Below are 48,755 nucleotides of genomic sequence, written 5' to 3'. Positions count from 1 at the left end.
CAAGCAGATCAAGAAAGTTCAGTCGATACTACTGATGATGCTAACAAAGAATCAGCTCAAACTGAAAACCCCAAAAAAGCGGCCGTTGCAGCAGCGATTGCTCGCGCTAAAGCTAAAAAATTAGCCCAGCAAGCAGATCAAGACGGCTCTGAGCAAAACCAAGAAATTAAAGATGAACAGACACAAATAAAAGATCCTAGAAAAGCAGCAGTTGCAGCAGCCGTTGCTCGCGCTAAAGCTAAAAAATTAGCTCAGCATGCAACAAAAGAGGATCCTGAGGAAACTCAAGATACAAACACAGAACCAAGTGAAGCACAAGACCCTAGAAAAGCAGCGGTTGCAGCAGCCGTAGCCCGTGCTAAAGCTAAAAAATTAGCGAAACAGACTCAGCAAACAGATTCTGAACACACTCAAGATGCGCACAATGAACCCGTTCATCAGATAGAAGATCCAAAAAAAGCAGCGATTGCGGCAGCCGTAGCCCGCGCTAAAGCTAAAAAATTAGCGAAGCAAGCCTCTGAAAATAAAAATTTAAAGGACGATGATTAATATGAAGGCAAGCCTAGAATTAAATATGAGCAGCTCGCCTCATAGCCATAGTCAAAAAACGTTATCTAACATGATGATGACGGTGATTTTAGCCTGTATTCCAGGTTTATTGGTTCAAATGTACTTTTTTGGTTTAGGCGTTTTATTTCAATGTCTTCTTGCATTAATTGCAGCTATTTGTGCAGAAGCTTTTGTTTTAAAACTTAGAAAACGTCCTGTTTTAGCGACAATTAAAGACAACAGTGCAATATTAACCGCTTTATTATTAGCACTTAGCATACCGCCATTAGCGCCTTGGTGGGTAATAGTTATTGGTACTTTATTTGCCATTATTATTGTTAAACAACTTTATGGTGGGCTTGGGTTTAATTTATTTAATCCAGCGATGGCAGGATATGTTTTATTATTGATATCTTTTCCAGTCCAAATGACTTCATGGTTACCAGTAAACGCATTACAGCAACATCACCTTGGTATGCTTGATCAGTTACACGTTATTTTTACAGGCTTTAGTGACGCAGGATTTAGTGTAAATCAACTCAGAATGAATATTGATGGCATAACAATGGCAACACCACTTGATACTCTTAAAACTGATATTAGCAAAGGCCTAACTGTAACAGAAAGCCTAGCTGGTAACGTTTTTAATGGGTTTGCTGGAAAAGGTTGGTTTTGGGTAAACCTGGCATTTTTATTTGGTGGATTATATTTAATCAAAATAAAAGTTATTAATTGGCACATTCCAATCGCGATGTTGGCCAGTTTAGCTTTTTGCGCTATTTTAGGCCCATTATTTTCACCCGATATACATGCAGGACCAGTATTTCATCTCGTAGGAGGTGCAACTATGCTTGGTGCTTTTTTCATTGCAACAGACCCTGTTTCAGCAGCGACCACAAATAAAGGCAGGCTAATCTATGGTGCTTTAATTGGACTATTAGTCTATTTGATTCGGGCCTATGGCGGTTATCCGGATGCCGTTGCATTTTCAGTGTTATTACTGAATTTAGCAGTCCCTTTAATTGATTATTATACAAAACCCAGAACTTACGGTCATGGGGAAATCCAATGATAACTGTACAAAAAGCAATGATAAAAAATGGCTTAGTTTTAGCCGCCTTTGCCATAGTGACCACAGGTTTAGTAACTGCAACTCAAATATTAACTAAAGACCAGATTGCTTTACAAGAAAAACAACAGCTCTTAAAAGTCCTTGAACAAGTACTGCCAAAAAATAAATACGATAACGCATTATATTTAGACTGCACCCACGTGAATGCTGGTTTTTTAGGAAGTAAAAAACCACATACTATTTATCGGGCCCGTAAAAATAATAAACCTATCGCCTTACTGATTGAAAGCACTGCTCCCGATGGTTACAGTGGAAATATAGAAATTCTTTCAGCTGTCTATCTTGATGGAACCGTTGCTGGTGTAAGAGTAATTAAGCATAGTGAAACCCCAGGATTAGGTGATAAAGTTGATATTGAAAAATCTCAGTGGATCACTAAATTTGAAAATGTTCAGGTAAAATCAGAAAAAGACATGCGATGGGCGGTAAAAAAAGATGGGGGTATCTTTGATCAATTTACAGGCGCAACTATCACACCAAGAGCCGTTATTTCAGCAGTAAAACGCGCCAGTTTATATGCTCAAAATGAAAAAGACATGTTGTTCAACGCAGTAAATGAATGTGAACAGGTGAGAAACTAATATGAAAGAAAATTTAAAGGAAATTACAAAACTCGGTCTTTGGAAGAATAACTCTGTTTTAGTACAGTTACTTGGTTTATGTCCATTACTTGCCGTTACAACCAGTGTTATTAATGCATTAGGCTTAGGTCTGGCTACTATGCTTGTGCTCATCGGCTCAAACATCTCTATCTCATTTGTACGTCACTGGGTACCTAAAGATATTCGAATTCCGGTTTTTGTTATGATCATCGCTGGATTTGTAACAATCGTACAGTTATTAATGAACGCTTATACATATGGATTATATAAATCTTTGGGTATTTTTATTCCACTTATTGTTACGAACTGTGTGATCATTGCTCGTGCTGAGGCTTTTGCCTCAAAAAACTCAATCCCTTTATCTGCACTGGATGGTCTAATGATGGGGTTAGGTTTTACTTTAGTTTTAATCGTTTTAGGCGCATTACGCGAGCTAATAGGCCAAGGTACATTATTTGATGGGGCTCATCTTCTTTTTGGTGATTGGGCTCATGTTTTAAAGGTTGAGATTTTTCAATTCGACAGCCAGTTTTTATTAGCCATTTTACCGCCAGGAGCCTTTATTGGTATGGGCTTTTTAATTGCAGGTAAAAATATTATCGATGAACTTATTAAAGATAAACAACCACCAGAAGTAGAAGTTGAAAAAGCACCACGTGTTCGTGTAACAAGCTTAACTTAATAAATTATGAATAAAATAAAACGAATCGAAATTCTTGAACGGTTAAGAGAAAATAACCCTCACCCAGAAACTGAGCTTGAGTTTAACTCACCTTTTGAATTGCTTGTTGCCGTCACTTTATCAGCACAAGCAACAGATGTTGGCGTAAATAAAGCAACTCGAAAATTATTCCCTGTCGCCAATACACCACAAGCGATATTAGATTTAGGCCTTGAAGGTCTAAGAGGTTATATAAAAACCATAGGTTTATATAATTCAAAAGCAAATAATGTTTATAAAGCCTGTGAAATGTTAGTTAATCTACATAATAGTCAGGTACCTGAAAATAGAGAAGCCCTAGAAGCATTGCCTGGCGTTGGTCGAAAAACAGCAAATGTTGTACTTAATACCGCTTTTGGTTGGCCTACCATAGCAGTGGATACCCATATTGATCGCGTATCAAACCGTACCAAATTTGCCATGGGAAAGAACGTAGTAGAAGTTGAGCAAAAACTACTTAAAGTAGTGCCTGCTGAGTTTAAAGTAGATGTACATCACTGGCTCATCTTGCATGGACGATATACATGCGTAGCTAGAAAACCCCGCTGTGGCAGTTGTATTATCGAAGATTTATGTGAGTTTAAAGAGAAAACGAGTTAACTCGACTAGGCTATTTTAAAATAGCGATTCTAAGCACATCAGCACAGCAAGCTAATTTACAGTGTATTACTAAAATTGAATGTGAATTCAAAAATAAAATAGACAGTTAACTTTGTATTTAAAAAAGGAAAATCATGCGTTTATTACATACCATGCTACGCGTTTCAGATTTAGATAAATCAATTTCATTTTATACACAAGTATTAGATATGAAAGAGCTTCGTCGTTCTGAAAACACTCAGTATCGTTATACACTCGTTTTTATCGGTTATGGCAATGAAGATAATAATTCTGTTATTGAGTTGACCTATAACTGGGATACAAATAGTTATGAACACGGTACTGCATTTGGCCATTTAGCAATTGAATATGATGATATATATAAAGCCTGTGAAAATATCAAACAATTAGGAGGGATTGTCAGTCGAGAACCCGGTCCTGTATTAGGTGGAAGTACTGAAATTGCCTTTGTAAAAGACCCTGATGGTTATTCAATAGAACTCATTCAAAAAAAATAATGCTACAACTGGGTATTCAAGCTTACTAAATTTTTTATTTATAAAACAATTCATATATAATCCTCTTTTTTGGGGGTGATATGTCAGTAAATAAATATTTTTTAAGCTATCCTGAAGTGATTCAAACGCAGGTAATGAAATTAATACATGCTAAAAAATTAAAACCTTATTTATTAAATAAATACCCTCAAGCACATAATATCAATTCTGATAAATCACTTTATCAATACGCGAATGATTTAAAACAAACATATTTGCGCAATACCCCACAAATCAGTAAAGCCCTTTACGAAAAACAAAAAGATCTGGTACAAAATGCATTGGGCACACACACCTTTGTCAGTAGAAACCATGGCGGAAAACTAAAAAGTAAACATGAAATTAGAATTTCACAAAGTTTAAAATCTGCACCTGAAGACATGCTAAAAATGCTTGTTGTACATGAACTTGCTCATTTTAAAGAAAAAGATCACAACAAAGCCTTTTATAAATTATGTGAATATATGCAACCGGAATATCATCAAGTCGAACTTGATATGAGGCTATTTTTAGTTTTACTCGATCAGGGTGATAGCCTTTTTTAACGACATTTAACCAATTTTTTGCAGATGTTTGCTTTATTTAAAACTTAATATTAGTCTAAGCTTCACAACTCGATTAATTTAAAAAGGTCTTAAAATGAGCCAATCGTTAATCATTGCCGAAACAATTAATAAAAATATACGGCATATTCAATTTAATCGTCAAAAATATAAAAATGCTTTAACTGAGCAAATGTATCACGATTTAACACAACAATTACTCTTAGCTGATGAAGACGACACAATAAGAATTATTATGCTCACAGGTGATGAAGACGTATTCTGTGCAGGTAATGATTTAAATGATTTCATAAATAACCCTCCAACAAGTACCCAAGCAAATTCTTTTATATTTTTACTCGCATTAAATAGGCTAAAGAAACCATTGATCGCAGGCGTATCAGGCTCAGCCATTGGTATTGGCACAACGATGCTCTTACATTGTGATTATGTTGTCGCATCTACCAGTGCTTTGTTTAAAATGCCATTTGTAAGCTTAGGTTGTACGCCTGAAGGTGGTTCAAGTTTATTATTACCTTTAATCATAGGTCAAAGAAAAAGCGCTGAACTCTTGATGTTAGGTGAAAGTTTTAAAGCAGAACAAGCAAACGAATTAGGTATTATAAATCGAATATGTGAACAAGGAGAATGTTTAGCAAACACCTTGGCAATTGCAACTAAAATGGCTTGTCAGCCACCAGCTGCAATTCAAGCAGCAAAACAGATAATGAAAGCCAATATCATAAATCAAGTCGAACAAACTATTTTAGGAGAAGGAGAGCTATTTGTGCAACGACTTCAATCTGTGGAGGCAAAAGAGGCATTAACTGCATTTATTGAAAAACGCCAGCCTGTTTTTAATTAATACTGAGTTTTAAAGTTATGCCAGTGGTTGAGACTCTAATGTTTTAACCACTTCATCTTGCTGAAGCATCAAACGAATTTGGCTATTTGTTTCTTCTCTTAAAGATGATTTATGCCAACGCTTCCAACATTCTATATTTTGCCAATCTGTGATAATAGTGCGCTTATTTCTATTTTGAATATCAATATAAGACGTTCCTGAAATAAAGCCTTTTGCACCCATTACTGCTGTTAGTGTTTTTTTGAGCTGTTCTTCGTAGGTAGATTCCATATCATCTGCAATAACACGTTCTATAATAACTTTAATCATAACGATTCCTAAATTACTTATACTTTTGATTTTGTAACTTATTTTATGTGATTTTACCAGTGTATTTTTCTGAAAAGTAAATGTTTAATACTAAATAACTCATATTTATTTTGATCTTAAGTATAGTTAAAAATAAGGACTATCAATACAAAAAAAACCCGCTATTATTAATAGAGGGGTTTTGAATGTATTAATTATATAAATAATTTAAAATTACAAGCCTAACTCAGCCATAAAATCATCATCAATATCATCAACTGGCGGTGCTTCTTCAACAGCGGGTGATTTTTTCAAATTAGCTTCACGGTCAATTACTTCATCAGGATCTATTGCTTCTGCGATATCAAAATCATGTAACTTTATAAATTCGGTTTTATCCATAGCTAATTCAACATAAAAAATATTTTGATTTTTTGTGGTAAAAGTAACTCGTCTGGCTTGTGGTCTATCCATTGTTGTATCAACAGATATTTGCACTAGTTTATTAATTGCCATCATTTTAGGTTGGTTTTGTGTAATAGACGTATGCAATTGCTCACGAACTTTACCTGTAAAATCACCTACAATTTGATTCATTAATTCACCCATTACATTCGATACATCATCAGACATATGATTGTTGGCGATTTCTGACTCAGGCATGCCCATATTTCGCATATAGTCTGTATATACTTCCATTGCAGCTGGAGCCGTAAAATTTGATACGACAATACCGTTAAACCCACCATCAAATAAAACAAAACACCCAATGTCAGGTCTTAAACAAGTGCGAGATATTTTTTGTACCATAGCAGAGTAACTGATCTTATTACCGCTGGCTGTAGACAAAACTTCAGTGAATGACTGACAGAGAGTTACGAGAATATCATCTGTTGTAATCGTTTTACTTTTTTTCATTTATCCTCTCTAAAATAGGGTTTACCTCAACTATAAGAAGTGTAACCTACTTTTACTGAAATTGAATCTTAGAAACAAATTTTTAACTTAAGATTTCAAATTATAATTCTTAATTATCACTGACTATTGCAAACAAAATGCGTAAAATATGTATATTGAAATAAAATGAGTTAAAGCAGTGACAAGTAAAGACAGTATTTACGCTAACAAACAACCAATTGAAGATTTCAGTTTTGATGCAAGAGTTGTTGAAGTATTTCCCGATATGATCCAACGCTCGGTTCCTGGCTATACAACGATAGTCAGTACCATGGGTAAGTTAGCAGGACAATATGCACAAAACAATTCAAATATTTATGACTTGGGTTGCTCTTTAGGTGCCGTCACTTTAACCATGCGTCGTAATATTAATAAAGAAAACTGTCAAATCATCGCCCTAGACAATTCAGAGCCTATGATTGAACGCTGCAAATTACATTTAGAAGGATTTCGTTCCGATATTCCTGTTGATGTACGTTTAGGTGATATTACACAATGCAAAATTGAAAACGCCTCTGTTGTTGTATTAAATTTTACTTTACAGTTTATTCCAAAAGAAAAACGCCAGGCTTTACTTGAGCAGATTTTTCAAGGATTGAAGCCTGGTGGCATTTTATTACTCAGTGAGAAATTTCGCGGTGAAAATGAGCAAGCCAATGAATTACTTATTGATTTACATCATGACTTTAAACGTGCCAATGGATATTCAGAACTTGAAATAAGCCAAAAGCGTACAGCCATTGAAAATGTTATGCAGCCAGAAACTTTAAGTAGCCACTTAACTCGTATGCAAAATATAGGTTTTTCGCAAACACAAGTTTGGTATCAATGTTTTAATTTTTGCTCTTTGATAGCAATTAAATAAGTAGATTTATTAATGAATAACTGGTTTAACGCGTTTTACGCACAAATAGCACAAACAGATCTTAGCCCATGGTTAGAAACCTTACCTTCACAGCTACGCCATTGGCAAAAAGATGCTGCCCATGGCGATATGCCAAAATGGGAAAAGGTACTCAAAAATTTACCACAAACAGAGACTCAACATATCAATATTACAGATAAAGTTGAGTTTGGTTTAGCAAATGAGTTAAGTACTGGCCTTGATAAAAAAACAACTCATTTATTAAAGCGTATGATGCCATGGCGTAAAGGCCCTTATTTTATCCATGGTATTCATATAGATACAGAATGGCGCAGTGACTGGAAATGGGAACGATTATTACCACACATTTCCCCCCTTTCGGGCAAAACAGTACTCGATATAGGGTGTGGTAGTGGTTATCACCTATGGCGAATGCGCGGGGAAGGGGCTAATTTTGTTGTTGGTATTGACCCCACAGATTTATTTTTATGTCAGTTCCAAGCAATCAAACATTTTAATCCTGATCCCCTTGTACATTTAATACCTGTTGGTGTAGAAGCATTACCAGAACTAAAAGCATTTGATACCGTATTTTCAATGGGTGTTTTATACCATCGTCGCTCACCTATCGACTTTTTAGCCCAATTAAAAGCGCAACTAAAACCAGGTGGTGAATTAGTTTTAGAAACTTTAGTCATTGAAGGTGATGAGCAAGCCGTATTAATGCCTACCGATCGTTATGCTAAAATGCGAAATGTTTGGTATATACCTAGCTGTGAGGCCTTAAAACTATGGATGACCCGAGTTGGGTTTAAAGATATAAAAGTGGTAAATGAAGATACGACAACTTTAGGCGAGCAACGTGCCACAGACTGGATGGAAACAGAATCGTTAGAAGACTTTTTAGACCCTGATGATAAATCTAAAACGATTGAAGGCTACCCTGCACCACGAAGAGCTATATTTATTGCTAAAGTTTAAATACGCTAACGTCCCATCTACAAGGTTTAAATATTTATTCTCTGTAGATGCGACTTTAGGCTAATGCCGATGTTTATTAAATTATGTAGGACGGCTTGCGATAATATACTTTCGCAATGCCCTAGTGCCGACATCCGAATAGGCACAAAACCGCTTGTTATTTCATTAAATTAAGAGCAGGGTCGTCACAGTATTCTTGTAATAAACGGGTAAATTTTGCCACATGAACGCCATCCATTAACGCATGGTGAACTTCTACAGACATGGGCATTTTTCCTGTTTCTTTATCATATTCACCAAATACCAATTTTGGAATACCAGACTCATTTGGTAAATGTGTTGCATGACTAAAGGATGTAAAGTTCATCCAAGGTAAAACTGAAATATGCACAGTATCTAATTGACCTTCATTAGCTTGAAATGCCTTTGAAAAAAACAGGTCATTTTTAGCTTTTTGAGCTGCAACTACAGCTACTTGAGCAAAGCATTTAAAATCATCAATAAAATCAATGTAACTAAATCTAAATGTTTCATCATCACATAATTGCACAACACTCGTATTAATTTTTTTTAACGCTAAAACATCTTCATTACTAATACGTAAACACATGGGTTTACAATTATTCACCGCTTTAAGCGTTAAAAACAAATAACTCTGGAAAAATGATAAATCATTTTCTTTTACAAAATTAAATACTCTTTTCAGGTTTAAATTTACCGTGACATTAAAGTAAGGGTTAGAAAACCCTTTAAAAAATTCAAAATGCTGGGCACGAGACCAGTTTTTTAAATCAAGTTTTACTACATTTTCCATTTTGAACTCCAAAAATAAAAAATCCCCGTAATACGAGGATTTTTTATTTCACTTAGTGAATTAATATAAAATTGCGTTGCAACTTATATTATAAACCGTTTTTAATGATTTCTTGTGCTAATTCATCTGCAATTAAGTGAGTTGATTTTTGCTCAGTTTTAGAACGTTCAAAAATTTCACACAAAGTAGTATAAATACCTTCGACATGTTTTGTAGAAGCAGCTTCATTGTAGCCACCTTCAAGCGTTTCATACCATACATTAATAATACCACCGGCATTAATCACATAATCAGGTGCATATAAAACACCTTTTTCACGTAGCACTTCACCATGACGACTTTCTGCTAACTGATTATTTGCACAACCAGCAATAATTTTAGCTTTAATACGTGGAATGGTTTCATCGTTAATTGTTGCACCTAATGCACATGGCGCATATACATCTACGTCTAAGTCATAAATTTCATCAATATCAACAGCTATGGCATTAAAATCTTTAACAACACGGTCAATAGAAGCTTGATTAATATCAGTTACAAAAAGCTGAGCACCCACGCCATGTAAATATTCACACAAACTATATGCTACTGCACCTAACCCTTGAACCGAAACTTTCACACCACTTAAATCTTCATGGCCATTCATGTGTTTAAATGCCGCTTTAATACCTAAAAATGTTCCTAATGCAGTAAAAGGTGATGGATTGCCACTCTTCCCTTCAAGGCCCAATACATAGTTGGTCTCTTTATTCATAATAGCAACATCAGCAGTTGTAATATTGACATCTTCAGCCGAATAATAGCTACCACTTAAACGTTCTAATTGGCGACCAAATGCACGAAATAACGATTCTGATTTGATTTTTTTAGCATCACCTATGATCACTGATTTACCACCTCCAAATGGCAGGCGAGCAACTGCATTTTTATAAGTCATTCCTTTTGATAAACGTAGCACATCATAAACAGCGTCCTCATCACTGGCATAATCCCATAAACGGCAACCTCCAACGGCTGGCCCTAACTGAGTATTATGTACTGCAATAATCGCTTTTAAGCCAGACTCTTCATCTGAGCAAAAAACTACTTGTTCATGGTTATCAAATTCAACTTTATTAAATACAGTCACTTTATTCTCCGAAGGTAAGCTCGCCCCTAAACCTATTATTAAGTTTAGTATCAACTAGGTGCTTTTACTGATTTGAAATAATTGAAATGACTCTAACATTAACTTATTATGCTTGCCACTCTCTGGGGTGACAATCTATACAACAATCATTTTCAGACTAAAAACCTCAACAAAACAAATAAAATCAAAAATACAATGCTTCAAAATGACAATAAACGAATTATCAATTCAGTTTACTTTAAATTTAATACAAAATATTTAAAGTTATCCTAAAAGATAAGATTTATGTCAATTTATCGTTACATATTTTTTAAAACACAACCTTCTCTCAACATTTTTTTTACAACTTGTTATTCTAAAAAGAAATAACTTATGCCTTGCAGTTATTAAAAAACCGTTCCTTTTTATTTACAATTTTAACCAAGAAGTTACATTCACTGGTTTTAGTTGCAAAATTGTAATTAAAAACAAAATGATAATAAGCCCTTCCGGTGTAACATTTGATTTACATACTTAACAAGCTATCAACTCTACATTTAAACTCACATAAAACTTCAGCTTTAGAGTATTCAATCTAATTTGACATGAGCACAAAGTGCGTATTTATTGTGCTGTACCGATTATCTTTCATTTGATTTTTGGTATTTGAAATACATGCACTTTATGAATTTTTAATTGTGTTACTCAAAAATATAAAAATAGAGAACTTAAAATAATGAACAAAAAAATTAATTCTAAATTAGTAGCAGGCTTTGCATTATCTTTAATTGCAGCTTCTGTTCAAGCAAATACAGAATCAAAACAACTCATTCAAGAGCCTAAAAATGATGTTCAACGCTTCATTGTGCACCTAAATGACAGCGCTATCTTTAGTGTAAAATCAAAAGAAAATTCACCTCAAGCCATACTTGAAGCTAAAGTATCATTATTACAGCAAACAGCCAGTAGTGTTGATGCTAAGCTTGTGCATACCTTGTCGGATATAAATGCGATTGCAGTTGAGCTAACCGCTGAACAAAAAAAGCAATTATTAGCGAATGGTAATGTTGCGCTCATTGAAGAAGATCCAAAACGTTTCTTGCTATCAGAATCAACACCTTATGGCATTAACATGGTTCAGGCACCACTACTTTCTGATGCTTCAAGTGGCCAAAGGAAAGTATGTATTATGGATACAGGTTATACATTAAATCATCCAGATTTACCAAATACAGGCATTACCGGTGACGATGGTTATGGCTCAAATGATACAGGTAACTGGTATAACGATGGCAATGGCCACGGTACTCATGTTGCAGGTACTATCGCCGCAATCGGTGGAAATAATCAAGGCGTAGTTGGCGTAAATCCATCAGGTCAGCTAGGGTTGCATATTGTTAAAGTATTTAATGACTCAGGAAGCTGGGCATATGGCTCTGACTTAGTTGCAGCAATCAATCAATGTGAAGCTGCTGGTGCCAATATTACAAGCATGAGCTTAGGTGGTGGAGCTTCATCAACAGCCGAAAAACAAGCATTTGATAATAGCTATAACAGAGGCATGTTACATATTGCAGCTGCGGGTAATAGCGGTGATTCAACGATGTCTTACCCTGCTTCTTATGATTCTGTTGTATCTGTTGCAGCGGTTGATAGTTCAGGCACTAAAGCATCATTTTCTCAATATAACTCACAAGTTGAAATTGCAGCACCGGGTGTTGGCGTAAATTCAACATGGAATAATAACGGTTATAAATCAATCAGCGGTACTTCAATGGCAACACCACATGTATCAGGTGTTGCAGCATTAGTCTGGTCAAATAATTTAGGTTGTTCGAATAAAGATATACGTAATGCACTCAATTCAACGGCACAAGATAAAGGTGCTGCTGGCAGAGATACTTCTTACGGACACGGTATTGTGCAAGCTAAATCTGCAAGTGATTATTTAACTAATACAGATTGTGGTGATGTTAAACTTGTTGCAAATTTCAGCCATACAGTTGATGGGAAAACAGTAAACTTCAACAATAGTTCCACGGGTGAAATTGCAACTTATTCATGGAGCTTTGGTGATGGTTCAACATCAAGAATACCAAGCCCAAGCCATACCTATACGTCACAAGGTACCTATCAAGTTAGTTTAACGGTTTATGATGCAAATAATAAAACGTCTGTTAAAACTAAATCAGTGACTATAACTGGAGTGCCAACGGGTTGTGTAGGCCTTGAAACTTGGTCTGCAAGTAAGGTTTACCTTGGTGGCATTGAAGTTGCCTACAATGGTTTTAAATACCAAGCTAACTGGTGGTCTCTAAACGATAACCCAGCGCAAAACTCTGGTCCTTGGGAAGTATGGACTAACAACGGCGCTTGTAAATAAGCCTGCTATATATTAACTGTAAACAAAAAGCATAATATTAAATATTGTGCTTTTTGTTTAATTAAAAATAATTAAAGACAAAACTAGAGCATTAACACTACAATAGGATAAAAAATAATAAGAATAACAAGATGCTATCTTTTATCATTTTAATTTCATTATCTGGTTTGTGCCATATTATTGCTGACCACTATAACAAAACTTTTGCCTGTTACATTTTAAAGCCACTCACAACACTCACCATTATGAGCTTTGCTTTTTATCTGAGCAATTTTCAATTAAACCATTATGCTTTGCTCATTGTATTAGGTTTAGGCTTTTCACTTTTAGGTGATATTTTTTTAATGCTTAAGTCTGATAAATTCATGCAAGGTTTAGTCAGCTTTTTAATTGCACACATTTTTTATATCATGGCTTTTTTAGATTCTGCAGAAATAAACTTAAATCTTTATGCACTTATTCCCGTTGCACTCATAGGCATTATTTACTTAAAAATATTGTTACCAAAAACAGCTTCTCTAAAAATTCCTGTTTTAGTGTACGCCTTAATTTTACAAGCTATGGTGATCACCGCAGATATGTTTTATCAAACAACGCAAACAACCAATGCGCTTATGGTTTTAATTGGTGCTATTTGGTTTATGTTATCCGATTCTATTTTAGCCTTTGCAAGATTTGTAAAAACATTTAAAGGTGCGCAAATGGCTGTTTTAAGTACTTATTACATAGCACAAACTTTTATTGTGCTTTCTTTACAATAACGACCAACTTTAAGATTGATAAAATGACTTAAAAATCAGTATTTTTATATCAAAACAGTTCAATACGACCGATAAATTAAAATCAGGTATGCACTACGTACTGTATTTTTTGCTAATTTAATGTGATTCACAACTTGAGCGTTACTTTATATTAAGACCCTGTTTCAAACGCTTGTTTGATTTTCAGGATAGCCTTGAGTATTTACATATTTTTGAAAGTCAGACTCATTCCTATATAAGTGACGTTGCGTCGAAGCATCTAAAAATAAATTTGTATATAGTACAGGATTAGACTCAATATTGTTATACTTACTCAGAGGGTCCCTTTTAACTACTTCAGTATTATGTGTATTTTTAAGCCGAACTTCAGTTTCATCTTTAATTGGATTGCTATCTACATAGCTTTGTATTGCAATTGGCAAAAAAGACGTTTTATCAACAAAAGAGTTACTATCAAATACATTAAACTTGCTCTCATCAAGTCTTTTTAAGATGAAATTCATTAGTTCACTGGTTTCATCTTCATCAATTGGCGATTCAAAAGGAATGTTATTCGGGTCTTGTATATGCATTGTTATACCCGTGCCATTAGCTCTCATAGCTTCCTCTTTCCTCTGGTGTCCCAAGCTCCAACTTGCAAGCCCTACATCTTCTAGACTAGTCCCATTATCAATCGCATACTGATAAGCTTTGTCAATTTCTTTGCGATCTGAAGAGCTCAAAAATGAAAAAAGGCTTCTCGAGCTGATATCTCCAGATTTATCGAAAGATGATTCAATATTTAAATCTTTTTTAAGATCAGATACAACTCTCGAGATTTGTTTTTCCGAATACTTCACTCCTGATCCTTGTGCTGTATCCTGCACTATTTTATTTAAAATTTCAGTGTGCTTTTCCACCGATAAAGAATTTAAGGGACGATTACTACGATCATTAAACGAATTTGAAATTTGATTATATAAATTTTCAACCTGCCGCGCCGAGTGACTGATACTCACCTTAGACGTGGCACCCTCATTCGGTAGTCCTAACTTTATATCAGCCTTTTTAGCTTGAGGGTTCGAAATAATACGGTCATTGTTAACGTTTACTCTCATTTTATCGTCCCTTATAAAATACTTAGTACTTGTAATCTACTTTAAGTAAACCTTTTTCAGAATGCTCCCAAAAAGCAGGGTAGCTCCCACCCCATAAACTAAATGTTAAATGAAAACGGGTTCTAGGATCCCAACCATTAAAAAAATCTGTACTACCTATTTTATCATTTGAAATATCAAGACAATCATAAGGTGTACTACGATATGGTTTAAAATAGCACAGCTTTACATCTTGCTTAACAGATCCATTATTAAAGCCTTTAAAATCCCAAGATACCTGAGTTATTTTAGCACCATTTAGTGGCGAGCTTAAATCTGTAAACATAGAACTAGAGCCATATTCGTCGCCATAAATTGTGCTAGGGGATGCTTCTTTTTGCCATGAACTGGTTGCGGCAGTAGCTAAAGTTGGTAGCAGTGTTAGAAGTCATAATACTTTTTTCATTTTCATCCTTAATTTATAAAATAGTCACGACCCTAAAAAGAGTAATTACATTTTATTCCAAAAGTAAATTTTTAGTTTAATCTACCTTAAAAGTGAGTCCACACTATCACACCGCGTACCCAAAATGTCAACTTCATTATATATAAAATATTAATGGATAACGATTTCATTTCAAAATAATCGTTTTATACAACATAGTTCAAGGATATAGAAGCGCTAAAATCATTGAATATAAGAGAGTCAATGAAGCATATTTAAAGTATTTATGATGAGTTTGTAATGTATGCTTAAACAATAACCCAAACCTTAAGTTTATGGTCTATAACTTAAAAAATAACTTGTCTGAGTCAACTTGTTTCTTTTATTTCTTAGTTAGTCTTCTCATTTGTACCTATTTATATATAATCAGGTTTGTATTGGGCATTATGAGTCAAAATAATATTAGCTTTCAGGATAACATTTTAAAACGTCATTTTTTGAAAGTAAGAGAATAAATAAAATCAGCGAGGATTTGTGAAAGTTAAGAAATATAGACTTCGATTAGAAAAATCATTAATAGACATCTTTTTACCTGTTTTAGGCTGGATTTTTCTATGTTTTATTACTTTTGGATTAGCGATCCCCTTTTTCTTATTTTATATGGTCAAAATAGTGATAAATAACACTGTGATAGAACATTATAATACACTAGATTAAATATGGTTAAAAACCACCTTTAATGGTGGTTTTTAACCAAAATCAAGCTGAGTGTTTATACTTTATTAACCCCCGCCCCTTTTTCTACTTTCTACTTTCTACTTTCTACTTTCTACTTTAAAAATTACAAGCTCTTAAATTAATTCGCAAAATCATCAAATTGAATTGCCTGTGGTTTTACACCTTTATTTTGCAATAACACGATCGTATCTTGCATCATGGCTTTTGGCCCACATAAATAAAACGCTAAATCATCAATATGACCTAACTCATTAAAATGTTTATTTAAAATATTTTGCACATAAGCTGTTTCGCCAAACCAATTATGAGCATCTTTTGAGACTACTGGAATATATTTGAAATTAAGATGTTTTTGCGTTAATTCATCAAATAGCTCTCGATAAATTAAATCAACTTCATGACGCGCACCAAAATAATAATGAATATTTTGCTTACTATTATATTTTTTCAATCGCTCTAATATAATGGCTTTTAAAGGCGCCATACCTGCTCCCGCGCCTATCATAACCAGTGTTTTTTCATCATTAACATTCGTTTCACTCACATTCTCAATTGAAGCATCTATTGAATTTTCACTAAAATAAAACTCCTCGAATGGTCCGACGGCTTTAATCATTTTGCCGACGTCTAAATTACAAATATAACTAGACGCTATGCCCGGTAATATTTTATGTTCAGGTGCCGTTTGTATTTTTATGGTAAAAACAAGTTCATCCGACTCAGTATCATAAGTTGCTAATGAATAACTCCGGCTACAGGCTAAATGCTCATACTCTAAATGGCTGATATGATGCCAATGAGGTTGAAATTCATCAGGTAATTTTTGTGGTATCGCGCAACCTTTGGCCGCAGGCACAAAAAAGCGCATATAAGCACCCGCCTTATATTTAAGGTGAGAGCCATTTTGTAATTTAAATCTAAGCTCTTTAATAAATGGGCTTATAAAAGTGCTTTTCATTAATACTAAAGCATGTTTTTTCGCTGTATGCGTATTTAATAACGTCAGATCACTAAACTCACGGACCTTGTGCTGACACCCTAGCCTAAACCCAGATTCAACTTCTAGTGGAGACAAATGTAGTTTATCTGCTGAGGTAATTTTGGCATCTGAATTGACTTTAATTTTACATTGACCACAAGTACCGCCACCACCACAACTTGAAGGCAAAACAATATCATGTTCAATCAGGCCATCAAGTAAATTTTGATTAATAGAAAAGCTAAGCTCATCAATTAATTTACCAGATTTATCACTTACTTTAATCTTGCTTTTTTGGTTTCTTAAACTTAAACGATAATGACCATTGAAACCCAACTCTACCGTCCAAATTAAACCTGACAATGCTAACCACAACGTGACTATAGAAAATAAGATAATTTGCCAATTATTAAAGCTCCCTTCACTAGCATAATCCATAAAATGCAGCATAAAAAAGAAGTCAGCAAAACGTTTATCGTCATCACTATGGCGTATTAACCTACCAGAGCTGGCATTTATATAAACACTGCTATTCACATTATCATTAAAATTAACCTGCCAAACTGTATTCTTTTCTTTTGGAATATCTTGAATTGGCGGCATAAGTTTAATTACAGAAGTAAGTTTTCCTGGGCCATTATAAGAAGTCAGAGCTATTTTTTTAGCCATATGCTCATCTATTACAATTATTTGATTAGTATATGCATCAACTAAAGTTTGCTCATTATAAAAATGACGGTACAAACCTTTCTCATGAGTCAATAAATAATAAGGTTTGCCTAAAATTGTGACAACTTGAAGGTTTTGTGTTTTTTTATTTTCAGCTAAAACCAATTTTGGATCTATCAATTTTTGATTGCCAGTACTGCGATAATCAACAGCAACTTTTTCAATGCGTTCTCTATATTGATTTCCACCCGCTTTACTGTGATCCATGATATTGAAATAAAAACCACTCACTAACCAAAGCAAAAACTGAATACCGACAAAAAGGGAGGCCCACTTATGTACTGATTTAATAAACTGCATTAGCTAACCTCAACTTGTTTTTTAATAACTCTAAAATAGGTTAAAACTAAGCCGCTTAAACAGGCTAGTATGCCAAACACTGCAAACCAAAATAACAACAGGTTTTCAGGTTCACCATCTTCATAATCAGCAACATGAAACCTAAACATCCAATCGAACAATCGCCAAAATTCATGCCGTTTTGTCACTAATTTTCCTGAGCTAGCTGAAATATATAACGATGGACTGCCTAAAGCATCAAAATTAATACGATAAGCGGGTAAGTGTCTTTTACTCAACTCAAACGGGGGATTTTGACTAATAAGCGCAACTTCTAAAATATCATCATCTGAGCTGTAATGATGTTTTGCGAGTTTAACCGCCATTAACTCATTAATTGGAGAAAGTAACTCTGCGTTTTTTGCACTTAATAATATATTTTGATTTTTTACGTTAAACCGATAAACAGGCATATCAATTAATACTGCTAATGAAATATTTTGTGCGTCAGGGTATTTTTTTATGACATCCTCTAAACTAATGCCTATTGTTTTATGATCAATGCTTGTTTGGTGATTAGTTACCAAGCTATCACCATGAATATAATCAATATCAAATATGACCATATAAGCGCCCGTGACAGACCAAATTACAAATTGTAAGCCTAAAAATAACATCAGCCATTTATGTAACTTTCGGCTTATTTTAACTAACTTCATTATTGTTTCTCTTATATTTGTTCTATGATGTTGTGTTTCATTAAAATGACAAAACCATCACTAACAGCAACCACATAAGTCTCTGAATCTTCTTTTATAACAGTACCATTTTTATATTCATGTTTGATTTGACCTACTTCAATATTATTCACTAATAAAGTTTCATTATTCAGCATGGCAACAATACCAAATCGGCCACAACATGCTGCTAAAGCCTTAATTTGTTGTGTTGTCATATTCCAATTGATCACACGGTCATTTATGCTAATTTTTGGCCAGGTACTGCCCTGTTCTTGTTTGTGTGCTTTTAAATATAAAGCTTCAAAATCGACCAAGATTTCATTTAGCATAAGTGGGATACTTAAATGTAATTTGACCATCCAAGTTTCAAAGCTTTCATCAACTGCCAATGTCATAGGTTTTTGATAAATAATGTCACCCTTATCAAACTCACTGGTTAATTTATGAAATGTTACCCCCGCATACTGAGGATAAGCATTAATGATCCAACTAACTGGTGTTGTACCTCGCCCATGGGGTAACATGCTTGGATGAACATTCATTGCATATACAGTTTTCATATCTTCTGGAATGGGGATCAACCAAGCATATTCAACAGAAAAAAAACACTCAAAACCTTGTTCTATTAGGTTTTTTATGTGTTCTTCATCAGGTTTAATACACGTAACAGGAATATTATTATCAGTTGCATATTGGCGAATAACTTGATTAAAGGTTTGTTCACCATTAATAAAAATATGGCCTATTGTGTGCGCACTTTGTTTAAAAACGTCTAAACACCCTATATGCCAATCATTACCAAAATATGCAACTTTCATGTTTATATTCCTTTCATCAGTTTGCCACTTAAATATTCTGAACTTACTAAATTGTTTTAATCGATTTTTTTCGCCATACAAAATAGATAGCAGGTAGCACTAGTAATGTTAAAAATACCGCACTTAACATCCCCCCTACCATAGGTGCAGCAATACGACTCATCACTTCAGAGCCAGTGCCTGTGCCATATAAAATCGGTAATAAGCCCGCAATTATAGCTGCTGCTGTCATCATAACAGGCCTAACGCGCATTCCTGCACCTTGTAACACAGCTTGTCTTAAGCTTGCTTCATCAGGTTTTAACTCGTTAGCTTGGCAATCAACTAATAATTGCTGATAGGCCTGATTAAGATAAACTAACATTATCACCCCTATTTCTACGGCAACTCCTGCAAGCGCAATAAAACCAACGCCCACCGCAACCGAGAAGTTAAAGCCTTGTAAATACATTAGCCAGATGCTCCCCACCATAGCTAAAGGTAAAGTACCCATAATAATACTTACCTCAACAAAGTTTCTGAAATTAATAAACAGCAACAGTACAATAATGAATAAAGTAAGTGGTACAACATATGTTAACTTTTCTTTGGCACGCAACATATACTCATATTGACCAGACCATGTAATTGAATAACCGGCAGGTAAATTCACTTCATCATTCACTATTTTCTGTGCATTGAGCACATAAGTACCAATATCAACCCCTTCAATATCAATAAATGCCCAACCATTTAATCGAGCATTTTCGCTTTTTATTGCAGGAGGACCATCTTCAACAAAAACATTAGCCACATCGCTGAGCGATATTCTCTGCCCTGTTGGTGTCACAATAGGCAGTAACTTTAATTTTTCAGGTGAATTACGGTAATCTTGCGGGTAACGTAAATTAATAGGATAACGCTCTAAACCTTCTATGGTTTGTGAAACATTCATACCCCCAATCGCCGTCGCAACCACTTGTTGGATATCTGCAATATTTAAACCATAACGTGCCGCTTTTGCTCTTTGAATATCCACTTTAATATAACGACCACCAGCAACACGTTCAGCATAAACAGAAGCTGTACCTGGTACATCTTTTAAGATCAATTCAAGTTGCTTTCCTATTCCCTGAATTTTAGTTAAATCAGGACCTGCTATCTTGATGCCCACAGGAGTTTTTATACCCGTTGCCAGCATATCAATACGCGTTTTAATTGGCATAACCCAAGCATTAGTAACTCCTGGTAGCTTCACTAATGCATCCATTTCTTTTTTCAACTTTTCAGTGGTCATGCCCTCACGCCACTCACTTTGAGGTTTTAACTGAATAAAAGTCTCTATCATAGTAAGCGGTGCAGGATCGGTCGCTGTTTCAGCACGCCCAACTTTACCAAATACAGTTTTAACTTCGGGTACTGTATAAATTAACTTATCCGTCTGTTGCAATAACTGTCTTGCCTGACCAATTGAAATTCCTGGGTAAGTTGTTGGCATATACATAATATCACCCTCATCTAAAGGAGGAATAAATTCACTGCCAATTTTATCTAAGGGATACAAACCTATGCCTAACACCACTAAGGCTAAAGCTAAGGTTGTTTTAGGAAAGTTAAGGACCGTTTTAAGTGCAGGTAAATAGATTGTAGTTAAAATGCGATTCACTGGATTTTTATGTTCAGGTAATACCTTACCGCGAATGAAATATCCCATTAATACTGGCACTAAGGTGATTGCTAATGCAGCTGATGCAGCCATTGCGTAGGTTTTAGTAAACGCGAGCGGCGCAAACATACGCCCCTCTTGCGCTTCTAATGTAAATACTGGCACAAAACTGACTGTAATGATTAATAAACTAAAAAATAATGCAGGCCCCACTTCACTGGCAGAATCCGCCACAATCCGCCAACGGTTTTCTTTTGTTAATGGAGTACGCTCCATATGTTTATGCATATTTTCTATCATCACAATAGCACCATCTATCATGGCACCAATTGCAATTGCAATACCACCAAGTGACATAATATTGGCATTCAAACCTTGCATATGCATTATGGTGAAAGCCGCTAATATCCCTACAGGTAAACTAAAAATAGCCACTAAAGATGAACGAACATGAAATAAAAATACAATACAGACTAAAGCTACAACACCAAACTCTTCCAGTAATTTAAATGCGAGATTATTAACCGCACGCTCTATCAAACCACTGCGATCATAGACGGTCACAACTTCAACACCTTCAGGTAAGCCCTTTTTTAGTTGTTCTAATTTTGCTTTAACGCCATTGATCACTTCCTGCGCATTTTCACCAAAGCGCATAACGATAATACCGCCTACAGTTTCACCCTCTCCATTTAATTCAGCTATGCCTCGGCGCATTTGTGGTCCAATCCCCACATCAGCAACATCTTTCAGTAATAATGGCGTGCCATTTTGATTAACACCTAATGGAATATTGCCCAAATCAATTTCATTTTTAATATACCCCGTTGCTCTTACCATATATTCAGCTTCAGCCATTTCAACAACAGAGGCACCAATTTCTTGATTACCTTGTTTAATTGCAGTTTGGATTAAAGATAATGGAATACCAAAAGCACGCAATTTATCAGGGTCTACTTTTACTTGATATTGCTTTACCATCCCCCCTAAAGCTGTTACTTCTGATACACCCGGCACAGTTTGTAATTCATATTTTAAAAACCAATCTTGTAAACTACGCAGTTGGCTAATATCGTTTTGACCTGTTTTATCGACTAAAGCATATAAATACACCCAGCCCACGCCTGTTGCATCTGGGCCTAATTGAGGTTTTGCATTTTCAGGTAAATTTGGTGCAACTTGAGACAAGTATTCAAGTACACGAGAACGCGCCCAATACAAATCTGTATCTTCATCAAAAATAACATATACATATGAATCACCAAAAAAGGAGTAGCCCCTTACCGTTACTGCACCTGGTACAGACAACATGGCTGTCGTAAGTGGATAAGTCACTTGGTCTTCTACAACTTGAGGCGCTTGACCTGGGTAAGATGTTTTGATGATCACTTGCACATCAGATAAATCAGGTAATGCATCAACAGGTGTATTTTTTACCGAATATAGACCTGATAAAACAATAATTGCTGCTGCTAACAATACAAAAAAACGATTATAAACGGACCATTTAATAATTGAAGCTATCATGTAAAATCTCCTTAATGGCCACTGTGCTCAGTTGAGTTTGGCTTATCAATCTGTACTTCTTCTTGAGCGTCTTGGCCAATCTCCTTTAGAGATAACTCCGTAATAATAAATTCTCCATTATTAATCTCAAAGGTAAATTCAATTGCCATATCAACCTTCAATAGAGATAAATCAATATCATCATTCACCATAAAATCTAATGTTGCAGCAGGGCGATCCCATTTCTCAATTGGTCCTCGACTAATATTCAGCATTTTATGATCTATCATTACGGCGTTAATTTTACCTGAAACTGTAGCCATACTATTCATATTGGTTGTTTGATTCTGCTCAGGAATATGTATTTTAGTGACTTTATATTCACCAACTTCATCTTTTGTAATTTCAATATGTAAGGTCATTCCAATTTCTAAACTCGTAAAATCAACCTGAGGAGCGACTATAAAATCCATGGTCATTTGTGGCCACTCCCAATCATCAATAGCTTGATGATCAACATTAATCATATTATGACTTGCCATTAAATTATTAATGCTTGCTTCAACCCATACACTCATAGGGTATTCATCATGATACATACGTTTGAAGTCTGAGCTTTTACTTGATTCTGAGTCCAATAAAAATTGTGCTGAAGTCACTATTTTATCGCCTTCAACTAAACCTGAAAGTACCTCTACAGAGTCGTTATCAAAACGCCCAACTTTTACAGCGAGTGATTTAAACTGACCCTCACCTAAAGCTAATACCACACGATCTTGGCTCCCAGTACGAATGAGAGCCTCTGTAGGAATAAGTAATGCTTCATTACCTTGAGCATGAATAGATACTTGCGCAAACATATTAGGTTTAAGCATCATATCTTGGTTTTTAAAACGTAGCCTTACTTTCACCGTACGTGTTTTTTCATCAAGGGTGGGATGAATATAATCGACTTTACCAACCCACTCTCGTCCAGGTAAATAATCAAGAGTCATAGTGACAGCACTGCCTTTTTCAACTTGATTTGCCTGCCTTTCAAAGACTTCAGCCTCCACCCATACTTCATTTAAGGCGCCAATTGACATGATTTTAGTACCAGGCTTAACAAAAAAACCTTCCCTAATTTTTAAGTTCTCAACAACACCCGTTTGAGGCGCATAAAAAGTAATTGTCTGTGATATTTTTCTTGTTTTTTTAATGGCTGCTATTGCTGATTTAGGCAGCTGCAAGGCGGTTAACCTATCTTCTGCCGCTCGAATTAAACGTGTATTTTTTCGGCCTATCGCTAACAGTAACTCTTCTTGTGCATTCACTAAAGCGGGTGAATATAAAGAATATAGTGGCTCACCTTTTTTAACCGGATCCCCCAGTGCTTTGATATAGAGCTTTTCAACCCACCCTTCGACTCTAGGATGAATATGTACTAATTGCTCTTCATCATACTTCACATAACCTACTGTTTTTATTTCCAAGTGCAATTGTTTCACTTTTGCCTTTGCTGTTCTTACCCCTAAATTATTAACAACATCAGGTGATATTTTAATTGTGCCGGGGCCTGAATCTGAGCCTGAAGCACCGTCGGCATATACAGGTACTAAATCCATTCCCATAGGTGATAAACCTGGCTTATCTCGTTTATAATTTGCATCCATAGGCGCAACCCAGTACATAGGTTTATTTTCTGAATCTGTACTTTCACCTGATGAAACGGTTGTTTGAAGTTGTGATGTAATGCCAAGTGTTATAGCGCTACCAAATATGGCTGCCAAAACAAGTTTTATATTTGAATTCATTATTTTTGTCCTTGCACATTTGATTGACTTATTTTATTAAAACTCAGCATTTGCTCTGCTTTAGTAATAAATAAATAATTCAATTCTAATTGCACTTTTTGTATCTGCGTATCTATAGCCAAGTTTTCAATTTTTGCGTTAAGTTGCGCAATGCGTGCACGCACAACTTCCGCAAAATCACCATCATCATTGGTATATGCAGTTAAAGATGCTTCAGCTTGATCTTGTATTTGTGGCAATAACTTAGTGTGATATAACCTTTGTCTGTCAACTAACCGGTTTAACCTCCCCTTAGCACTTGAATAAGCACTTAACAGTTGTCTCAATATTATTAAACGCTCTGTTTTTACTGATTCTGTTTGTGAAATCGCCGCACTAAGTTGCTGATCTTGGCGTTTATCTGTAAATAAAGGCAAATCGAATGTCACAGCTACGGTGAATAAATCAGCTCTCGTATTTCCCACTGGATCATTATCTCTATAGGCATAACCCGCATTAACTCCCCACTGAGGTTCATAATCCTGCTTAGCTAGCGCAATACCTTGTGCAGTGGCAGTTATTTTTTTATCTATTGCTAAAATACGTGGATGGGCCATAAAGTGTTTAACTAATTTATCGGGTGTCTGCCAAGTGTTTGACTTGACCATCTCAGCTTTGAGTAAACGAATGTCAGGTAAAACCTCCCCTAAATTAATGTTATGTACTGAGATTGACGTTTGGCTATTATTACCCGTTACCCATTGCGATAGCTGACCTTCATACCGGTTTTTTTGTTGCTGTAATTGATTTAATCTATCATCAAGCATAGTAAGTTCTAACTGTGCTCTGATCACATCCTGTTGGCGGGTTTTGCCTTGAGCCGATGCATAACTTGCCTCTGCAACATCAGTTAATTGCTCAAATAAAGCTCTGTCAGCCTCAATTAAACGTATGCTATTTTGAACTTTATAAGCGTCTAGCCACAATTGGCCAACAGTTAGTGCAACTTTCGCTTTTCTATCTTGCCTTTGATAAGGGTATTGTTCTGAATCCAGTATTAGCTGTTTTTGTTTAATTGCTAATGAATCTCCACGAGGAAACATTTGTGCAATACCCACTTTAAACTGTGTCATGCCTTCTTGTGATATATCAAAAGTATCCACAGGTAAATTTGCCATGGATAATGATACTTTTGGATCAGTATAAGTACCGGCAGCTATACTCATCGACTTAACAGAGTCTTGCTTATGCTGATTACCACTTAACCAAGGGTCATTCTTTTGCGCCACTATAATTGTACGCTTTAATGTAAGTTTCTGTTCACTAACAGGTACTTCAGCAACTGAGTTAAAATGTATTAAAAGCCCTAAAATTATGATTCTTTTTGGTTTTAATTTTAAAAGAGAATTTTTCATTAATACTGCTCCTTTTGGCTTGATACTTGAGCAAATACAGAATAACTACCACCTTTTTTAAGCAGTAGTACTTGATATGGCGAAAACCTATTGCCCATTTCCATGCCAGGGCTGCCAATAGGCATAGCAGGGACAGCTAAACCAATTACATCTTCAGGTTTATTTTTTAAAAATTGTTGAATATATTTTGCTGGAATATGCCCTTCAAATACAAAGCCATCTTGTGATACTGCGGTATGACAGGAGTGATAACGCGGTTTTATGTCTTTATTTAGCTTAAACTGTGTTAATTTTTCATCATTTAACGCTTGTGTATCAAAATGATTTTTATCTAAGTGCGTGATCCAACTATTACAACAACCACAAGATTCTCGCTTATATATGGTCAGTTTTGTTTTTTGTGCCGTATTTTGACTATTTACATTACTAATAGTGATATCAGTACAAGCCAAAAGCGCTGCTAAGGTAAATAATACTAAAAGTGATTTATACATATTGCCTTCAAGACTCTTAAAGTTTACTTATGGGCTTAATGGAAAATAAAAGCCCACTAAATACAAATTCGAAATATCAATTCAAATGAAAAGTGAAATTTCAGACGGATCTATTTTGTAATTAGCTTTTAAGAGGAGGACGATATAAAGATGAAGGGTACTGACTAAAAAGAATAGGATTTTTCTGAATAATTTTTTGTGATATTAAACTAACATCAGATAAATAATGATTGGCCGTAATAGCCATAGAAACACAGCCATTCATAGAACATAAATGTTCAGTTTCACAACAGCCCATATCCATTTCGTCCATAGAATGGTTCATGTCTGACATCATATTCATGTGTGATGTTTGGATACTTTGATTTTGAAACTGACACGAATCCATAGCATACGCTATTGACTGTCCTAAAAAGGAAATCAATAAAAATACAACTATAAAAATATGTGTTTTTTTAACCAAAATATATATCACAAATGAAATAACGATTATTAGGATACAGAATAAACAAAAAAGTTCCAGAAAATTATCATGCTTTTAAAATAATCAAGTACACTTGATTAAACAAAGGCTGAACAAATGACGTGTAAAATGAATAAATTTATTTTTTGTTTTGATGGCACTTGTAACGAACCCAGTGATAGCATGGATTATGCTGTAGATCTCAGTATAAGTAATATTTTAAAATTACATGCCTATTTTGGCGGCAGTTTAACTAACACCCCGCATAATGATGAATATGGCCAACGAAGTTTTTATTATTCAGGAGTAGGTACCTACGGAAACTGGTTACAAAAAACATTCAACTCTCTATTTTCCCATGCATTTTCAGATATAAAGTCAATTATCAGTAAAGCAAAACGGGACTTAGAACACCATTACCAAGAAGGTGATGAAATTTTTATTTTTGGTTTTAGCCGAGGTGCAGCAATAGCGCGAATTTTTGCAAGCCAAATAAAAAATCAGGTCAAATTTTTAGGCGTATTTGATACTATTGCATCGATTGATTCACCCGACTTAAAAAGGGAAACCCCTGCAGCCAGTGATGTTGTTTTTAAAAATGCCACTTTAGCTAAGAATATTCAAAAAGCCGTTCATATACTTGCACTTGATGAAAAACGCATTGCATTTCAACCAACCCTATTTAACCAAGACTCAAGAGTCTTAGAAGTTTGGTTTGCAGGTGTACACTCCGACATTGGTGGTGGCTATTGGTATGATGGCTTGTCAGATATTAGTCTTGAATTCATGTGTTTACATGCCAGACAACAAGGTTTAAATATTTTAAATTTAGAGGAAATTGATTTTAACCGATTAAAACAAAATGACAGTTTTTTATGTTTTGATGATTTAGAAATACAACCTATTCCTGAAGGTTTAATGCATCAACAACAACGTACTCGGATCATAGCAGATAGAACTTTAGCTCCTAGAGTTGTTAATGTTAATCAAGATGAACACGCTACAGATAAATACACGGCTAAAATACATCACACTGTAGCCCTTCGCTTTAAAAAAGTAACAAATTATCGACCACACTCTTTACGTAATACTTATTATCAAATCATGGCCGATAATGGTCGCTTATCAAAAGTAAAATGTGGGATCACAGGCTTAAAAGGAGTGTAATATAAAAAAGCTGCTGAATAATAATTTTTTCAGCAGCTTTTAAAATCATTAAGCTTATTTCAAATAATTTGTTACTTAACTTGCCATTGAATTTGTTCACCTGCACGAATTGGAACAACTTTATCATCACCTAAAGAATATGATTCAGGCACATTCCAAGCTTCTTTCACTAAAGTGATGGTATCGCTATTACGAGGTAAATTATAAAAATCAGGACCATTTAAACTTGCAAAAGCTTCTAATTTATCAATTGCGCCTGAATCATCAAATGCTTCAGCATATAATTCAATTGCAGCATGTGCTGTGTATGAACCCGCGCAACCACAAGCCGCTTCTTTTTTATCTTTCATATGTGGCGCAGAATCAGTACCTAAAAAGAACTTTTTACTACCACTGGTTGCTGCTTTATTTAATGCGTCTTGATGAATATTTCGTTTTAAAATAGGTAAGCAGTAAAAATGAGGACGAATGCCCCCTACCAACATATGATTACGATTATATAATAAATGATGCGCGGTGATAGTTGCAGCTACATTGTCAGAAGCAGCTTCTACAAATTTAACTGCATCTTGTGTTGTTATATGTTCAAGTACAATTTTTAGTTCTGGAAAATCAGCAACAACAGGAGTTAATACCGTATCTAAAAATATTTTCTCACGATCGAATATATCAATTTCTGAATCCGTTACTTCACCATGAACTAAAAGCAACATGCCCACTTCTTGCATTGCTTTAAATACAGGGTACATATTTTTAACATCAGTCACACCAGAGTCTGAATTTGTCGTTGCACCTGCGGGATATAGCTTAGCAGCTACAATATGACCCGTTGCTTTTGCTTTTTTAATTTCTTCAGGCGTGGTTTTATCTGTTAAATAAAGCACCATCAAAGGTTTAAAATTTCCTTGAGGTTTTTCTGCCATAATGCGATCACGATAACTTAATGCAGTTTCAGTACAAGTGGCAGGCGGTACTAAGTTTGGCATTATGATCGCACGCCCCATGTAACGACTTACATCACGCACTGTGTCTTTTAATTGCTCACCATCACGTAAATGAATGTGCCAATCATCTGGACGAACTATTGTAATACTTGTCATTGCGCTATCTTCTATTAAAAAATTTGTCTGATCATATTGAGTCTAAGTATAGCTGTAAAGTAACAATTTAAATTTACAAAAAGATTATTGTATACAATATTCATTACTGGTAATCTGATTTTTCATTTAAGCCTAAATTTGATGATACCAATGATAAATAAACTCATAACGATAATCTGTGCTTTATGCTTCGCACTATTAAGTGCATGTAGTAGCCCCCTTCCAGTAATTAAAAACATGATGCCAGACCCTGACGTCCTTCACGTATTAAATTCAAAGAACAATTGGAATTTTAAACTTGCTACAAATAAGTACATGAATAAAGTAACTGCCCGTATTCATTATTTAAGTGAACAAAAAATTAATAACCAAGAGCTCGATGCTCTTTTATACTACCTTCGTGGTTTTAGCTATTATGCTGATATTAAAACAATAGACAAAATAAACTGGCAACAGCTTGAAAATGCCTTATCATCTCTAAAAAACTCAGGCTTTTTAAATTTAAATAACGATAAAAACGCCCGCTTAGTTGAACATTATGCAGTAACACTCTATCGGTTTTATAATCACAATACTTTAAGTACAAAAATAGCCCCTCATCTTGAAACATTATCAAAATTAGTCTTATTAGAGTATGAAAGTGACAATTTCCCTTCTCAATATGCGCATTGGGAAACCTTACGCGCGATGGCTTTTTTAACATATGAAGCAAAAAAGAATAAAACATTAGCAAATGCAATTTTAACAACAAAAAACTGGCTACCAAGCTTAAAAAGTATCGCACAAAAAACGGGCTGGCAAAGAGAACATGCGCTTTGGGCCTTAGCTTACCAACATAAAATATTAGCTGATAATGCCCGCAATAAATTAGATAACCAAGTATGGCATTTACTTGATAAAACGAAGCTTACATTAAATGAAAAACAGTTTTTATTTTCTCAAAGATACTTAATTAATAGCTACAGAGGTTTATCAGAATGTGAAAATGACTTTAAAGGTAAATGTTCATTTCCCACCATAGATAGTGCTTTGCCTATTAATCATAAATGTTCCGATCGTTTATTTATTCGCGCAAATCACATGTCTGAAAAACAATTGCAGCAATCTTGTAATAAGCTAACTTCACAAGAAAGTCATTTCCACAAAATATTAGCTACAAAAAACCTGCCTACAGCAAACGATCACAACCAATCTTTACGTGTTGTTATTTTTGATAACTATAGCCAGTATAATCAATATGGTCAGATGATTTTTGACATCAATACCGACAATGGTGGCATGTATATAGAGGGCACTCCAAGCGACCCTAATAATCAAGCTACATTTTATTCTTACGAAGTATTTTGGCAAGGTCCCGAGTTCAAAGTATGGAACTTAAACCATGAATATGTCCATTATCTTGATGGTCGCTTTAGTAAATACGGTAGTTTTGGTCATTATCCATCACATTTGGTCTGGTGGAGTGAAGGTTTAGCAGAACTTATCTCAAAAAAAAATGTAAACCCAAAAGCCTATAAAGAAGCAAAAGAAACAAGCAAAGATAAATGGCCTACATTACAAGATATTTTTGCAACAACCTATGATGATGGTAGTAAACGTGTTTATCAATGGTCATATTTAGCAATACACTATTTAACTCAAGTTGACCTTAAAGGTGTGCAAACTTTGTCACAACATTTAAAGAATGATTTTTTTAAAGGCTATACAAATCAATTAGATTTACTCGCAAAAAAACACCAAACAGGGTTTATTCAATTTTTAGATAAACAACTAGAAAATCATATTGATGAAAAAGCTAAACAAGACATCGCTCCGAAAAAATTATACAGGTATCTCTATCGAGACTATTTAATGCCAAAAACATTACAGATATCTAAAAAACATAACCATATTTTGTAAATATTTCGTCCTAGTTATTAAGATCAAATAGTGACCTTAATAACTTTGTACTAATAAACATTTGAATATTTATACAATGCTGAGCATAATTAGACTTTAACCCTATTGATATTTTATATGTCTGAAGCAAATCATAAAAATAAAGGATCTCAAATGGCCGCACATTTAGATCCATTACAACAAAAGTCACATCAGCTCAGCATTATTAATCAATTTTCCTTGTCCCTTATTCAAATCAATGATCTAGAGCAGCTTTATAGTTATGTAGTAAATGAAGTTGTTAGCCAACTAGGTTTTGTTGATTGCGTTATTTATTTAGCAGACCATTCTAAAAAAGAATTAGAGCAAGTAGCGGCTATGGGTATTAAAAATACAGATGGTCACTATTATATAAAACAAAACCGCATTCCTTTTTCTTTAGGTAATACAGGCTATGTTGCTATGAGTGGTCAAGCTCAACTCATTGATGATCTTTCGAAAAGCAGCCGATATTTACCTGATTTAACACCTGCACTTTCTGAAATTTGCGTACCTCTTATTTATAATAATCATGTTGTGGGCGTGATTGATTGTGAGCACCCAGATAAAAACTATTTTAACGATAGCCATTTAGAAATTTTAACTACTGTCGCTTCAATGTTGAGCGCTAAAATTAATCAATGCCAAACCTTAATTGATTTAAATAATACAGTTATACAATTAAATAGCGCCCAAAAAATAGAAAAAGGTTTATTAAAAATTGCCAACTTAACTTATGAAGCTAATAACATGGAGGAGTTTTATGAAAACTTACATGAAATTGTTAACTCTCTACTTGAAGCTAAAAATTTATTCATCGGCTTATATGATATAAAAACAAATGAACTTAGTCTGCCCTATATTTTAGAGGCTGGCATAAGGAATTTAGGCAATAAAGTTTTTAGTCAGGAACAAACTGATAATACCGCATCTGCATATATGCTTAAAATTAATACATCACTATTATTAAATGAAAAAGATTTTAAAGAGCATGTAGCAAAAAAACACTTTCAGCTTATCGGTGAATCTCCTCACTCTTGGTTAGGTGTTCCTTTTGAGATCAACAGTCAATTTCATGGCTTAATTGTAATACAAAGCTATGACACATCTGTCAATTATACACATCACGACCAAGACATTTTAACTTACATCAGTCGCCAAATTAGCTTAGCAATAGACAAAGAACTTACTCATAAAGCATTAAAACATAAAGTTTTACATGATCAACTCACGGGTCTTGCAAACCGTTCATTATTGATTGATAGATTAGAACAAGGGATCAATCGGTTAGGTAGGCAAAGTGACTTTAGATTTCATGCATTATTATATTTAGACTTTGATCGTTTTAAAATTATAAACGATACATTGGGACATCAAGTTGGTGATCAATTTTTAATTACTATTTGTGAAACAATTTCACAAAATATTCGTCAAGTTGATACCTTTGCACGCTTAGGGGGTGATGAATTTGCAATTTTGATGGAAGATATTGAAAATGAGTCGCAAGTTACAAATTTAGTTGAGCGAATTCAAGCATCTTTAGAAGAACCCCTCACTGTTGATGGTCACGTATTAAAAGCATCTACAAGTATAGGTATTTCATATGCTATGAACTCTAATGATCACGCGTATCATGTTTTACAATGCGCAGATACAGCGATGTATGAAGCAAAATCATTAGGACGAGGTCAAGTTCAAATATTTAATGATTCAATGCAGAAAAAAATGGTTGGTGCTGCGGTACTTGAAACTGATATCCAAAATGGCATGCGCAATAACGAATTTGAGCTTTACTATCAGCCTATTTTTGAAATTAAAAATAATAAAGTAAAAGGGTTTGAAGCTTTAGTAAGATGGCATCATCCAGAAAAAGGCCTAGTATTACCAAATAACTTTATTACGGCAGCTGAAGATAGCGGCCAAATTTTACAACTTGATTTACATTTATTAAAACAAGCCGCAAAACAAATTTCGCAATGGCAAAGTGAATATAAAACACACTTTACAATAACAGTGAATGTATCATCTCGTCATTTCTCAAGTTTAGACTTTGTCAGCTTTATTAAAAACCTTTATCAAATATACAAACTTAAAACAGGATCTTTGTGCATTGAAATAACAGAGTCTGGACTCATTGAAAACCTTGCTTTAGCAAAAGAGATTATTGAAGGACTTCAATCTCTTGGTGTCAGGTTATATTTAGATGACTTTGGCACTGGTTATTCTGCATTAGGCTATTTACATCAATTACCAATCCACGTATTAAAAATAGATAAAAGTTTTATTGATAACCTTCAAAATGATAATAACCCACTTGTCGATGCAATTTTATCTTTAGCTAAATCATTAAAATTAGAAGTCGTTGCAGAAGGCATAGAAACCCAAGAGCAATTAGATATTTTAAAGCAAACAAGCTGTAATTATGGTCAAGGTTATCTTAAAGCCAAACCATTAAGGGCTCTTGATGCAGCTATATTAATCGGAAAGAACATTTAGCATTCAATATTAGCACTCACCAAAAACAAAGAATGAATTTAACTCACTATAAATCACAAGCTTTATACCCACCTCAAAATTTAAATTGAAATAAATTAGCGTTATGGCCAATTTCATATAAAAAATTTTATAAAATAAAAATAATTATAAGTTATAGCCATCTAGACGTTGAATTAACTTTGCACCCACTATAATATAAACCTGCTCGATAACTAAAACCAACCTCTAACATGAGAAAAATTAAAGATGATTGATATAAAGCATTTGAAAACACTTTCTACATTAAAAGAGACAGGTTCATTGGTGAATACAGCTCGTGAATTGTTTTTAACTCAATCGGCTTTATCTCATCAAATTAAAGATTTAGAAAATAAGTTAGATTGCCAACTATTTGAGCGAAAGACACACCCTGTTCGCTTTACACCCCAAGGCATGCTGCTCATTGAACTTGCCCAGGAAATACTGCCAAGAGTAGAAGCAACAAAATGTCGAATTAAAGAAAGTTTAAATCAACCAATCTCTCAGTTAAGACTTAGTGTAGAGTGTCACGCTTGTTTTCACTGGCTATTACCGACCATAAAAGAATTCAATAATTTTTGGCCTGATATTAAAATAGACTATGAACGTGGGTTTAGTTATGACGCTATTCCTGAGTTATTGAATGACGAATTAGACTTAGTTCTTACTTCTGACTTGCGAGATCCTGAACATTTAGAATATGCACATATGTTTGACTTTAAGTTGAAATTAATTGTGGCACCAGATCATGAGCTTGCTAAAAAAGCTTATGTGACAGCGCTTGATTTAAAAGATGAAACTATTATTTCTTACCCCATTCCGCGTCAGCGTCAGGATATATTTAAATATTTCATTCAAAATGCACGTTTTGATGGTACCTTGAAAACAGTTGATCAAGGGTTATTAATTTTTCAACTCGTGAGTGCTGGTATGGGCGTTGCCGCATTACCAGATTGGTTAGTAACACCATATGAAAGCCAAGGTTTAATCAAATCAATTCCGTTAGGGGCTTTGGGCTTAACACGACCTATGTATTTAGCCATGAAAAGAAATATGAAAGATAACCCTGTTTATCGTCATTTTATAAATACTTGTAAACAAACCACCAGATAAAATAAATTTTAGCAATGAAAAAATGAATTGCAGGTAATAAAATTATGAGCTTTCAGTCAAGGGCAGCAGTTTAAATTATTGCCCTTATTTGAATTGAGCTTTTTCAACAGTAAATATCACAGTATAGATTTAAAGAAACTTAACCAATAGTTTTCTTAATTAATACCTAAATATTTATGTACTTGCACCGATAATCTCCAGTTTTTAGCAATGCAAATATCAACGGCTAATCGTGTCGCTTTTGCTTTTTGGCTGATCGGCTGTAAATAAATCAGCTCAGGTTGAATATCCATATCAGTTAATAACGCCTCAAGTTCTTCAACATGTTTCATCATAGCAATGGGGTGTTTTATTTCATTTGCTCTTAGCATCGCTTGTTTTAAAACAGGATATCCACCACGCATGTTTATTTTTGGGGATACTGTAACCCAAGTTTTTTCAGGGACTTTAATTTCAAAAGTACCGCTCGTTTCTAATTGAGTCGAAAACCCATTTCCATGTAATAAATCACATAAAGGAATTAAATCAAACATACAAGGTTCACCACCAGTGATCACGATATGTTTAGCCTGATAACCTTTACTTTCAATTAAATCTATAACTTGCTGTGCTGAACTATCAGCCCATAGCTCTGAATCAGCCTTTTTTTCTACCGTTTTTTGTAAATCAACTTTATAAACATCTGATGCTTCCCAAGTTTGCTTAGTATCACACCAAGAACAGCCAACAGGACAACCTTGCAGTCGAATAAAAATAGAAGGTGTTCCAGTAAAGCTGGCTTCACCTTGAATGGTTTGAAATATTTCATTGATCTTGTACAAAAGGTTATCGCTCTAAATATAAAATTGTCATTATTAAAGCCTAGGTGTAGAATGCTTCGCCCGGCAAAACGCCTATTATACGAGAGTCTGAGAAATATGTCGCAAAAAGTTGTTGTTATTTATTCCGGTGGAATGGATTCATATACGGTATTGAACAAAGCCATACAGGATGGCTATGAAGTTTATGCTTTATCATTTGATTATGGGCAGCGACATGTTAAAGAACTTGATATTGCGGCAAAGGCCTGTAAAGATTTAGACGTTCATCATAAAATTGTTAATATTTCAGCGATAAATCAAATCATTGGGGGCTCTTCACTTACCGATGACATAGATGTTCCTGAAGGACATTATGAAGCCGAAAATATGAAAAGCACAATTGTACCAAACCGTAATATGATACTACTTTCATTAGCGGTTGGTTACGCAGTCTCTCTTAAAGCCTGTAAAGTTTATTATGGTGCACATTCGGGAGATCATGCTATTTATCCAGATTGTCGTCCTGAATTTGTACAAAAAATGGATGACGTTTGTCGTATTGCTAATTATGATGCGGTGGAAATTGTCAGCCCATATCTTAAAAATAGTAAAATAGATATTTTAACCGATGGTCTAAAAATGGGTTTAAACTATCGTGACACTTGGACTTGCTATAACGGCCGAGAAAAAGCATGTGGTAAATGTGGGGCATGCCAAGAAAGGTTAGAAGCCTTTAAATTGAATAACGTAATTGATCCTATAGAGTACGAAATTTAAAATATTTATTCTCAAGGGCTACATCAAAGTAGCTCTTTAAATCCTAAAGCTGAATACTAGAATCCACTCAGCTTTATGCTAAATTAATAATATCAGTGATTATCAATTTAGGTATCAATGTTAAACCATAAAAGCACTTTTCTTAAATCATCAATTTTACCCGCTTTAATGATTTTAGCTTTAATTTACCTTAGAGCTCAACACGGATTTTTATTATTTCATACACTCGCAGAACTATTCTCAATTTTTGTTGGCACTTTGATGTTAGTTATTGTGCTCAATACGCAAAACTTTATTCGAAATGATTTTTTAATTTATTTGGGCATAGGTTATTTTTCCATTGCAGTGTTAGATAGCTTCCATACTTTCACAGTAAAAGGCATGCCATTTTTTGGAATTACAACAGCGACTATCACGATTCATTTTTGGATTTACACACGATTTTTAGAAGCCCTATTACTTATTTCAAGCCCTTTATTTTTAACCCGAAAACTTAACATTAAATACATGTTAATCAGCTCATTTTTCATTGTATCCATTATTATTTGGCTAAGCTTTAATTTTACAGCACCTGAGTTTATAAACCCTAATGGCTTAACACCCTTAAAAATTTATTCAGAGTATTTAATAATCACACTGTTAATAAGTTCTCTGATTATTTTTTTTAAAAAGCGCAGTTTATTGACTAAAAAAGTGATATATTTTTTATATGCCTCTCTTATTACAACAATTATTGCTGAAACCTGTTTTACTTTTTATATCAACTTTTCAGGCATCACTTTTGTTATAGGTCACATTTTTAAGTTTTTATCTTTTTGGATGATTTATCAGGCTATTGTACAAACAACCTTAAAAGAGCCTTTTACTTTATTAACTAAAAATGCAAATACATACGATGCAATTCCCCATCCAGCCATTTTAGTAGACAATAATGGAGATATCTCACAAGCCAATCAAGCTGCGCTAAAGGCAAGTAAAAAATCACTAATTGAAATTATTCATCAACCTATTCATAATATTTTTCACCCAAACGATGTGCAACAAAATCATTGTGAGATATGCATTGCAATTGCACAACACCAAATAATTTCAAATAAAGAAGTTTATTATCCCCAAAGCAATGAATGGTTTTTATTAACGCTCACACCTATAAACGCGTTAGATAGCACAAGTTCTATGGTACAAACGCTAACTGATATTTCACAACAAAAATTGCAAGAAACGGAACTAATCGCACACAAAAATAATTTAGAACTGACTGTTTCAACAAGAACATCAGAGTTACAAACATCATTAGAAACATTAACACAAACACAAAACCAACTTGTTGAGTCACAAAAAATGGCTGCATTAGGTGAACTTGTTGCAGGTGTTGCTCATGAAATAAATACACCAATAGGTGTAGGTGTTACAGCAACTTCACACTTAGCAGAGGAAACAGATAAACTCGATCGTTTATTTGAAAATAAAACACTCTCCAGTAATAACCTTAAGGCTTACTTACTAGGAGCAAAGACAAGTAGTACTTTACTTTTATCTAACTTAAATCGTGCCTCAGACTTAATTCACAGTTTCAAGCAAGTTGCAGTTGATCAAACTTCAGAGCAAAATCGTCAATTTAAAATTAAAGAATATATTCATGAGATTTTATCTAGCCTTTACCCAAAACTTAAAAAAGCAAATGTAGAAATATGTGTCGAGTGTGAAAAAGAGTTTATTATTGAATGCTCCCCAAGTGCATTAGCACAAATAATCACTAATTTAGTCATAAATGCAATCACACATGGTTTTGAGTCTTGTACTCAGGGAAAAATAAAAATAGAGATTATTCAAGAAGAGGGAATGGTAAAGCTTCTATTTCAAGATTTTGGTAAGGGGATTTCCAATGAACATTTAAAAAAGTTATTTGACCCATTTTTTACCACCAAACGCGGTCAAGGAGGCAGTGGTTTAGGGTTAAACATAGTTTATAACTTGGTCACTCAATCGTTAAAAGGAAGAATATCCTGTGATAGTGAACTTGGTTCTGGTACTCGGTTTAATATTCTTTTTCCAAGCAAGATTTTATAAACCTTAATATATTTTGCCTGCCCACCTGAAATATCACAGAGTTTTAAAATATAATATTTAACTTTGTAACAACAAAAACAATGAATTTATAAATAAATCTAAAAATTGATATCTATAAAATTAAATGTTTCAATTTAGGGAAAAATCACACAGAATTGTAAGAGAAATACAAATAAAAAAACGATAAACTATAAATCGTTAAATAACTAATTAAACACTGGTAGTAAACTCATTGAACAAACATCATCTAATTAAGCTCAGAAATTGGGTATTTGATCCTCGTGCAAAAACAATTACCAAAGATGATGGTAGTGATGAGTCAGTCTCGCTTGAAAATAAACAATGCCTTGTATTAACTTTTTTAGTAGAAAATCATTTAGAAGTCATCACCAGAGATCAATTAATTGACTCTGTATGGTCGGGTCGCATCGTTGAAGAGCTCACTATTAATGCCGTCATTTCAAGATTACGAAAAATGCTAGGCGGTGAAAAAAATGAGTTTATCAAAACACACCCTAAGGTTGGTTATTCATTAATATGCCCCATTCAATTTATTGAAAAAGAACTTATTATTCCAGATGTCATTAAACTACCAAAGAATATTAAACCAGTTTCGCCTCCTATCATTTCTCAAGAAGTAAAAAGACCAAAAGCCATTTTAATCCCTAAAGGTGTTGATATTGAAGATGCTGTCATTGAACCTGGGGAAGCTAGACCTGGCATAATCGAACCTAAAATAATTATAGAACCAACTTTTCAAGGAAAAAACAGCCGTATTTCCAAACAACTTTTAATCGCCTTATTTGCTACTTCAAGCTGTTTTTTAGTTTTTATTTTCATTTGGCTTATCAGTACTCAAACAGTTGAAAAACAACTACTAAAAACGAATACCAAGCCAACTGAAAATATCCCTTCACTTACACAATTAACACCTTTGACTTATATTGAGGGACTTGAACTTAGCCCTGCACTGTCACCAGATAAAACCTTGTTAGCCTTTGTTCATAAAAAACATGCAAGTGCCAATATGCAAGTCATGGTTAAAAATATTAAAAGCAATAGAATAATCTCACTTGATGCATCTCACTATACGAATGCACCTATCTGGTCACCTAAAGGAAATTTTTTATATTATCAAGATTATGTAAATGGAAAGTGTTTAATAAAAAAAATTAAAGTTGAAAAAGAATTAACATTTTCTGATATTACAAATATTACAACCTGTGGTAATACACTCAGTATGAGCCCTCTAGCCATAAAAAATAATTGGCTATATTTTTCTTACTCCCAAAGTGAAGATCAACCTTTTGTGATTAAAAAAGTACACCTAGTTACAAAGAAAGAACTAACACTAACTAGTCCTAGAGTGAAATCTTATGGGGATTATAGTTTAAGCCTTAGTCCTGATGGTTCTAAAATTGCTTTTGTGCGTTCTGTTTCTTTTACTAGAACAGATTTAATGTATTTAGATTTAAAAACCGGAGAAGTTAAATTTTTGCAAAAGTTGAATTTTCTCACTCACCGAATAGACTGGAGCTTAGATAGTAACTCTGTTGTTTATGTTGGAATAAATAAAACCTTAAATGCAATAAATATTGAGTCTTTAGAAGATAAAGTTTTATACCGTTCATCTGAAAAAATATTTTCTCCAAAAATAATATCTAATAATGAAGTTTTATTAATTATTGGTGATGCCTATACTAAAAATGTAAAATATCTAGATACAACAGAAAAGCTGCCAAAAATAAAAAAACTGATTACTTCAAGTTTTAATGACCTAGATGCTGTATCTTATACAAATAACAAAAAAGAATTTATTGCTTTTATCTCTAATAGATCTGGGCAAAACCAAATTTGGCTATCTAATAATCATGAAGTTTCACAAGTAACAAATTTTATTGAAAATGATTTAATTACAAACCTTAAATTTTCTTATGATGGTCAATCTTTGATATTTATAAAAAGTCAGCAGTTATCATTACTAGATTTAAAAACAAAAAAAATAACAAAACTAACCAAAGAAAATCTATTAGTGAAAAATGCTATCTGGCTATATAACAGTAACGAAGAAATATTTATTTCTATTCATGAACAAGACGATTGGAATTTGTACAAAGTAAATACTAATGATTTAAAGCAAGTAAAAATATTAACAGGAATTGACTCTATTAAAACTGATAGAGTCAGTAAAAAATATTATGTGATTAAAAGCTCAAGTAATAATATTTATGAACTTGATTCAACTTTAAAAATTAAAAAAAATATAAACTGGAAAATTAAAAAGAACTTTGTAGACCCATTAAAGTGGGCTGTCAAAGATAACCAACTTTATTATTTGGATATTCTTACCAAAGAAGTCTATAAATTAGATCTACTAACAAATACCAAAGAGTCGCTCTATGAATTTCATCATTATGTCTATGACTTTAACCTTTCAAATAATAAGTTAATTTTTAATGAACGAATTTCTAATAATACATATATTGCTAAAGTGCCAATAAAAACATTGTGATTTTATAAATACAATTTTTTCACAATAAATTTTTTTGTTAGTTACGTATGGTGAAAAAGCCTTATAAAAATACGGAAGTGATACAACAATGAATACAAAGTTAGCTTTATTCACTGCTAGTTTAATTGGTTTTTCACCTTTTATACATTCAACTGAAGAAACTAAACAAATTAAAAAAAACTCAAAAAAAACTAATGAAGATATTATTGTAATTCAATGTCGACCACACCCCAATTGCGTAGCTAAAGAACAACAAAATAAAAAGAAATTAATTGAATTAACTACAATTCAAATGATCAAAAACTTTATCATTCTACAGCAGCGAATTCACTAATAAATATTAGCAGATCAATAAATTGGAGGTACCATGAAAATATGTACAAAAAACCATCACCACTGGTCTCTCCTTGATTCTTTACCTTTGGATAAAAATGGTTTTGGTCGATATAAATGTGCAGGATGTGCTTATGAAAAAGGCTATCAAGCGGGAGAAAACAGGGAAGAAACTTTTAATATAGACTTAGATTCTTTACATGAAACCCAATCTGGCAGCGCTCAATATAAAAGCCCACATGCAGCTTTTGCACAAGGATATTATGATGGCATAAGTAATACTTATAGTAATGAGTGCTCATAATGCTTAGTTTTTATAATTATTATCCGCTATAACGATTAACCTTATTATAAAGTTTATAAAAAACCTTAATATCCATTTAAAAAATTTGGTTCTATTCATCTCAGTTATAATTTAAAACCATAGAAATATGTGTGATTTCAATGAGAAATATAATTTATTTTTCTGTATCTTTTTTGAATCAAGAACAAATAAATGTGATTTGCATCATTTACTATCCTTTAATTTCCTTTAGAATAATATTTAATGCGTAATATGCTTAAGAAGGTAATTTAATGGCAAGTTCAACAAATCAACTAATCTCATTGATCAATACAAAAGGTGAATATACTTATGTAAATGATGATTATTGTCGCGCATTAGGTTATGAAAAAGAGGAGCTGATAGGTAAAAGTAACCTTTCTTTAGACTCAAGCGATATGCCAACTTCGGTTAAACAAGAAGTTAAAACAACTTTGGATAAAGGTTTTTCCTGGCAAGGCATATTGTGCAAAACTAAAAAAAATGGCACTAAGTGCTGGATCAATACTTTTATTACACCTCAATTTGAAAATGGTACTATTATCGGTCATCAGGCTATCAGCACAATTGCAACTGAAACGATGATCAAGCGCGCTAATAAAGTATATTCAACTTTAAAAGGCAAAGCATTTATTTTTGAGTTCACTCGAGCACACCGCTTTGCATTTTTAATTGTATTAAGTTTTATTTCTCAAATATTTATTTATCTTAGTTTAGGTTTTGCTGCATCCTTGATTAGTGCAATTGCGGCAATTACGCCAATTATCGTTTTTTATAAAGATATAATCCCTATGGCGCAAAAAGCGCAAAAAATGCAATCAACATTTGATAGCGTTAGTCGACAAGTATATTTTGGCAAAGGTACAGCCAGTGTATTTGACTTTAATATAGGGTTATTAAAAACCAAAATAAAAGCAATTTTAGAGCGAACTTTAGATGCAACCAAACCCATATTAACGGTTATTAACAAAGTACAAGCAGGCACAGAACAAACAAGAACAAACCTAGTATCCCAACAACAAGAATTAACCGAAGTCAGTTCAGCGATGTCACAAATGATCACCTCGACCGAAGAAATTGCAAAAAATAGCATTTCAACCTCCGATGAAATAAGCTCTACATTTAATTTATGTGAACAAGCAAAAAGTGGAATCAACACCACAACCATAGAGATAAAACAACTTGCAGAAGAAGTTGAACAAGCATCATCAGCCGCGGATAAACTAAATAGTGAAGCACAAAATGTTGGTAAATTAATGACTGATATTCAGTCAATTGCCGACCAAACTAACTTGCTGGCACTTAATGCTGCGATTGAAGCTGCCCGTGCAGGAGAACACGGAAGAGGTTTTGCGGTTGTTGCCGACGAAGTACGAAGTTTATCATCTAGAACACAAGAAACTGCAATACATGTTCATACCAGCCTGTCTGAAATGCTTTCCACAATCAATGATTGGTTAGTCATGATGAAAAAAAATAAAGACAATGCTGATAATTGCGTAACTCAGGCTGAAACTTCAGATCAAGCCATCGCGATCATTTACCAAAAAATGGAACAGCTTTCTAATTTGTCCATGCAAATTGCCACAGCAGCAGAAGAACAAAGTGCAGTATCAAATGAAATCAACAACCATGTTATCGAAATAAAACAAGGCTCTGAATTAAATTGGCAACAAACAGAAGAGGTTGCAGAGCAAATGGATGAATTACAAGAGGATATTGAAACCATCAGTAACCTCGCTAAAACATTTATTCCACAGAAAAAATAAGGATTAAAAAATGAATGGTACAACTATGGTCGTGCTCATTGTTTTAATTTCTGTTGGCTTTGGCGTTTTATACGACATGTATAAAAAACATTTAGAGTTCAAAGAAAAAACCCTGCATTTAAACAAACAAAATAATGATATAAATAATACTTTAATGGAGAAAGTCACAACTTTAGAGCAAAGAGTTCAAGTACTTGAAAAAATTGTGACTGATGAAGGCTATAGCGTACAAAAAGATATTAATAATCTATAACTCAATATGTTTTATGCGTTAAATTGATAAACTAAAGCTTTTAAACTGCGATCATCATCTAACTCAACAAAGTTAGGAGCGGGTGTTAGACGCTCAATAAATTTAAACTGCGGCCCAGCATGTTCTGCTATTAAATTTTTAAAAGCTTGCAAACGCAATTCAGGACTATTTGCGCACAATAATAATTGCGCACCGGGTGTTAAAATTTCAGGTAAGCGGCGTAATATTTTTTGGTAGTCTTTCGTTAGAATAAAACTGCCTTTTTGAAAGCTTGGCGGATCAATTATCACTAAATCGTATGGTCCTAGTTTTTTGAGTTTCCCAAAAGACTTTAAAATATCATGAGGATAAAAGCCTACATCGCGTTCAAAACCATTTAATGCATGGTTTATTTTCCCTGTGCGTAATACACCTTTGTTCATATCCATATTAATAACTTGTTTGGCGCCGCCGGCCATGGCTGCAAGTGAAAAACCACAGGTATAAGAAAATAAATTTAAAACCTGTGCTTTATTTGCTTGTGACTTCACCCATTCTCGGCCAGTTTTCATATCGGGAAAAATCCCCGTATTTTGACTTGAAGTTAATTGAACCTGATATTTTAACCCAAGCTCTTGTATTTCAAAACTTTTAGGGTCATCACCTTGTAATATTTTACTCTGAGTTTCTCGCCCTGCCCTTTGTTGAAAAATAAAACCTTTTATTTCATTTTTCTCTGACTGTTCAACCTGTTTCCATATTAATTCATTTAAGCTTTTTAGTTCTTGAACTTCAATTTCAGTGTAAGAAACTAAAAACAAATATGGAGGATATAAATCAAGATTTAAATGGCTTAGCGCATTATATACATGCCCTCTTCCATGAAAAATACGGCACAACTCATTACTTTTACTAAATTCATCGTTATCACTTTTATTTAATACTTTATTTAAAGCATCTAATAATGGAGCATATTTTGTTTTATTCTCTTCAGAATCATTCATTATAAAATCAGGCATGTATTAAATTATCGTGTAATTGTTGAATTTCATCACGCACCTTAGCCGCTTGTTCAAACTCAAGATCTCGTGCATGGGAGAGCATTTTTGCTTCTAAACGTTTTATTTCGACACCAATTTGATGGGCATCCATTTTTGGTTTTTTGCTATTATATAATGAGCCTTGTTTTAATATATCAGCTTTTGTTTCTTGTTCTGCTTTTTCACCCACATCCATAACGTCAGTAATTTTTTTAATTAAACCTTTAGGTGTAATACCATGTTTTACATTATAGGCATGCTGAATATCACGTCGGCTGTTTGTTTTTTCTATGGCTTTTTCCATGGAGCCCGTAATGCGATCACCATATAAAATAGCCCGACCTTTTAAATTTCTTGCTGCTCGCCCTATCGTTTGAATTAATGAGCGCTCTGAACGTAAAAAACCTTCTTTATCAGCATCTAAAATAGCAACTAAAGAAACTTCAGGCATGTCTAAACCTTCTCTGAGTAAGTTAATACCCACCAATACATCAAACACCCCAGCACGTAAATCTCTTATAATTTCAACACGCTCCACCGTATCGATATCTGAATGTAAATATCTCACTTTGACATCATGATCCGATAAATAGTCAGTTAAATCTTCTGCCATACGTTTGGTTAATGTTGTCACCAATACGCGTTCTTCAAGTTTAACTCGAATATATATTTCTGATAATAAATCATCAACTTGCGTTGCAACTGGTCGCACTTCAATTATTGGGTCTAATAAACCTGTAGGTCGAATCACCTGATATGCAACATCATCACTGGCATGTTCAATTTCATAATTACCAGGGGTTGCCGAAACATAAATACGCTGAGGTGCAATTGCCTCAAATTCTTCAAATCTTAAAGGCCTGTTATCCATAGCTGAAGGTAATCTAAAGCCATATTCAACTAAGTTTTCTTTACGACTGCGGTCACCTTTATACATAGCACCAATTTGCGATACCGTAACATGGGACTCATCTATGATCATTAAGCTATTATCAGGTAAATAATCTAATAACGTCGGGGGAGGATCACCTGGGTTTCGTCCAGATAAATAACGACTATAGTTTTCTATGCCCGAGCAATATCCCAGCTCAGTCATCATTTCAATATCGTACTGTGTCCGTTGCGCCACACGTTGCTCTTCTACTAAATGATTTTTTTCTAATAAATATTCGCGTCGTTCTCTTAATTCTTGTTTTATTTCTTCAGCTGCGGCTAATATTTTTTCTCTTGGGGTTACATAATGACTTTTTGGATAAATGGTTGCTCTAACAATATGTTTATCAACCGCACCCGTTAAAGGATCAAATATGCTTAAACGATCAATTTCATCATCAAACATTTCAACCCTAACGGCATATTTATCAGACTCTGCAGGAAATATATCTATGACCTCACCTCTGACCCTATATGTACCACGACTAAAATCAATGTCATTTCGTGTATATTGTAATTGGGCCAAACGACGCAACATGTCTCTTTGATCTATGGTATCGCCTTGTTTTAGCAATAACATCATTTTCATATAAGTTTCAGGATCACCCAAACCATAAATAGCCGACACAGAAGCAATGATAATAACGTCTTCACGTTCCAATAAAGCTTTTGTTGCAGATAAACGCATTTGTTCTATATGTTCATTAATGGAAGCGTCTTTTTCAATGAAAGTATCACTAGAGACAACATAAGCCTCTGGCTGATAATAATCATAATATGAAACAAAGTATTCAACGGCATTATTTGGAAAATATTCTTTCATTTCACCATAAAGTTGCGCTGCTAATGTTTTATTATGCGCCATTATGATCGTTGGTCGGTTTGACCGAGAGATCACATTTGCCATTGTAAATGTTTTACCTGTTCCAGTAGCTCCTTCTAAAGTTTGATGTGCAAGACCAGACTCTAAACCTTCGCATAGTTTCTCAATGGCCAGAGGTTGGTCACCACTTGGTGAGTATGGAGATTGTAAGTCAAATTTGAAACTCATGCTTCACACTCCTCAGCTTGATTATTTACGCCAACAGACTCTAATGTTTGACAAAACCAACGGTAAGAAATTAAAGCCGTAAATACATTACCAACAAGCGCACCAATAAATAACCCTTGAATATCCCAAAAAAGGCTTCCGACATAAGCAAATGGAACATAAAAAGCAAACAATCTAATAACACTCATAGACAATGCATTCATTGGCTTATGCAATGCATTAAAAGATGAATTAGATAAAATAATAACCCCTTGTAGACCATACCCTAGCGGGAGGATCCAAATAAATAAAGTGATCACTGAAATCACTCCTTCAGATGATGCAAATATTTCAGCTATTACTTGTGAAAAAAGAATCAAGACTAAATATAAAATAAACTGCCAAATTAATATGAACTTTAAACTTGTTTTATAAGCACTTGCTACTCGTTCAAATTTACCGGCTCCAAAATTTTGACTAATAAATGGAGGCAGTGTCATAGATAAAGCTAAAACAACAATACTTGAAATTGATTCAATACGACTCCCTACCCCAAAAGCAGCAACCGCTTCTGCACCATGACGGGCAACTAAAGCAGTCATTACCGCCATTGCAATTGGCGTAAGCATGTTAGCGCCAGCAGCAGGCAGACCAATTTTTAACATTTTTTGCGTGGCTGAACTAAATGTTTGTTTTTTTGATTTTAGACTTACTAACTTTCTCTTAAAGATAAGTAAATATAAGATGATAAAAACACCACAAGTCCAAGCAACAACACTCGCTATTGCAGCGCCTTTTATACCCATGGCTGGAATAGGACCAAAACCAAAAATAAAAATAGGGTCTAAAACAGCATTAACGACACCTGCAAACCCCATTATCATACTGGGGGTTTTTGTATCCCCACTGGCACGTACAACCGCATTACCTATCATAGGCGTAATTAAAAAAACGCTTCCAATAAACCAAACTCCAATATAATCCCTGATATGCACCATTAAAGACTGATCAGCTCCTAAGAGTGCAAAGATAGGGTCCATTAATATATAACCAAACAATGACAACACAGAAACAAAAACTGCTGATACGATTAAAGCAACAGCCCCATCAAAACGCGCTTCTGCAATATCTCCAGCACCAAGTGCTTTAGCTATAATAGCGGATGTACCAATGCTTAAACCAATTGCAAGACTTATTACCGTGAAAGTAACAGGAAACGTAAAACTAATAGCGGCTAAAGGTTCAGTGCCAAGTAAACTAACAAAAAATGTATCGACCAAGTTAAATAACATTAAAGTCACCATGCCAAAAATCATGGGTATCGTCATTTTTTTTAATGTTTCTGGTATTGGGGCATTTAATAAATCAGGTGACTTTTGTTTGTTTCGCATAATTTTTTAGCTACTTCTATTTGTGATTTAAATAACACCAATAAGCGGGCCAGACATTTTAGAACAAGCCAGATACCATATCAACTTAGAAAGTTTGCTTTTGAAAAATATAACAGTACTTTTAAAATATTGTGCCAAACGATAAATCAGCCTGTTCAATTATAAAAATAGATAAATGATCAATATCATTCATTTATTTTACAAGTTAGTAACAATTAACAAGCTGAAAGCTTCTTTTTTACACAAGCTATGATTGTCAATAAATTTAAACGAAATTATTTCACCTTTATGTATCTTAAATCATTGACAAGTTTAACCCATTGTTTTCTATTGGTAATATTTTTTTAATAAAACCTATTGATATTGCTACACACCTCAAAAACAAAGGCCTTAAACACTTTCTTAAAGTTTCATAAACATAGTTATCCACAGATTCTGTGGGTAAGTAATGACAGCCCTTATTTAATCAGGTTTCAACCATTTTTATGTCCATAAATAAAAATGAAGCAAAATTTCAAATAATAAAACAGTCATATTTTGAATCTGAAAAAAATTTAAATTGAGTAGTAGAGAGAGTTCATTAAAGCAAGAAAATATTAAATTAATATAAAAAAATAAATTAATCAGAATATATCTATTAAATTCTCACTTAAAACGTCATGTAGCATATTCACTCAATATACTTTGACTGTAATACGTACAAAAAAGACAAAATTCAAGCTTATTGAATATAAATCCAGCGAACAAACACTTTATTTTAAATATTAAAGTTTTATTAGTTGACACTTGGCATGGGTGCCATTAATATTTCGCCCCGTTGAGAAGTAAGCCATTCCCCCTTAGCTCAGTTGGTTAGAGCGACGGACTGTTAATCCGCAGGTCCCCCGTTCGAGTCGGGGAGGGGGAGCCAA

At 34.1% G+C, this 48,755-nt stretch carries 42 protein-coding genes, 1 tRNA gene and 1 pseudogene; 25 read left to right on the top strand and 19 right to left on the bottom strand.

Going from position 1 to position 48,755, the window contains the following annotated elements:
• The 8 genes and pseudogenes from BM088_RS27160 to BM088_RS07890 all read left to right on the top strand — a co-directional run.
• Positions 1-549, top strand: a pseudogene (locus BM088_RS27160) (electron transport complex subunit RsxC); the annotation flags it as partial.
• A gap of 1 nt (position 550) precedes the next feature.
• A complete protein-coding gene (gene rsxD, locus BM088_RS07920) occupies positions 551-1,621 on the top strand; it encodes an electron transport complex subunit RsxD (protein ID WP_245763780.1) in 1,071 nt (356 codons plus the stop codon).
• Positions 1,618-2,262, top strand: coding sequence for an electron transport complex subunit RsxG (gene rsxG, locus BM088_RS07915; RefSeq protein ID WP_091982514.1), 645 nt, complete (start codon positions 1,618-1,620; stop codon positions 2,260-2,262). The genes rsxD and rsxG overlap by 4 nt, the downstream gene beginning before the upstream one ends.
• Before the next feature lies 1 nt (position 2,263).
• The gene (locus BM088_RS07910; RefSeq protein WP_091982513.1) at positions 2,264-2,965 is read left to right on the top strand and encodes an electron transport complex subunit E; all 702 of its coding nucleotides are present in this window, start codon (positions 2,264-2,266) and stop codon (positions 2,963-2,965) included.
• A 6-nt stretch (positions 2,966-2,971) separates the two neighbouring features.
• Positions 2,972-3,604 carry an endonuclease III gene (nth, locus tag BM088_RS07905; RefSeq protein ID WP_091982511.1) on the top strand — a complete coding sequence of 211 codons (633 nt, stop codon included), beginning with the start codon at positions 2,972-2,974 and terminating at the stop codon, positions 3,602-3,604.
• Positions 3,605-3,738: 134 nt separating this feature from the next.
• Entirely contained in the window at positions 3,739-4,122 is a 384-nt protein-coding gene (gloA, locus tag BM088_RS07900; protein ID WP_091982510.1) for a lactoylglutathione lyase, read from the top strand.
• Positions 4,123-4,202: 80 nt separating this feature from the next.
• The gene (locus BM088_RS07895) at positions 4,203-4,706 is read left to right on the top strand and encodes a M48 metallopeptidase family protein (RefSeq protein ID WP_091982508.1); all 504 of its coding nucleotides are present in this window, start codon (positions 4,203-4,205) and stop codon (positions 4,704-4,706) included.
• Between the two features lie 94 nt (positions 4,707-4,800).
• Positions 4,801-5,568, top strand: coding sequence for an enoyl-CoA hydratase-related protein (locus tag BM088_RS07890; protein WP_091982506.1), 768 nt, complete (start codon positions 4,801-4,803; stop codon positions 5,566-5,568).
• 15 nt (positions 5,569-5,583) lie between these two features.
• Here the strand turns inward: BM088_RS07890 and BM088_RS07885 are convergent, their stop codons facing one another.
• A complete protein-coding gene (locus BM088_RS07885) occupies positions 5,584-5,877 on the bottom strand; it encodes an antibiotic biosynthesis monooxygenase family protein (protein ID WP_091982505.1) in 294 nt (97 codons plus the stop codon).
• 213 nt (positions 5,878-6,090) lie between these two features.
• Positions 6,091-6,774 (bottom strand): DUF3334 family protein, encoded by a 684-nt coding sequence (locus BM088_RS07880; RefSeq protein ID WP_091982503.1) that lies wholly within the window; start codon positions 6,772-6,774, stop codon positions 6,091-6,093.
• A gap of 178 nt (positions 6,775-6,952) precedes the next feature.
• Here BM088_RS07880 and cmoA point away from each other — a divergent pair, with 178 nt between their 5' ends.
• Both cmoA and cmoB read left to right on the top strand, forming a co-directional pair.
• Positions 6,953-7,678, top strand: coding sequence for a carboxy-S-adenosyl-L-methionine synthase CmoA (cmoA, locus tag BM088_RS07875; protein WP_091982502.1), 726 nt, complete (start codon positions 6,953-6,955; stop codon positions 7,676-7,678).
• A gap of 12 nt (positions 7,679-7,690) precedes the next feature.
• Positions 7,691-8,659, top strand: a complete 969-nt coding sequence (cmoB, locus tag BM088_RS07870) for a tRNA 5-methoxyuridine(34)/uridine 5-oxyacetic acid(34) synthase CmoB (RefSeq protein WP_091982500.1) — start codon at positions 7,691-7,693, stop codon at positions 8,657-8,659.
• Positions 8,660-8,816: 157 nt separating this feature from the next.
• Here cmoB and BM088_RS07865 read toward each other — a convergent pair whose 3' ends face one another.
• Both BM088_RS07865 and BM088_RS07860 read right to left on the bottom strand, forming a co-directional pair.
• A complete protein-coding gene (locus tag BM088_RS07865; protein ID WP_091982498.1) occupies positions 8,817-9,473 on the bottom strand; it encodes a CatA-like O-acetyltransferase in 657 nt (218 codons plus the stop codon).
• 88 nt (positions 9,474-9,561) lie between these two features.
• The gene (locus tag BM088_RS07860) at positions 9,562-10,602 is read right to left on the bottom strand and encodes a Leu/Phe/Val dehydrogenase (RefSeq protein ID WP_091982496.1); all 1,041 of its coding nucleotides are present in this window, start codon (positions 10,600-10,602) and stop codon (positions 9,562-9,564) included.
• A gap of 715 nt (positions 10,603-11,317) precedes the next feature.
• Between BM088_RS07860 and BM088_RS07855 the strand changes: the two genes are divergently transcribed.
• Together BM088_RS07855 and BM088_RS07850 are read left to right on the top strand one after the other, a co-directional pair.
• Entirely contained in the window at positions 11,318-12,964 is a 1,647-nt protein-coding gene (locus BM088_RS07855; RefSeq protein WP_091982495.1) for a S8 family serine peptidase, read from the top strand.
• Between the two features lie 131 nt (positions 12,965-13,095).
• Positions 13,096-13,725, top strand: a complete 630-nt coding sequence (locus BM088_RS07850; protein WP_091982493.1) for a lysoplasmalogenase — start codon at positions 13,096-13,098, stop codon at positions 13,723-13,725.
• A gap of 164 nt (positions 13,726-13,889) precedes the next feature.
• Here the strand turns inward: BM088_RS07850 and BM088_RS07845 are convergent, their stop codons facing one another.
• Complete coding sequence (locus BM088_RS07845; protein ID WP_091982491.1) at positions 13,890-14,822, bottom strand: hypothetical protein; 933 nt, start codon at positions 14,820-14,822, stop codon at positions 13,890-13,892.
• 22 nt (positions 14,823-14,844) lie between these two features.
• Positions 14,845-15,147 carry a hypothetical protein gene (locus BM088_RS07840; RefSeq protein ID WP_091982490.1) on the bottom strand — a complete coding sequence of 101 codons (303 nt, stop codon included), beginning with the start codon at positions 15,145-15,147 and terminating at the stop codon, positions 14,845-14,847.
• A gap of 633 nt (positions 15,148-15,780) precedes the next feature.
• Here BM088_RS07840 and BM088_RS28095 point away from each other — a divergent pair.
• Positions 15,781-15,963 (top strand): DUF6693 family protein, encoded by a 183-nt coding sequence (locus BM088_RS28095; RefSeq protein ID WP_425439286.1) that lies wholly within the window; start codon positions 15,781-15,783, stop codon positions 15,961-15,963.
• 139 nt (positions 15,964-16,102) lie between these two features.
• Here the strand turns inward: BM088_RS28095 and BM088_RS07835 are convergent, their stop codons facing one another.
• The 8 genes from BM088_RS07835 to BM088_RS07800 all read right to left on the bottom strand — a co-directional run bounded on the left by BM088_RS07835 (position 16,103) and on the right by BM088_RS07800 (position 26,749).
• A complete protein-coding gene (locus tag BM088_RS07835) occupies positions 16,103-17,992 on the bottom strand; it encodes a 2Fe-2S iron-sulfur cluster-binding protein (RefSeq protein ID WP_091982488.1) in 1,890 nt (629 codons plus the stop codon).
• A complete protein-coding gene (locus BM088_RS07830; protein ID WP_091982486.1) occupies positions 17,992-18,690 on the bottom strand; it encodes a PepSY domain-containing protein in 699 nt (232 codons plus the stop codon). Before BM088_RS07830 ends, BM088_RS07835 begins: the two co-directional genes overlap by 1 nt.
• Positions 18,691-18,701: 11 nt before the next feature.
• On the bottom strand, positions 18,702-19,529 hold the full coding sequence (locus tag BM088_RS07825; RefSeq protein ID WP_091982484.1) for a formyltransferase family protein: 828 nt from the start codon (positions 19,527-19,529) through the stop codon (positions 18,702-18,704).
• Between the two features lie 46 nt (positions 19,530-19,575).
• A complete protein-coding gene (locus tag BM088_RS07820) occupies positions 19,576-22,701 on the bottom strand; it encodes an efflux RND transporter permease subunit (RefSeq protein WP_091982482.1) in 3,126 nt (1,041 codons plus the stop codon).
• 11 nt (positions 22,702-22,712) lie between these two features.
• Positions 22,713-24,473 carry an efflux RND transporter periplasmic adaptor subunit gene (locus tag BM088_RS07815; protein WP_091982480.1) on the bottom strand — a complete coding sequence of 587 codons (1,761 nt, stop codon included), beginning with the start codon at positions 24,471-24,473 and terminating at the stop codon, positions 22,713-22,715.
• Positions 24,473-25,867 carry a TolC family protein gene (locus tag BM088_RS07810; protein WP_091982478.1) on the bottom strand — a complete coding sequence of 465 codons (1,395 nt, stop codon included), beginning with the start codon at positions 25,865-25,867 and terminating at the stop codon, positions 24,473-24,475. Before BM088_RS07810 ends, BM088_RS07815 begins: the two co-directional genes overlap by 1 nt.
• Positions 25,867-26,361 carry a DUF411 domain-containing protein gene (locus BM088_RS07805; RefSeq protein ID WP_091982476.1) on the bottom strand — a complete coding sequence of 165 codons (495 nt, stop codon included), beginning with the start codon at positions 26,359-26,361 and terminating at the stop codon, positions 25,867-25,869. Before BM088_RS07805 ends, BM088_RS07810 begins: the two co-directional genes overlap by 1 nt.
• A gap of 121 nt (positions 26,362-26,482) precedes the next feature.
• The gene (locus BM088_RS07800) at positions 26,483-26,749 is read right to left on the bottom strand and encodes a hypothetical protein (RefSeq protein WP_091982475.1); all 267 of its coding nucleotides are present in this window, start codon (positions 26,747-26,749) and stop codon (positions 26,483-26,485) included.
• Between the two features lie 204 nt (positions 26,750-26,953).
• Between BM088_RS07800 and BM088_RS07795 the strand changes: the two genes are divergently transcribed.
• Positions 26,954-27,991 carry a phospholipase effector Tle1 domain-containing protein gene (locus tag BM088_RS07795; protein ID WP_177207981.1) on the top strand — a complete coding sequence of 346 codons (1,038 nt, stop codon included), beginning with the start codon at positions 26,954-26,956 and terminating at the stop codon, positions 27,989-27,991.
• Between the two features lie 71 nt (positions 27,992-28,062).
• Here the strand turns inward: BM088_RS07795 and pyrC are convergent, their stop codons facing one another.
• Positions 28,063-29,091, bottom strand: coding sequence for a dihydroorotase (pyrC, locus tag BM088_RS07790; protein WP_091982472.1), 1,029 nt, complete (start codon positions 29,089-29,091; stop codon positions 28,063-28,065).
• A 150-nt stretch (positions 29,092-29,241) separates the two neighbouring features.
• Here pyrC and BM088_RS07785 point away from each other — a divergent pair, with 150 nt between their 5' ends.
• From BM088_RS07785 to BM088_RS07775, 3 genes are all read left to right on the top strand, one after another.
• On the top strand, positions 29,242-30,990 hold the full coding sequence (locus BM088_RS07785) for a collagenase (protein WP_177207980.1): 1,749 nt from the start codon (positions 29,242-29,244) through the stop codon (positions 30,988-30,990).
• A 117-nt stretch (positions 30,991-31,107) separates the two neighbouring features.
• The gene (locus tag BM088_RS07780) at positions 31,108-33,504 is read left to right on the top strand and encodes a sensor domain-containing phosphodiesterase (protein ID WP_425439285.1); all 2,397 of its coding nucleotides are present in this window, start codon (positions 31,108-31,110) and stop codon (positions 33,502-33,504) included.
• A 246-nt stretch (positions 33,505-33,750) separates the two neighbouring features.
• Positions 33,751-34,635 carry a LysR family transcriptional regulator gene (locus BM088_RS07775; protein ID WP_091982468.1) on the top strand — a complete coding sequence of 295 codons (885 nt, stop codon included), beginning with the start codon at positions 33,751-33,753 and terminating at the stop codon, positions 34,633-34,635.
• A 155-nt stretch (positions 34,636-34,790) separates the two neighbouring features.
• Here BM088_RS07775 and queE read toward each other — a convergent pair whose 3' ends face one another.
• Positions 34,791-35,456 (bottom strand): 7-carboxy-7-deazaguanine synthase QueE, encoded by a 666-nt coding sequence (gene queE, locus BM088_RS07770; protein ID WP_091982467.1) that lies wholly within the window; start codon positions 35,454-35,456, stop codon positions 34,791-34,793.
• Between the two features lie 96 nt (positions 35,457-35,552).
• Here queE and queC point away from each other — a divergent pair, with 96 nt between their 5' ends.
• The 7 genes from queC (at position 35,553) to BM088_RS07735 (ending at position 43,471) form a co-directional block, all read left to right on the top strand.
• A complete protein-coding gene (queC, locus tag BM088_RS07765) occupies positions 35,553-36,212 on the top strand; it encodes a 7-cyano-7-deazaguanine synthase QueC (protein WP_091982534.1) in 660 nt (219 codons plus the stop codon).
• Positions 36,213-36,329: 117 nt separating this feature from the next.
• Positions 36,330-38,282 (top strand): MASE3 domain-containing protein, encoded by a 1,953-nt coding sequence (locus tag BM088_RS07760; protein ID WP_091982465.1) that lies wholly within the window; start codon positions 36,330-36,332, stop codon positions 38,280-38,282.
• Between the two features lie 232 nt (positions 38,283-38,514).
• Complete coding sequence (locus BM088_RS07755) at positions 38,515-40,794, top strand: winged helix-turn-helix domain-containing protein (RefSeq protein ID WP_143085049.1); 2,280 nt, start codon at positions 38,515-38,517, stop codon at positions 40,792-40,794.
• Between the two features lie 88 nt (positions 40,795-40,882).
• Complete coding sequence (locus BM088_RS07750) at positions 40,883-41,128, top strand: hypothetical protein (RefSeq protein ID WP_091982462.1); 246 nt, start codon at positions 40,883-40,885, stop codon at positions 41,126-41,128.
• A 33-nt stretch (positions 41,129-41,161) separates the two neighbouring features.
• Positions 41,162-41,431 carry a hypothetical protein gene (locus BM088_RS07745; RefSeq protein ID WP_091982461.1) on the top strand — a complete coding sequence of 90 codons (270 nt, stop codon included), beginning with the start codon at positions 41,162-41,164 and terminating at the stop codon, positions 41,429-41,431.
• Between the two features lie 272 nt (positions 41,432-41,703).
• On the top strand, positions 41,704-43,218 hold the full coding sequence (locus BM088_RS07740; protein WP_091982459.1) for a methyl-accepting chemotaxis protein: 1,515 nt from the start codon (positions 41,704-41,706) through the stop codon (positions 43,216-43,218).
• Between the two features lie 10 nt (positions 43,219-43,228).
• Positions 43,229-43,471 carry a hypothetical protein gene (locus BM088_RS07735; RefSeq protein WP_091982458.1) on the top strand — a complete coding sequence of 81 codons (243 nt, stop codon included), beginning with the start codon at positions 43,229-43,231 and terminating at the stop codon, positions 43,469-43,471.
• 11 nt (positions 43,472-43,482) lie between these two features.
• Here BM088_RS07735 and BM088_RS07730 read toward each other — a convergent pair whose 3' ends face one another.
• From BM088_RS07730 to BM088_RS07720, 3 genes are read right to left on the bottom strand one after another with little or no spacing between them, the layout of a single operon-like run.
• Positions 43,483-44,454, bottom strand: a complete 972-nt coding sequence (locus BM088_RS07730; protein ID WP_091982533.1) for a class I SAM-dependent methyltransferase — start codon at positions 44,452-44,454, stop codon at positions 43,483-43,485.
• Positions 44,455-44,461: 7 nt separating this feature from the next.
• Positions 44,462-46,474, bottom strand: a complete 2,013-nt coding sequence (uvrB, locus tag BM088_RS07725; protein WP_091982456.1) for an excinuclease ABC subunit UvrB — start codon at positions 46,472-46,474, stop codon at positions 44,462-44,464.
• A complete protein-coding gene (locus BM088_RS07720; RefSeq protein ID WP_091982455.1) occupies positions 46,471-47,844 on the bottom strand; it encodes an MATE family efflux transporter in 1,374 nt (457 codons plus the stop codon). Before BM088_RS07720 ends, uvrB begins: the two co-directional genes overlap by 4 nt.
• Positions 47,845-48,677: 833 nt before the next feature.
• Between BM088_RS07720 and BM088_RS07715 the strand changes: the two genes are divergently transcribed.
• Positions 48,678-48,754, top strand: a tRNA-Asn gene (locus BM088_RS07715).
• Position 48,755 lies beyond the last annotated feature (1 nt).

It is taken from the genome of Pseudoalteromonas denitrificans DSM 6059 (assembly GCF_900112265.1).
GTDB lineage: Bacteria > Pseudomonadota > Gammaproteobacteria > Enterobacterales > Alteromonadaceae > Pseudoalteromonas > Pseudoalteromonas denitrificans.
Note: the sequence above shows the minus strand (reverse complement) of the source record. Positions and strands in the feature narration are given on the sequence as shown.

Bases quoted from the DNA above. Each gene is read 5' to 3' on its own strand.
- rsxG (WP_091982514.1), top strand. From the start codon at position 1,618: ATGATAACTGTACAAAAAGCAATGATAAAAAATGGCTTAGTTTTAGCC.
- BM088_RS07840 (WP_091982490.1), bottom strand. From the start codon at position 15,147: ATGTTTACAGATTTAAGCTCGCCACTAAATGGTGCTAAAATAACTCAG.
- BM088_RS07895 (WP_091982508.1), top strand. From the start codon at position 4,203: ATGTCAGTAAATAAATATTTTTTAAGCTATCCTGAAGTGATTCAAACG.
- BM088_RS07800 (WP_091982475.1), bottom strand. From the start codon at position 26,749: ATGGATTCGTGTCAGTTTCAAAATCAAAGTATCCAAACATCACACATG.
- BM088_RS07785 (WP_177207980.1), top strand. From the start codon at position 29,242: ATGATAAATAAACTCATAACGATAATCTGTGCTTTATGCTTCGCACTA.
- BM088_RS07795 (WP_177207981.1), top strand. From the start codon at position 26,954: ATGAATAAATTTATTTTTTGTTTTGATGGCACTTGTAACGAACCCAGT.
- BM088_RS07890 (WP_091982506.1), top strand. From the start codon at position 4,801: ATGAGCCAATCGTTAATCATTGCCGAAACAATTAATAAAAATATACGG.
- rsxD (WP_245763780.1), top strand. From the start codon at position 551: ATGAAGGCAAGCCTAGAATTAAATATGAGCAGCTCGCCTCATAGCCAT.
- BM088_RS07845 (WP_091982491.1), bottom strand. From the start codon at position 14,822: ATGAGAGTAAACGTTAACAATGACCGTATTATTTCGAACCCTCAAGCT.
- queC (WP_091982534.1), top strand. From the start codon at position 35,553: ATGTCGCAAAAAGTTGTTGTTATTTATTCCGGTGGAATGGATTCATAT.
- BM088_RS07750 (WP_091982462.1), top strand. From the start codon at position 40,883: ATGAATACAAAGTTAGCTTTATTCACTGCTAGTTTAATTGGTTTTTCA.
- BM088_RS07720 (WP_091982455.1), bottom strand. From the start codon at position 47,844: ATGCGAAACAAACAAAAGTCACCTGATTTATTAAATGCCCCAATACCA.
- BM088_RS07830 (WP_091982486.1), bottom strand. From the start codon at position 18,690: ATGAAGTTAGTTAAAATAAGCCGAAAGTTACATAAATGGCTGATGTTA.
- BM088_RS07760 (WP_091982465.1), top strand. From the start codon at position 36,330: ATGTTAAACCATAAAAGCACTTTTCTTAAATCATCAATTTTACCCGCT.
- nth (WP_091982511.1), top strand. From the start codon at position 2,972: ATGAATAAAATAAAACGAATCGAAATTCTTGAACGGTTAAGAGAAAAT.
- pyrC (WP_091982472.1), bottom strand. From the start codon at position 29,091: ATGACAAGTATTACAATAGTTCGTCCAGATGATTGGCACATTCATTTA.
- BM088_RS07805 (WP_091982476.1), bottom strand. From the start codon at position 26,361: ATGTATAAATCACTTTTAGTATTATTTACCTTAGCAGCGCTTTTGGCT.
- gloA (WP_091982510.1), top strand. From the start codon at position 3,739: ATGCGTTTATTACATACCATGCTACGCGTTTCAGATTTAGATAAATCA.
- BM088_RS07735 (WP_091982458.1), top strand. From the start codon at position 43,229: ATGAATGGTACAACTATGGTCGTGCTCATTGTTTTAATTTCTGTTGGC.
- BM088_RS07780 (WP_425439285.1), top strand. From the start codon at position 31,108: ATGTCTGAAGCAAATCATAAAAATAAAGGATCTCAAATGGCCGCACAT.
- BM088_RS07835 (WP_091982488.1), bottom strand. From the start codon at position 17,992: ATGCAGTTTATTAAATCAGTACATAAGTGGGCCTCCCTTTTTGTCGGT.
- BM088_RS07810 (WP_091982478.1), bottom strand. From the start codon at position 25,867: ATGAAAAATTCTCTTTTAAAATTAAAACCAAAAAGAATCATAATTTTA.
- BM088_RS07885 (WP_091982505.1), bottom strand. From the start codon at position 5,877: ATGATTAAAGTTATTATAGAACGTGTTATTGCAGATGATATGGAATCT.
- BM088_RS07730 (WP_091982533.1), bottom strand. From the start codon at position 44,454: ATGAATGATTCTGAAGAGAATAAAACAAAATATGCTCCATTATTAGAT.
- BM088_RS07880 (WP_091982503.1), bottom strand. From the start codon at position 6,774: ATGAAAAAAAGTAAAACGATTACAACAGATGATATTCTCGTAACTCTC.
- BM088_RS07745 (WP_091982461.1), top strand. From the start codon at position 41,162: ATGAAAATATGTACAAAAAACCATCACCACTGGTCTCTCCTTGATTCT.
- BM088_RS07850 (WP_091982493.1), top strand. From the start codon at position 13,096: ATGCTATCTTTTATCATTTTAATTTCATTATCTGGTTTGTGCCATATT.
- uvrB (WP_091982456.1), bottom strand. From the start codon at position 46,474: ATGAGTTTCAAATTTGACTTACAATCTCCATACTCACCAAGTGGTGAC.
- BM088_RS07740 (WP_091982459.1), top strand. From the start codon at position 41,704: ATGGCAAGTTCAACAAATCAACTAATCTCATTGATCAATACAAAAGGT.
- cmoB (WP_091982500.1), top strand. From the start codon at position 7,691: ATGAATAACTGGTTTAACGCGTTTTACGCACAAATAGCACAAACAGAT.
- BM088_RS07865 (WP_091982498.1), bottom strand. From the start codon at position 9,473: ATGGAAAATGTAGTAAAACTTGATTTAAAAAACTGGTCTCGTGCCCAG.
- BM088_RS07775 (WP_091982468.1), top strand. From the start codon at position 33,751: ATGATTGATATAAAGCATTTGAAAACACTTTCTACATTAAAAGAGACA.
- BM088_RS07820 (WP_091982482.1), bottom strand. From the start codon at position 22,701: ATGATAGCTTCAATTATTAAATGGTCCGTTTATAATCGTTTTTTTGTA.
- BM088_RS07815 (WP_091982480.1), bottom strand. From the start codon at position 24,473: ATGAATTCAAATATAAAACTTGTTTTGGCAGCCATATTTGGTAGCGCT.
- BM088_RS07855 (WP_091982495.1), top strand. From the start codon at position 11,318: ATGAACAAAAAAATTAATTCTAAATTAGTAGCAGGCTTTGCATTATCT.
- BM088_RS07825 (WP_091982484.1), bottom strand. From the start codon at position 19,529: ATGAAAGTTGCATATTTTGGTAATGATTGGCATATAGGGTGTTTAGAC.
- BM088_RS07910 (WP_091982513.1), top strand. From the start codon at position 2,264: ATGAAAGAAAATTTAAAGGAAATTACAAAACTCGGTCTTTGGAAGAAT.